This is a genomic window from Sorangium sp. So ce1504, assembly GCF_051521635.1.
Lineage (GTDB): Bacteria > Myxococcota_A > Polyangia > Polyangiales > Polyangiaceae > Sorangium > Sorangium cellulosum_B.
This window is the reverse complement of sequence record NZ_CP150365.1, coordinates 7,977,770-8,035,440: the sequence shown is the minus strand read 5'-3', so window position 1 is coordinate 8,035,440 and position 57,671 is coordinate 7,977,770. Positions and strand designations below refer to the sequence as shown.

The following is a 57,671-nucleotide window of genomic DNA, read 5'->3' as shown; positions in this document are numbered from 1 at the left end:
AGCGGCTTCGACGCGAAGAGCGAGATGACCGGGCTACGGCAGCTCCAGGCGTGGAAGAGCGGCGACAGCGCCAGCAGCGAGAAGGCGACGGCGCGCGTGCGGAGCAGCGCGTCCTCGGTCTGCTCCGACGTCGCGTAGAGCGCGACGGCGGCGAGCCCCATGATCGCGCCGACGTACAGGATCCCGAGGTAGTCGCGCTTGATGAGCAGGCCCTCGTCGCGCGGCCGCGGCGCCTCCGACATGAGCTGCGGATCCGGCGGATCGATGCCGAGCGCGAGCGCGGGCAGGCCGTTCGTGACGAGGTTGATCCAGAGGATCATGAGCGGCGTCAGCGGCGGCCACTTGCCGAAGAACGAGACGACGAACACGGCCACGAGGAGGCCCATGTTCGACGAGAGGAGGAAGAAGATGAACTTCTGGATGTTGCGGTAGATGGCGCGCCCCTCGCGCACCGCCTCGACGATGGTCGCGAAGTTGTCGTCCGCCAGCACGAGGTCCGCCGCCTGCCGCGCCACGTCGGTGCCCCCGCGCCCCATCGCCACGCCGATGTGCGCCTCCCGGAGCGCGGGCGCGTCGTTCACGCCGTCGCCCGTCATCGCCACGATGTGGCCGTGCGCCTTGAACGCCCGCACGAGCCGGAGCTTCTGCTCCGCCGTCGTCCGGGCGAAGACGCGCAGGTGCATGATCCGCCGCGCCAGCTCCTCGTCGCTCATCACCGCGAGCTCCGCGCCGCTGAGCGCCTCGTCGCCCTCGTCCCAGAGCCCGATCTCCTTGGCGATCGCCGTCGCGGTGAGCCGGTGGTCGCCGGTGATCATGACGGCGCGGATGCCGGCGCGGCGGCACTCGGCCACCGCCTCCTTCACCCCCTGCCGCGGCGGGTCCATCATCCCGACCAGGCCGAGGAACGTGAGCTCGCGCTCGATGTCGTCCTCGTCGCGGCTGACCCGCACCCGGCGGCAGATCGCGAGCACGCGCAGCGCGGCCGCGCTCATGCGATCGGCCTCGGCGACGATCGCGGCGCGGTCGTCCTCGGACAGCGCCCGCACGCCCTTGTCGTCGGCGAACTTCACGCAGAGCGGCAGGAGCACGTCGACGCTCCCCTTCACGTGCGCGATCTCGCGGCCGCGCTCGTCCCGCGTGATCACCGTCATCCGCTTGCGGTCGCTGTCGAACGGCAGCTCGTGCACGAACGCGTGCGACGGCGCCACCGACTCGCGCGAGTAGCTGCCCTTCGCGGCCAGCGTCAGCAGCGCCCCCTCGGTCGGATCGCCGACGATGTTCCAGCGGCCCGTCGCCTGGTCCTCGTTGAGCGACGCGTTGTTGCAGAGGGCGACCGTCGCGAACAGGTAGGTGAGCGGCGCCGAGTGCTCCACGACCTCCGCGCCGTGCTCGTCCCGCAGCGCGCCCGTCGGGTCGTACCCCTCGCCGGTCACCGTGTAGCGGCGGCCGCCCGCGTACACGTTGCGCACGGTCATCTCGTTCTGGGTGAGCGTGCCCGTCTTGTCCGACGCGATGATCGTCGCGGCGCCGAGCGTCTCGACCGCGGGCAGCTTGCGCACGATCGCCCCGCGCCGCGCCATGCGCTGCATCCCCAGCGCGAGCGTGATCGTCGTGATCGCGGGCAGCCCCTCGGGGATGGCGGCCACGGCGAGGCTCACGCCCTCGAGCAGGAGCTCGTGCCACGGCCGTCCGCCCCGGATGAACCCCCAGCCGAGCAGCACCGCGGAGAGCGCCAGGCACACCCGCAGGATCACCGAGCCGAAGCGATCGAGCCGCTCCTCGAGGGGCGTCTTCTGCTCGCCGACCGAGCGGATCATCTCGCCGATCCGGCCGAGCTCGGTGCTCACGCCGGTCGCGGTCACCACCGCGCGCCCCTTGCCGCGCACGACGCTCGTGCCCGTGAAGATCATCGTGACCCGGTCGCCGAGCGGCGCGTCGCGCGCGACCGGGGCGAGCGCGTCCTTGACCGCGGCCGCGCTCTCGCCCGTCAGCGCCGCCTCCTCGGTCGCGAAGCTGATCGTCTGCACGAGCCGCGCGTCGGCCGGGACCGAGTCGCCCGCCTCGAGCTCGAGGATGTCGCCGGGCGCGACGTCCTCGGCCGCGATGACCACGGTCTTGCCGCCGCGGCGCACGCGCGCGTTCGGCGCGCTGAGCTTCTGGAGGGCGTCCAGGGCCGCCTCCGCGCGCCGCTCCTGGTAGTAACCGAGGAAGGCGTTCAGGATCACGATGAGCAGGATCGCGATCGCGTCGCCGAACCGGTGGAGGAAGCTCTGGTCCTTGTCGGCGGTGAAGCCGACGACCACGGCGATCGCCGCCGCGGCGAGGAGCGTGAGCACCAGCGGGTTCGCGAACTGCTCGAGGATGCGGACGAGCGCGCTCTTCTTCTTCGTCTCGGGCAGGCGGTTCTTGCCGTGCTCCGCGAGGCGCTTCTGCGCCTCGTCGTCGGAGAGCCCGCCGGACGAGCTCACCCCGACGCGCTCGAGGAAGGCGCCGACCTCTTCGGCGTGGACAGGGATGGGGGCGGCGGGAGGCGCGTCCGGTCCGGCCGGGCGGAGCGCCGTGGCGGCTTGGCTCATGTGCGGGCGTGCTCTAGCGCTTCATCCTGGCTTGTTCACGTTGTTCTTCGGCCTCGAGCTCCGCGAGCGCCGCCGCGAGCTCGTCCTGCTCGGCCTGGGGCGCGGCGGCCGGCGCGCCGCCCGCGCCGGCCACGCGCACCTGCGGCGGCGGCGCCGCGGCGGGCGGCGGCTCGGGCGGGAGCACGCCCATCTTCCGCTTGAGCGCGAGCAGCTCGTCGTCCGCGCCCGCCGTCGCCTCGAGCTGCCCGAACTTGTGCGCCAGCGTGTCGCCCGTGTACTGCTCGGCGATCTCCCCGGCGGCCTCGGCCTCGGCCTCGATCTGGTCGATCTTGTTCGACATCCGGTCGAACGTCTCGAAGGCGGAGGCGTTGTTCAGGCCGCTCATCGTCTCCTGGATGGCCTTCTGCGCCTCGGCCCGCTTCTTCCGGGCGATGAGCACGTTCTTCTTGCGCTTCGCCTCCTCGATCTTGTTGTTCAGGAGGCGCAGCGCCGTCTTCAGCTGGTCGACGGCCTGCTTCTGCTTCTGCCACTGGTCCTTGTAGGAGGTGGCGAGCTGGTCGTGCTCCTTCTTGCGGTTCAGCGCCTCCTTGGCCAGCGCGTCGTCGCCCGCCTTGATCGCGAGCATCGCCCTGCGCTCCCACTCCGCGGCGTTGGCGGCCTCCTGCTCGGCCTGCTTGGCCAGCCGCTTCTCGTCGGCGATCGAGACGGCGACCTGCTTCTTCGCCTCGATCAGCTGGTTTGCCATGTCGATGACGACCTGGTTCAGCATCTTCTCGGGGTCCTCCGAGCGGCTGATGAGGTCGTTCAGGTTCGACTTGATGAGGGTCGCAAGGCGCGCGAAAATTCCCATAGATCAGCTCCAACTCTCGGGGTGCGCAGGGTCGAAAGGCGCGGCGGGTCTGCTCAGCTGAGCGCGAGATCGTGCAGCACGGGGACGTGGCGGGCGAGCGCGAGATCGATGTCGCTCAGGATCGCCTCGAGCTCGTTCATGTCGAGGTTCTCGAGCTCCAGCGCCGCCGAGAGGACGACGGTGCCCGCCTCGATCCCATACGAAGCATGCATCAGGTCCGTCGCGTTGTACTCGAGCAGGCGGCGGAAGAGCCTGGTCTGGTGAGCGGCGTCCCCGGGGACGGGGCCGATCGAGACCCGCACCGCCACGATCGGCGGGTCGATGCGGATCGCGATCGGCGGCGCGTCTGGGCCCCCCGAGACGAGGTAGGTACCGGCGTCGTTCTCGAACCGGCGATCGAGCTGCAGGAGGTAGGTTTCGACATCCTCGGCTGTACGCGGCATGGCGCGGCGAGCCTACAGAATCATGTCGCATCGGGCTAGTGCCGCGTCCCTCGGATTCTTTCCGGGATTCCGCGCGCCGCGGGCTGCGGCCTACGGCCACCACCATCGAGGACGCGCGGCTCGCCGTGGTCCTCCGAGTGGTCCTCCGAATGGTCCTCCGAGTGGTCCTCCGAGTGGTCCTCCGAACCGTTGCGTCCCCTTCGTTGGGTTCGTGCTCCGATCGCACCGGCGCGCTGTCACGCCGTGAGCCCGCAACACGCGCCGCGAGCCGCAACACGCGCCGCGAGCCGCGCTCCGTGATCGGTTCCGCTCGCTCCCGGAATCACCGCGTTTCCCCGGACGCTCGCTTTTTTCTCACCCGTTCGAGAGTCGCGGTGGTACGGTCCCGATCCAGGTTACGTGGCGATCCACCCGGGCGACGTCGTTGCTGGCTACCGTGTCTCCCGCCTGCTCGGGCGGGGCGGCATGGGCGAAGTCTGGGCAGCAACACGGGAATCGGACAATCAGCAGGTCGCCATCAAGGTCCTGCTCGCGCGCGCCGCGATGAAGCCGGATCTCGTGCGGCGCTTCGACCGTGAGGCGAAGATCGCCTCGGCCATCCAGAGCCCGTACGTCTGCCAGCTGCTCGAGGTCGGCCAGACGGACGAGGGCGAGCACCTGCTCGTGTTCGAGCAGCTCGACGGCGAGTCGCTGGCGGATCGGCTGAAGCGCGAGCAGTACCTGCCGTTCAGCGAGGTCGGCCCGATCATCGATGACGTGCTCCAGGGGCTCGTGGCGGCGCACGCCGCGGGCGTCATCCACCGCGATCTGAAGCCGGGCAACATCTACCTCGAGCACCTCGGCCTGCCGGACCGGCGCGAGCGCGCGAAGATCCTCGATTTCGGCATCTCGAAGCTCACGCGGCGCGAGAAGGAAGAGCCGACGCTCACCGCCTTCGACGCGACGCTGGGATCGTTCGCGTACATGGCGCCGGAGCAGGTGCGGGGCGCCGCGCGGGCCGACGAGCGGGCCGACATCTACGCGGTCGGCGCGGTGGCCTTCCGGGCCCTGTCCGGGCGGCTGCCGTTCGAGGGGGCGAACGCCGCGGTGCTCGTCGCGATGAAGCTCGACCGCCCGGCGCCGTCGCTCGCCGAGGCGACCGGCGAGAAATGGCCGGTGGGCATCGAGCGCTTCCTCGAGCGGGCGCTCGATCGCCGGCGCGAAGGGCGCTTCGGCTCCGCGGCAGATGCGCTGTCGAGCTGGCGGGCCATCCAGCCGGCGAACATCACGCGCGCGACGCGCCGCACGCAGCGGAGCAGGTATCCCTCCGAGCTGCCCGACGCGTTCCTGGAAGACAACCCCACGGTCGTCGACGGCCCCCCGACGATGACGGAGAACGGCGGCTTCAGCGACGCCGGCCACAGCTCGCCGCCCCCTGCTTCGCTCGCCCCTCCCAGGGCCAGCACCGTGCCCCCGCCGCCACCGAGCAGGGCCGCTGCGCCGCCGCCGCCACCGAGCAGGGCCGCTGCGCCGCCGGCGTCGCCGAGCAGGACCGGCGTGGGCGCACCGCCTGCGCCGCCGAGCAGGACCGGCGCGGGCGCGCCTCCAGCGTCGCCGAGCAGGACCGGCGTGGGGGCGCCGCCTGCACCGCCGAGCAGGGCGGGCGCGGGCGCGCCGCCGCCACCGCCGAGCAGGGCGGGCGCGGGCGCGCCGCCGCCACCGCCGAGCAGGGCGGGCGCGCCGCCGCCACCGCCGAGCAGGGCGGGCGCGGGCGCGCCGCCGCCACCGCCGAGCAGGGCGGGCGCGGGCGCGCCGCCGCCACCGCCGAGCAGGGCGGGCGCGCCGCCGCCACCGCCGAGCAGGGCGGGCGCGGGCGCGCCGCCGCCACCGCCGAGCAGGGGCGAGGGCGCAGAGATTCCCCGGCCGGAGGGTCCGCCTTCGCGCCGCAAGACAGAGAGGCACTGAGTTGCTCGACGCGACGGTAGGCACGAAGAACCGGGTCGAGGTGCGCGGCGGGCGCATCCGCCTCATGAAATCGTCGGCCGCGCGCGGCGGCGGATGGATCGAGATCGGCACCGATCCCGTCATCGTGGGCCGCAACGCGGCCTGCCAGCTGGTCCTCGACGACGCCAAGGTCAGCGCGGTGCACGCCGAGTTCGTCGCCACGGAGCAGGGCGTCCGCGTGCGCGATCTCGACAGCAGGAACGGGACCTTCGTCGGCGGCGTGCGGGTCGGCGACATCTACCTGCTCACGAGCACGAAGCTGCGGCTCGGCGAGACCGAGATCCAGTTCGAGCCCCTGCGGCCCGAGCGCATCACGGTCTCGGCGATCCCGTCGTTCGGCCCGCTCGTGGCGAGCAGCCCCGGGATGCGGGCCATCTTCGAGCGCCTCTCCAAGATGGCGCCGACCGACCTCACGGTGCTCATCACGGGCGAGACCGGCACGGGCAAGGAGCTCGTCGCCCAGGCGCTGCACCTGGCGAGCGCCCGCTCGAAGAAGCCGTTCGTGGTCGTGGACTGCGGCTCGATCCCGCCGACCCTGGCCGAGGCGACGCTGTTCGGCCACGAGCGCGGCGCGTTCACGGGCGCGGTCGACAAGCGCCTCTCGCCGTTCATCGAGGCGGACGGCGGCACGATCTTCCTCGACGAGCTCGGCGAGCTGCCGCTCGAGGTGCAGCCGAAGCTCCTCCGCGCGCTCGCCGAGCGCCGCATCAAGAGCGTCGGCGGATCGAGCTACCGCGAGGTCGACGTGCGCGTGCTCGCGGCGACGCGCCGCGACCTCGTGCGGGCCGTGAACGGCGGCAACTTCCGGAGCGACCTCTACTTCCGCGTCGCGCAGATCAAGATCGAGCTGCCGGCGCTCCGGCAGCGCGTGGAGGACATCCCCGTGCTCGTCCGCCGGATGCTGAAGGATCTCGGCGACGAGAGCGCCTACGAGCGCGTCTCGAACATGACGCTCGAGCGGCTGATGCGGCACGACTGGCCGGGCAACGTCCGCGAGCTGCGGAACGCGGTCGCCGTCGCGTTCGCGCTCGCCGCCGAGGGCGAGGAGATCGACGTCGCGGCGCACCTCGGCGCCCTCACCGAGACGCCGGTGCACCCGAGCTCCTCGCCGTCGATCCCCCCGGGCGCCGGCGGCAGCGCGGCCAGCAGCTCGTTCGCGTCGATGAAGGGCCGCCAGTTCCAGGAGGCGAAGCGCGACGTCCTCGCGCGGTTCGAGCGCGACTACTTCGCCGCCCTGTCCGAGGACGCGAAGGGCAACGTGAGCGAGATGGCGCGGCGCGCGGGCATGGAGCGGGCGCACGTGCGGGCTTACCTCCGCCGCCACGGCATCGGCGCGAAGCAGGAACAGGAGTGAGCGAGCCGACGGCGGCTCGCTCGCTTCGCGTCACACCGCCGCGGCCTTGTCGTCCCTGCCGGACGGCGCGATCTCGTCGGACTCGAACAGGCCTTCGAGCTCCTGCGCCGCCTGCTTCGCCGCCTCGATGAGCTTGACCTCGTCGTTGTGCACCGCGTGCCCGCGGACGAGCACCTTCTCGTCGTGGGCCCTGAACCGCTCGATCGTCGCGCGGGCGTCCCGCTCCCGCATCCCGAGGCCCTCGAGCACGCGCGCCGCCACCTCGAGCGACGACAGGAACGTCTCCCGCTCCAGCACCGTCACGCCGATATCCATCAGCTGATACGCGTGCTGGCGGTTCCTGGCGCGCGCGTAGATCAGGAGGTCAGGGAAGTGCCGCTTCACCACCTCCGCCGTCTTCACCGACGACGCGACGTCGTCGATGGCCAGCACGAAGATCTTCGCCTTGTCGGCGCGCGCCGCGCGGAGCAGGTCGAGCCGGGAGGCGTCCCCGTAGTAGATCTTGTTGCCGTACTTGCGGACGAAGTCGACCTGCGTGGGGCTCGCGTCGAGCGCGGTGAAGGGGATCTTCCTCGTGCGGAGGACGCGAGAGACGATCTGGCCGAAGCGGCCGTATCCGGCGATGATGACCCTCGGGTCGTCGTCGTCGATCGCGTCGAACTCGCGCTCTGGCCCGCCCCCCTGCCATCGCTTGACGAGCGCGTCGCCGAGCGCGATGACGAGCGGCGTGACCGCCATGGACAGGGTGACCACGACGACCAGGAGGTCGGCGAGGAGCCTGTCCATGAGGCCCTGTCCCGCGGCCATCCCGAAGAGGACGAAGGCGAACTCGCCCCCCTGCGGGAGCGCGAGCGCGAGGTCGCGCGCGGAGCCCTTCGCGTGCCCGGCCGCCCTGCCCAGGAGGAGGAGGACGGCGGCCTTGAGCGCCATCACGCCGAGGACGAGCCCGAGGACGAGCAGCGGCCGCTCGATGACGAGGCCGATGTTCGCCGACATCCCGACGGCGATGAAGAAGAGCCCCATGAGCAGGCCCTTGAACGGCTCGATGTCCGCCTCGAGCTCGTGGCGGTACTCCGAGTCGGCGAGCAGCACGCCCGCCATGAAGGCGCCGAGCGACATGGAGAGGCCCACCTGCACCATGAGGAGCGCCGTGCCGAGCACGACGAGCAGGGCCGCCGCGGTGAAGATCTCGTGGGCGTGGGTGGCGGCGATGGCCCGGAAGACGGGGCGCACGAGGTAGCGGCCGCCGGCGACGACCGCGAGCAGCACGGCCACGGCCTTGAGCGACGAGGCGACGGCGCTCCCCTCGGCGGGGGCCGCGCCCGCGGGGCCGAGCAGGGGGAGCACCGCGATCAGCGGGATCACGGCGAGGTCCTGGAAGAGCAGGATGGCGAACGCGGAGCGGCCGTGCTGCGACTGCATCTGGCCCTTCTCGGCCAGGATCTGCAGGACGAACGCCGTCGACGAGAGCGAGAGCCCGACGCCCGCGATGGCCGCCGTGTCGGCGCGCAGGCCGAGCGCGGCGCCGATGAGCGCGATGAGCGCGCCCGTGACGGCGACCTGCGCGCCGCCGAGGCCGAACACGGCGCGGCGGAGCACCCAGAGCCGCGACGGCTGGAGCTCGAGGCCGATGAGGAAGAGGAGCAGCACCACGCCGAGCTCCGAGAAGTGGAGGGTGTCTTCGACGTTGGCGATGATCCGCAGCCCCCACGGGCCGAGCAGCGCGCCCGCGACGAGGTAGCCGAGCACCGCGCCGAGGCCGATCCGCTTGAACAGCGGCACGGCGACGACGGCCGCGCCGAGAAAGACTGCGGCGTCAGAGAGCAAGCTCATTCGTCGTGGGTCTCCTTGGGGCTCCGTGATAAGCACGATCCGCCATGCAGATCGAGCTCATCGCCACGGCAAGCGAAGATTCCGCGTACCTGCCTCGTGTGGGGCTCGGCACCCTCGCGGCGCTCACGCCCCCCGAGGATGAGATCATCTACACCGATGACGTCGTGCAGCCCTTCGATCTCCAGCGCGACGTCAAGGACGTCGACCTCGTCGGGATCAGCGTCGACAGCAAGACCGCCCGCCGCAGCTACGATATCGCCGCCGCGTACCGCAGGCGCGGCGTGAAGGTCGTGCTCGGCGGCATCCACCCGACGGCCTGCCCCGACGAGGCCCTGCAGCACGCGGACGCCGTCGTGGTCGGCGAGGCCGAGGACGCCTGGCCCGCCCTGCTCGCGGACGCGAAGCGCGGCGAGCTCAAGCCGCTCTACCGCCCGGAGCTGCCGAACCTCGCGGGCAGGCCCCCGCCGCGGCGCGACCTGTTCACCTCCAAGAAGTACATCCCGTTCCAGGTCGTGCAGACGATGCGCGGCTGCCCGTATCCGTGCGAGTTCTGCAGCGTGTCGACGGCGAACGGCACCACGATGCGGTTCCGTCCGACCGACGAGGTGCTGAGCGAGCTCCGGTCGCTCGGCAAGCTCATCATGTTCGCGGACGACAACGTGATGATCCACCGGGCTTACTCGAAAGAGCTCTTCACCCGGATGATCCCGCTGAAGAAGCACTGGATAGGCCAGTGCTCGCTCGCCGCGGTCAAGCGCCTCGAGAACGTGAAGCTCATGGCCGAGAGCGGGTGCAAGGCGCTCTTCATCGGCTTCGAGAGCATCGACGAGGAGACGGTGAAGTTCACCGGAAAGCGGCAGAACCGTCCCTCCCAGTACAAGGACACGATGGCGATGCTCCACGATCACGGCATCTCGGTCTGGGGGAGCTTCGTCTTCGGGTTCGATACGGACGATCCCGAGGTGTTCGATCGCACCGTGGAGTTCGGCATCGACATGAAGCTGACGATGGCGCTGTATGCCATCCTCACCCCGTACCCCGCGACGCAGCTGTACCGCCGCCTCAAGGCGGAGGGGCGCCTCACGGACGAGCGCTGGTGGCTGCGCCGCGACCACGACGCCGGCTCGCCCTATTTCGTTCCCAAGCAGATGTCGCGGGAGCGGCTCCGGGAGGGGTGGGTGTCCGCGTGGACGAAATTCTACTCGCCGTCCTCGATATGGCGCAGGTTCACCCTCACACGGCAGTCGAGCTGGATCCAGCTGGCGGGCTTCTTTCCGCTGAATTTCATGCAGCACACGCTGGCGCACCGCAAGATCGCGGGCGGCGAGCAGCGCTTCCGCTCCGGCGTGCACATCGAGGAGACGGCCGCGTCGCCCGTGGCGCAGCCGCAGCCGGAGCCGCAGCCTGCGAGGGCCAAGGGCGCCCGGCAGCTCCCGATCATCGGATAGGCGATCCCCTGGCGCCAGCTTCGCGTCCTGTGCGTGCGTGGGCGCCGTCCTGCACGCTGCGGGGCAATGGTACGCTGCGGCGCAATGGTGCCTCGCTCCGCTCGTCGGCAATGAGGCGGCGCCCTGGCGCGGCGCGCGTCGTCTGGGCGCGCCGCAGGACGCCGCGCCTCGGCGGCTCGGGCGCCCGCGGCAGGCCAAGCGCGCCGCGGCTCGCGGAGCGCCCGCTGCGCATCGGTGGATGTGGGCAATCGACCGCTCGCGGATTGACAGCAGCGCACGGTGAGCGAGCGACATTCTTCTGTCGCGCTTGCAGTGCGATTGTCGCTTGCTGATTTTGCTACACTCGCGTGAGCTCCTGGAATGCCGGGGTGTCGAGCGGGGTGTGAGCCCGCTTTGTCGCGGCATCGAGGATCCCCAAGCGGAGGTGTCATGGGTCGACGTCGGTTCTCCTTCTCGCTCCTCATCGTGGTTGGCGCCGCCGTGTCCAGCGCTGGCTTCGCGGCCAGCTGCAGCGCGACGGGTTCGTCCAACGTGCTCGACTCGAGCGGAGCTGACGAACCAGGCGTGGGAGGGGGCGGCACGACCGGCGGAGGCGACGGGCTGGGTGGGTTCCTCGACATCGATGGAGGGCAGGAGCCGCACAGCGATGTGATGGTGAACCCTTGTGGGAGCGCGTGCGGCGACAAGGAGCTATGTACCGGCGCGACCCTCGGCCTGGACGACGACTGCGATGGTTCGATCGACGAGACGTGCGCCTGCATCCCCGGTCAGGCGCACTCCTGCTTCCGCGGCGATCCGTCGTTCCGGAACAGCGAGGGCTGCTTTCCTGGCACCCAGCTCTGCGACGAGACCGGCACGTGGGGCCCGTGCGTCGGCGGCGTGCACGCCGACGAGAACTGCCATATGGATAGCGGCGCTCCGTGCCGCCCGATGCAGGCGTCGCCCTTCGCGAACCTCGACCTCAAGGCAGGCATTGGCACGTTCGGCGCGGATGCGCTCGCGGGATCCGAGCTGTGGACGGTGGACTGCCCCGATGGCGTCGACCCGTGCCCCGGAGTGACCGGCTCGGACCCAGCGGACGATTTCAAGCCGCTGCAGTCGGGCGAGTACACTGTCACGTACACGAAGCGCGTCGCGAGCGGCGCTACCCAGAGCTGCGAGTACCCGCTCTTCGTCAGCGCGGGCGGCCTGCGCGTCGAGCTCGAGTGGGAGCACGACGTCGGCGACGTCGATCTCGATCTGCACCTCCACAGGCCGAACAACACGCAGCCCTGGAAAATGCTGGGGTCGTCGGTGGATTGCGGATGGAACAACTGCGCTATCTCGCACTTCGCGACAAAGTCACCGGAGCCCTCGGATATCCGCTGGTTCTTGAACAGCGCGAGGCTGCCGAACCCCGTGAACTGGTACCTCGACCCGGTGCCCGGCAACAATGGCTGCTTCAACGCCCCTCGGGGCGTGGGGGAGCAATGGAAGGCCAACGGTCTTGGCTGCCACAACCCGCGGATCGACCTCGACAACAGGGGGTGCGACCCCACCCGGACTGATCCCGATCACACAAGCTTCTGCGCGCCGGAGAACATCAACCTCGACTATCCGCCGAAGCGTCAGTGGATGCGCATCGGCGTGCATTACTATGATGAGGGCATGGTGAAGCACGATATTCACCCCCGTATCAAGATCTTCTGCGACAGCGCCCTCGGGGCGGATCTGGGGCCCGCGGGGTTCTACAGCCCGGAGCGGCCCGTCGCGTTCAAGCCCACGGACGGACGCACCATGTTCTGGCTCGTCGCCGACGTGCTCTTCCCAGAGCCGGACGAGTGCGGCCAGGCGGCCTGCGTCGTGCGGCCGCTCTATGAGAGCGCCAGCGCGAAGACGCCGCTGCTCACCACGCGGGACGACGTCGAGGCGAGCTTCGGTCCCGCCTACCCGACGCTGCCCTGAAAGGCGCGCGCGCCGCGCGCCCGACCCGCCTGGAAAGCGCGCGCCGCGCGCCCGACCCGCCTCCAGATCACCGCGATGGCCAGGGCCTCGCGACGTCAGCGCCCGCGAACGCGCCGGCGCGAGCGCACGAGCTCTGCCGGCGCCACCTCGCCCCGCGCGCGGAGGCCGTGAGGCGCAACGCCACACCGGCCAGCAAGGCAAGCTTCGTGGTGATCTGTCGGAGGATGATTTCTCTGACGCCTCGGGTGAGCTGGTGGTTCGCCTGACTCCGCATCTGGCGAGAGCGCGCCTCGCCGGCTGAAGGCGGCTCATTGTGGCCATCGCCGGCCGGAGTCCGTGCTAGGGAGTCCTCCTCCAGCGACTCACCCTGCTGAGTCTGCATGACAGTAGTCCTTATTACTCGATGAGGGTCGGGGCTCCGTGATCTGCCGTCCCGAGCCGCGCTTTCGCGCGCGCTGGGGACACCGGTATCCGCTTTGCTTCACGCTGTCGTGCCTGGTGCACGGCGCGCTTCGCCGTCGCGCGGAGCGGGCGCAGGCCGCCGCGACACCGCGTCTAGGTCTCCAAGTGGAGGTATCATGTCTCGTCTTCGTGTCTCCTCCGTGCTCCCCGTCGTGATCGCGATCGCGGCGTCGGGCGCCGGGTTCGCGGCCGGCTGCAGCGCGGAAGGCAAGCGGCTCACGTTCGATCTGACGACGGGCGGCAGCTCGCACGCCGACGAGGCGGGCAGCGCCGGCGGGGCGGGCGGCGCCGGCGGGGCGACGGCCCAGCCTGGCGACTCGGAAGGCTACGGCGGCTTCCTCGGCGATATCGATGCAGGGGCGCCCGAGGGCCAGCCGGTGACGATCAACCCGTGCGGGAGCGCCTGCGGTCCGACGGAGCTGTGCGGCGTCGATGAGCTCGGCGTGGATCACGCCGGGCTGGACGACGACTGCAACGGGCTGATCGACGAGAGCTGCGGGTGCATCGCCGGGCAGGCGCACTCCTGCTTCCGCGGCGATCCGTCGTTCCGGCACAGCCCGGGGTGCTTCCCCGGGACCCAGATCTGCGACGAGACGGGCACGTGGGGCCCCTGCGTCGGCGGCGTGCACGCGGACCAGGACTGCCACCGGAACGACGTGGCGGGCTGCCACGCGCTCCAGGCGGCGCCGTTCGCCACCGTCGATCTGAAGGAGGGCACCGGCTCGTTCAGCGAGGACGCGCGTCCGGACTCCGAGGTGTGGACGGTGACGTGCCCGCCGGGCGTGAACCCGTGCCCCTCGGTGGGAGGGCAGGGGCCGGCGGACGATTTCAAGCCGCTCCAGTCGGGCGAGTACACGGTCACGTACACGAAGAGCCTGGCGAGCGGCGAGACCGCGAGCTGCGTTTACCCGCTGTTCGTCGGCGCCCGCGGCCTCCGCGTCGAGCTCGAGTGGGAGCACGAGCCGGCCAGCGTGGATATGGACCTCTACCTCCACAAGCCGGACAACATGCAGCCCTGGACGGTCGGCGGCTCCAGCGCCGCGTGCGGCTACGGGAACTGCACGCTCGACAGCCTCTCGGGCGGCTCGGCCATCACGTGGTTCAGCGACACGGCGACGCCCCCCGAGCCGGTGAACTGGTACCTGGATCCGGAGGAGACCAACAACAGCTGCTTCTACGCGCCTCGCGGCGTGGGGGACGACTGGCGCGCCCACGGCAGGGGGTGCCATAGCCCGCGGCTCGATCTCGACAACATCTCCTGTGCCCACCGCACCACGGACCCGGACGACCCGACCTTCTGCGCGCCCGAGAACATCAACGTCGATTTCCCGCCCAAGGCCAGCTGGATGCGCATCGCGGTGCACTACTTCGGGGGCAGCGTGTCGTTCGACGTGCACCCGCGGGTCAAGATCTACTGCAACGGCGAGCTCGGGGCCGACCTCGGGCCCACGGGTTTCTACGACCCCGAGGTGCCCGTCGCCTTCGTTCCGGAGGACTCAGGCGACAGGTTCTGGCTCGTCGCCGACGTGATCTTCCCCGAAGCGGGGGAGTGCGGAGGCGATACGTGCGTCGTCAGGCCGATCTACCGGGACGAGACAGTGAAGACGCCGTACCTCTCGACGGTCCGCGACGTCCGCAACGACTTCGGTCCGGCCTACCCCAGCCTGCCGAGGCCCTGACGGCGCGGCGCTGGCCGGCGGCGGGCGCGCCGCTCACGCCTCGACGCCGGCCCGCCTGAGGAAGGCGAGCGCGGGGCCGAGCGCGTAGGCGGGCGCCCTGCCCAGGCGCAGCTGCTCCCCGGTCGACAGGTGGAGGAGCAGCCAGCGCGGCGCGAGGCCCGGCTGGTCGACGTCCGTGTCCGAGGCCGGCGGGGTCGAGACGCCGACGATCGCCTGGATCGGCAGGATCCGCCGGAAGCCACGGCCGTCCTGGATGAGCTCGTCCCGCTCGAAGTCGAGGCGGAACAGCCCGTGGAGCCGGCGGCGCCGGCGGACGGCGAGCAGCGCGGCGGCGGCTCCGGCCGTCCACGTCCCCGCGATGAAGAGGATGGGAAAGGGGGCCGCGCGCGCCGCCACGATGCCCGCCACGACGAGCGAGGCGACGAGCGCGAACGCGGCGACGCGACGGACGGCGAGGTCCAGGCCGTCGCCACGGCACTCGCAGACGAGCACGGCGGGGCCTTGCGCCAGGATGGTGCCGTCGGTGTTCGAGAGCAGGACGTCTCCGTCAGGCACTGCGGTCCTCCCGATCGGGTGAGGTGGTCGAATACCGCAGCCTCGCGAGCGAGGCGAGGGGTCGACGGGAGCGAAGCTCGCGCCGAGCCGCCGGGGCCATCCTGGACGTTAACCAAGCTTCGCGCTGCGTTCTCCTACCTCCGAACGTTTACGTTTACGTTTACGTGGTCGTGGTCGTGGTCGTGGTCGTGGTCGTGGTCGTGGTCGTGGTCGTGATCGTCAACGGCAGGCCGTGAACGACCACGTCCACGTAAACGTCCACGTCCACGTAAACGTCCACGACCACGTAAACGTAAACGTCCACGACCACGTGAACGTTCACGTTGGTGACCGATGGTGGGGTAGAGGGGGGCGGGCTGAATGCCCGTTAATTGGCCAGGAATGGCGAGGGTGTGGCGCGCGTGGTACGTGGTATGCCGCGATGCCGGCGAGGGCGAGCAGGCACGCCCCTCGCGCGACCGGGGCGGTCGTCGCGGCGACTCGGGCCGAGGTTCTCATGGGGGCATGCGCGCTCGGGACCGAGCTGCCAGAGGAGGACTCTGCGATGAGGTGGATTGTGAGACAGGCATTGCTCGCGGCAGCGGTGAGCTTGATCGCGGGCTGCGCCGAGGAGCGGCCGGCCATCAGCCAGGTTCAGGCGAACGCGCTGGCGAAATCGTTCTTCGTCGGCGCCGATCTGCAGAGCAGGGAGGACGATCCCGAGTTCTGGGCGCGGACCACGGTGGTCGACGTGGGCTACGGCGCCTCGCAGGACGGGCTCTTCTCCTCCTCGTACGCTCAGGCCGATGTCGCGCGCATCAAGTGGATCATCCAGGAAGACCTCCTGCTCGGGCGCCTCACCTACGAGCGCGTGAACGACAGCGACGGCAAGGGCGCCGGCGCCGCCACGGACGATGGCGTCGTGGTCGTCGCCTACAAGATCCTCTCGCACTTCGACGTCCAGCGCGATTACAACCGAGCGACGGGGGAAGAGAGCAACGTCGTCGTCGAAAACACGACCGACCGTCCATGGGTTGAGCGCGAGTACATGCGGGTCGACTGGTCGAAGAACCTGAACGTCGACTCCTACGACTTCGACACGCTGTCGCTCATCGGCGTCTACGGCGGCGTGCAGTACGAGCCGCTCTCCTACTACGTCAGCGACCCGAGCCACCCCGACGCGCCCCATTTCGACCCCGAGGAGGGGTATTTCGACGTCACCAACAAGGCCTTCGCGGTGCCCCAGCTCGTCGATCTCAGCCACCTCGGGTGGGGCATCGACAGCTTCCCGGCCTGCATGCTCGACACGGACTTCGCGGGCGGCACCGCGCCGGTCGGATCGTGCAACCCCGTCGAGATCACCCTCCGGCAGTCGTTCCGGCGCGTCGTCGATCGGGACTACGAGCCGGCCGAGTGGGACGGCTACCGGTTCCGGGCGTTCGGCGCCTTCGTGCGAGAGCGCTTCGGCTACGCCCGCAACTACGGCATGAGCGACGCCAAGTGGCACCGCATGATCTCCCGTTACAACATCTGGGAACGCAGCCACTACTACGACGATCCGGAGAGCATGACGGGCGAGATCCCGTGCTTCACCCCCGAGACCACCCCCGTCGGCGCAGATCCGCACCGCGACCAGGACCGGAACGGGACCGAGGACGAGTGCGAGGTCGTCACCGGGGCCTCGATGGCCCGGGACGGAGGGATGGAGGCGGTGGGGCCCGGCTCGCGGTGCGACACCTTCAAGCAACGGTGCACCCTGCCCTACCAGCGGCGCGAGGCCGTGCCGCAGGCGTGGTACGTCACCTCGGACAGCAACCCCGACTATTTCGTCGCCACCGATATGGCGGCCCACGAGTGGGACGTCGCCCTGCGCAGCGCCGTCGTCACCGCCAAGTACGCCGAGTGCGTCCGGACGCAAGGGGACGCGGCGCGCTGCGGCGAGGCGTTCCCGGTCTACGACGGGCAGATGGACGATGACGCCGACGCCATCGCGCTCTCGCGCGAGGTCGACGCGTGCCGGCGCGGCGCGGCGCGCGAGGGGCAGCGCTGCGAGGCCCTCGCCGACGAGATCGGCGCGCGGCGCGGGACCTCGAGGGGCGTCATCGCGCTCGCGAAGATGCCCGAGATGATCGTGCTCTGTCACAGCCCCGTCGAGGCGGCCGACCCCGAGGCGTGCGGCGGTCCGCGGCTCCCGGCGGGCGTGACCGCCAGGATGTGCAGCGACGAGCGCCGCAAGGAAGCAGGGCGGGACCCCGCGCTGATGGGGGCGTGCCGCGAGGCGCTGAACGCGCGGATCGGCGACCTGCGCTATCACCAGATCAACAACTTCGAGGCGCCGCAATCGCCCTCCGCCTGGGGCATCTACAGCGACTCGGAAGACCCGCTCACCGGCGAGAAGGTCGCGGCGAGCATCAATGTCTGGACGCACGTCAGCGACATCTGGAGCCAGGGCGTCGTGGACACGGCCCGCTACATCAAGGGAGAGCTCAAGACCGAAGACGTGACCGACGGCGATTACGTCCGGGACTGGGCGCAGGCGAGCGAGGGCGCGTCGAGGGGCGGCGCGCTGCCGCGGCTGACGCGGGAGGAGCTGGCGCGGCGGATCGCCCGGTCCGCCGGGGTGGACGAGGCGGCCGTCACCGAGGGCACCGGCCAGATGGCGCAGAACCCGGCGCTGCGCGAGAGCCTCCGGCGGCTCTCGAAGGAGGTGCGCGGCATCGCGGCCGACGCCACGGCGCCCGACAGCATGCGCGGGATCTACGCGGCGCGCCGCAGGGCCGCGGCGGGCACCGAGCTCGAGGCCGAGCTCACGACGAAGGCGATCCAGGAGCTCACCGGCGTCGCGGGGCTGCCGCTCACGGACGAGGTGATGCGCTTCGCCTCGCCGCTCCGAGGGGCGAACCCGAGCGTGCGGCGCGAGCTCGGGAACCTGAAGGAGATCGCGCTGGCCGAGCGCGGCGCGTGCGTGATGCACGAGGCGCCGGCGCCGCTCGCGACCGCCGATCTGGCGGACCTGCTCGAGGAGAAATTCGCGAGCAAGCACGGGCGCTTCGGCGAGGGGGACGCCGCGCAGAAGGCGCGGCGCGCCGAGGCCATGCGGCGCTACCTCGCGCAGCGGGCGCACACCTCGGTGATCCTCCACGAGATGGGCCACTCCGTCGGGCTGCGGCACAATTTCGTGAGCTCCTCCGACGCCTGGGGCTACCGGCCGCAGTACTGGCAGCTCCGCACGAGCAATGGACGGGTGAAGACGCCGTGCGAGACGCTCTCGGAGGACGGCGAGGCCTGCGTCGGGCCGAGGTATTACGACCCCGTCACCGAGAACGAGCGGAAGAACCTGATCTGGATGTTCATGCAGTCGTCGACGATGGATTATGCCGGCGAGCCCACGCAGGACCTCATCGGGCTCGGCGCCTATGATTTCGCCGCGGCCCGCTTGTTCTACGGCGATGCCGTCGCCGTGCACGCCGACCCGAGCTACAAGGCGACCACCCCGCGCGGCAAGGGCGTGCTCGCGAAGATCGACGATTTCGGCGGCGTCCTCGGCATCCAGCCCGAGTACGACGACGAGGACATCCATTACTCCGAGCTGCAGAGCAAGTACGACCTGATCACGCCGCGCAGCTGCGTCGAGGTCGACCCGAGCGCGTACGTGCCCTCGGACTGGGACGAGGAGCTGGACGGCGTCTGGCACCCGTTGCTCGACGGCCAGCTCGTGTCGATCGGCGGCAAGACCACGCGGTGCCGGCAGCAGAAGGTCGATTATGTCACCTGGCGCGCGCTGGAGACGCCGAAGGACGTGAAGGGGCCCTCGGTGGACCCGGCGGGGCGGACCCGCCTGCCTTACGGCTTCGCGACCGACCGGTGGGCGGACCTCGGCAACCTGAGCGTGTACCGGCACGACAACGGCGCGGACGCCTACGAGCTCTTCAATTTCTTCGTCACGCAGCAGGAGGTGAACCACATCTTCGACAACTACCGCCGCGGCCGGCAGGCCTTCAGCGTGCGCGCGGCGTCGGAGCGGACCCTGAACCGATACAACGCGAAGATGCGCGACGGCGCGAAGGGCCTCGGGCTCATCATGAACATCTACCGCGAGTTCGCGCTGGACCGCGGCTACGATTTCGACACGTTCTGGGTCCAGGCCGCGAACAGCCTCTTCAAGGAGAACACGCTCGCGGCCGGGATCGCGTTCGATCACTTCGCGCTCCAGATGGCGCGCCCGCAGCCGGGTGAGCATTTCCTGCCGGACGGGGACGCCGTCCTCCGGTCATCGAGCGATGTCTTCGGCGATCCAGGGGAACCGCTGGTGGTCGTCCCGAACGGCGCGACGGGCTATTTCGGTGACATCGCCGTCGGGGGCAAGCCGCTCGAGAACGCGCTCGCGGCGGACAAGGGCGAGTACGACTCGTCGTACACGATGAACGCCGGGGCCTATTACGACAAGGCGTGGGTGTCGATGCTGATGACCGAGTCGGTCGACAACTTCATCAGCGACTCGCGGCACGACTTCCTCGACGCGCGCTACCGGGCGGTCTCGCTCGCCGACGTCTTCCCGGAAGGGTACCGCCGCTGGCTCGCCAACAACCTCACGGGCGACGACGCCCTCAAGGGTGTGCGCGTCGAGGCGGACCAGCGCGGCCGGCCGGTCCGGGACGCGAGCGGGTATCCGGCCGGCGCGCTCGGCTGGACCTCGTGGTGGGCCGAGAGCGGGCCGGAGAGCTGCTTCCCCGCGGCCGGGAGCATCGTCTGCAGCTCCTATGGCGCGCCCGACAGCGCGCCGTGGAACCCGCGGGCCCCGGCCAAGGTCGCCATCCTCGACCCGCAGATCGGCTGGGAGCAGCAGAAGTTCCTCATCGCATGGACCCTGCTCTACCTGCCCGAGAACGAGAAGCAGAAGTGGCTGGACATGATGCACGTCTGGGAGGCCGGGGCGGACACCGATCCCGGCTTCCCGGACCGGATCGAGCTCCACCACCCGTCCGGAAAGGTGTTCGTGGCGAAGGCCTACGGGACCGAGACCGTCTTTGGCAAGGTCGTGCAGAAGGGCATCGGCGCGCGCGTCCTGGAGTACGGCAATGAGCTCCTGGCGAAGGCGTATGTCACCGAGCCGGGGCCCGACCTCGACGGCGACGGCAAGGCGGACTGGCACAAGGTGAAGCCGAACCCGGAGACCGGGCAGCCGATCGTGCGGTGGGATCCGACGATCGCCGCCATCGCGGACGACGGCGAGGTCCTGCGGGAAGGCGTGGACGGCTGCAAGGCGGACGCCGACGCGGACGACGACGATTTCAGCGATTTCTACGAGTGCACGTGCTCCTCGAACCGCGCTTGCGGCGCGCTCGAGAGCTACCTCTCGGTGCCCGCCTTCATCCGGCAAGCGCTGGCGGCGTTCAAGCTGGGTGACCCGACGATGAAGGGCCTCCACTGAGCCCGCGCCCTCGCGAGCGAGCCCGGCGCGGAGGACAGGAGCCACGCGAAGGGATGAGCCCGGCGAGGGCGTGAGCGTGGCGCTCTTCCCCACGCCCCGGGGTGAGAGTGACCTTCGTCCCACGAGAGATCACGAGAGCACCAGGCTCATCGAGCGCGGCCGACGCCGCGCGGGTGACAGGCCACGTCCGAGCACATCCGATTCTGTCCGATGGCGGCCCCACGATTCCGAGCACATCCGAGCACACCCGAGGGCAGCCTCGCGATGAGGGGGCCGAGGTCTGGCGACGCCACAATGGTCGGGGCATCTTGCCGCATGGGGCGATTCGCCCCACGCGGTCGCGCGTTCACCGCGGCGCTCCAGGTGCGCCGGCGTGGCTCAGGTTTTGCTGAACTTTTCCATGAAATGACGTGCTGCTGGATATCGCCCACCCCATGCGGCTCCTGTGTCGGTGACGCAGGGCGGCCGGGCGGGTCGCGGTGCCGACGAGCTGCAACCCGGGCCTGCCGTCGTGGAGCGCGGATTCGATCGTAGCGCCGCCGCCGGGACACGGGAAACGCAGAACAGAGTGGCTCTCCTGCGCCGCGAGCGCCGGGAGAGCCGTTGGCTCGAGGTGCGGAGAGGACCAGCGATGGAGTTCGAGAATGTCACGCACGTCCAGAGAGCGCAGGCGCGGGTGGGAACGTCGCTCAACGGCGCGTGGCGGCTGGACGCGCTGATCGGCCTCGGCGGGATGGCGGCCGTGTATGCCGCGACGCACCGGAGGGGCCAGCGGGTCGCGATCAAGCTGCTGCACCCCGAGCGGGCGAGGGATCGGGGCGATCGCGCGCGGTTTCTCCGCGAGAAGGCCATCGCGCAGACCGTCGATCACCCGGGGGTCGCCGCGGTGATCGCGGACGACGTGACCGAGGATGGATCGCCGTTCCTCGTGATGGAGCTCCTCGAGGGAGAGAGCCTCCTCCAGCGCTGGAAGGCGCAGAGGGGCCCGCTCCCGCCGGCCGAGGTCCTCTCCGTGAGCGAGCAGATCCTGGAGGTGCTCGCGGCCGCGCACGCGAGGGGCGTCGTTCACCGGGATCTGAAGCCTGACAACCTCTTCCTCACGCGAGAGCGCGGGGTGAAGATCCTCGATTTCGGCATCGCGCGCCTGCGGGCCCCCTCGGGGCAAACCTCCCTCGTGGGGCTCCGCGCGATGGGCACGCCGGCGTACATGCCGCCCGAGCAGGCCCGCGCGCGCTGGGATCTCGTCGATGCGCGGACGGACCTCTGGGCGCTGGGCGCGACGATGTTCTCGCTGCTGACGGACCGATACGTCCAGGAGGCGCCGACCGTCAACGAGCTGTTCTTCCTGAGGATGACCTGCCCGATTCCGTCGCTCGCGCGGATCGCGCCGTCGATGCTTCCGGCCGTGGTGCGGGTGGTGGACCGCGCGCTCGAGTTCGCGCAGGCGGATCGCTGGCCGGATGCGCGGTCGATGCTGGCCGCTGTGCGCGAGGCGCATGCCGCGCTCGCGCTCGCGCCACCCCGGAGCACGCTGGTGCCGCCGCCCCGGAGCACGCTGGTGCCGCCGCCCCGGAGCACGCTGGTGCCGCCGCCCCGGAGCACGCTCGCGCCGGCGACGAACCTGCGCGACCTCGGCGCGCTGGACGAACGGCCGCCTTCGGCTCGTCCCCAGGCGCGGCTCTCCCGGGCGGCGGCGCTCTCGTCGCCGCCGTCGCTCGCGACGAACGCGCGCGCGCGCTCGACGATCCCTCGCGTGCCGTGAAGCGAGCCGGAGGCAGCGACGGCCTGCCCCGGCGGCGGGCCACGCGCTTGCCGCGCCGTTTGCGTTTCGCCCTGGGTGTGTGGATCGTGGGGCGAGCCTGCGAGCAGCTCGCCGGGTGATGGGGGGCGAGCCTGCGAGCAGCTCGCTGGGTTATGCGTTCAGGCCTGCGAGCAGCTCGCTCGGCCGCAGCACGCCTCGCCGCTCCGACTCGCGCCGGGCGAGGAGGGTCTCGTAGATATCCATGTAGCTCGCCATCATGCGTTCGGCCGAGTAACGCCGCAGCGCGAGCTTCCTTCCGCGCTTGCCCATCGCCGCGGACTGCATGGGATCCCCCTTGAGCGCGGCGAGCTTGGCGGCGAGCGCGCCCTCGTCGTCCGACGGCACGAGGAAGCCCGTCTCCCCGTCGGCGATCAGGGCAGGGATGCCACCCACGGCGGTCGAGACCACCGGCAACCCCGTGGCCATGGCCTCCACCATGGAGAGCGGCAGACCCTCGGACTTCGACGACAGGACGAAGACGTCGCTCGCGGCGAGCAGCCCCGGCACGTCGTGCCGTTCGCCTGCGAAGACGACGCGGTCGCTGATGCCGAGCTCTCCGGCGAGCGCGCGCAGCGAGGCGGCTTCGGGCCCGTCTCCGACCAGGAGGAGGCGCGCGCTGTCCGAGTCGCCCGACAGGATCCCCGCGGCCGCGGCCGCGCGGAGCAGGAGCGCGTGGTTCTTGACCTGCGACAGGCGGCCGACCGCCCCGGCGACCCACGCGTCCTCGGGGATCCCGAGCTCGGCCCGGATGCGGTGCCGGGCCGCGGCGTCCGGCCTGAAACGGGAGAGGTCGATTCCATTCAAGATCACATGTAGCTTCGAGCTGGGTACCTCTTTGTGCTTCAGCATGAAGTCGGCCGTGGACTGCGACACGGCCACGTGCGCGTCGGCGAGCCTGGCGGCCATGTGCCGCAGCCACGCCCTGCGCCCCTGATCGAACATGGCGCCGTGCAGCGTGTGGCACACAGGCACACGGTGCAGCCGGCCCGCGGCCGTGGCGTAGATGAGCGGCAGCTGATTGTGCGAGTGCACGATCGAGACACCGTGCTTGGCGAAGAACGCCGCGAGCTTCCCGGGGAGCTTGAGGTCGAAGCCGGAGCGCTTCGGCAGCATGTGCACCGCGACGTCGCGCTCCCGGAGCTGCGCCGCGCGCGGCCCGTCGGGGTTCGTCTCGATGCCCACGACCATCACCTCATGTCCCGCGGCGCGCTGCAGCCCGGCCAGATCCACCACGACCTGCTCGGCGCCGCCCACCTGGAAGGAGTTCAGTACGTGTGCGATCACGAGACGGTTGTGGCGTGCTCCGGTCATCGTCGCCTGCTCGGTGGTCTTCATATCGTAATCTATGCTCATGGTTCCCCTCTGGGGTGCGCTTCGGGCGCATGTGGTCCGACCTGAGAGAAACCCCTCCTTCGTGTCCGCGTCCCGAGGGGGGCAAATTACCACAGCATCTACGAGGCGAGGAGATTTCTCTGTGTGTCTCCTCGATATGCCGGGTACCGCTGGATTGACGTGAGGGGATGTCTTCATCGGCCCGTCCGCTGACTACGTGGGATCGCGCCTGTGGCAGATGGCAACAGCTGTGACAAAGAGCGTCGCGGCGGCTTCACGTGCGTGCCAGGGCGGCTCTCCCTGATCCAGGACAGCAGCGATGCCACGCCGACGTTCCGGCAGAAATGCCGGAAACCGCGCATTTTTTTCGGAATGTGGAAGCGTCCGATGTTCACGCAGGCCACCGGGCAGGAATTCATGCGAAAAGCGTGCAAGCTACCTCACGCGTGCCGGCGGGACATCTGCACCCCCGATGCCGCGACGGTGAGAGGTGTGGTCTTTTGTAGGCGAATGTGCGGGCGATGGTGTCCCTGGTGAACGCGGGCCGCTGATCCGGCGGTGTAAGGGATTCAGGGGAGGGCTGCGACGGGGCCCGGCGGCGTCGCGGGTCGTGCTCCTGGGGAGCACGGGCGGACCGCGGTGTCTGTGCAAGCGGGGCGGCAGGTGGGGGGCTGTGCGGCGATGGCACGGTGTGCCGCGGTGCGGCGTGCGGCGTGTGGGGAGCACCGGTGAGGTGCGGAGCCAGCTGCCCCCCGCCCTCGCGGTCACGGTGGAGGGGCGGGGGACAGCTGCTCGAGAGATGGGCTCGTGCTCACGCGAGCATGGCCCGCCGGTCTTTCAGGATCAGCGCTCGGACAGCTCGGCGCACACGGCGAAGGTGGTCAGCGACACCGTCTGCGCCTTCTTGCCGAAGCCGCTCTCGAACACGGCGGTCGATGTCCAGCCCGCGCGGCCTTCGGTGGGGTCGAACGGCGAGTTCTCGACCACCCTGCTCGTCGCCTGGGCGCCGCCGGAGATCGAGAATCCGCCGCTGATCACGACTTCACCCGCGTCGCAGAGCGCCTTGACGTTGACGAACGCGCTCGTGGGCGACGCCTCGCGCGTCACGGAGACCACGTGGATCTTCACGAGTCCAGGCGATCCGGTCGGCCCCTGGGGGCCACGCTCGCCCTTGGGTCCAGCGAGGCCCTGAGGACCGCGCGCGCCGTCGATGCCCTTGAGGCCCTGGAGACCCTGGAGACCGACGATCCCCGCGGGGCCCGCGGGGCCGCGCTCGCCACGCTCGCCCTTGGGTCCGGCCGGTCCCTGGGGACCCGCCTCGCCCTTGGGTCCAGCGGGACCCTGCGGACCGCGCGCGCCGTCGGCGCCCTTGAGGCCCGGAGCGCCGTCAGCGCCCTTGAGGCCGTGAGAGCCGTCGGCGCCCTTGAGGCCCTGGAGGCCCTGAGGACCGACGATCCCCGCGGGGCCGCGCTCGCCACGCTCGCCCTTGGGTCCGGCCGGCCCCTGGGGACCTGCCTCGCCCTTGGGTCCAGCGAGGCCCTGAGGACCGCGCGCGCCATCAGCGCCCTTGAGGCCCGGAGCGCCGTCAGCGCCCTTGAGGCCGTGAGCGCCGTCGGCGCCCTTGAGGCCCTGGAGGCCCTGAGGACCGACGATCCCCGCGGGGCCCTGGAGGCCGCGCTCGCCGCGCTCGCCCTTGGGTCCGGCCGGCCCCCGGGGACCCGCCTCGCCCTTGGGTCCAGCGGGACCCTGCGGACCACGCGCGCCGTCAGCGCCCTTGAGGCCCGGAGCGCCGTCGACGCCCTTGAGGCCCTGGAGGCCCTGGAGGCCCTGAGGACCGACGTGCCCTGCGAGGCCCTGAGGGCCGGGCTCGCCACGCTCGCCCTTGGGTCCAGCGGGACCCTGCGGACCACGCGCGCCGTCAGCGCCCTTGAGGCCCGGAGCGCCGTCGACGCCCTTGAGGCCCTGGAGGCCCTGAGGACCGACGTGCCCTGCGAGGCCCTGGGGGCCGGGCTCGCCACGCTCGCCCTTGGGCCCTGCCGGCCCCTGCGGACCGCGCGCGCCGTCAGCGCCCTTGAGGCCCTGAGGACCCATCTCGCCCTTGGGCCCTACCGGCCCCTGCGGGCCGCGCGCGCCGTCAGCGCCCTTGAGGCCCTGAGGACCCATCTCGCCCTTGGGCCCTACCGGCCCCTGAGGACCCATCTCGCCCTTGGGCCCTACCTGCCCCTGCGGACCACGCGCGCCGTCAGCGCCCTTGAGGCCCTGAGGACCGATGAGCCCCGCCGGCCCCTGAGGACCCATCTCGCCCTTGGGACCCATGGAGCCCGCGGGTCCCTGCGGACCGCGCGCGCCATCGACGCCCTTGAGGCCCTGGGGGCCGATGAGCCCGGCCGGCCCCTGCGGACCACGCGCGCCGTCAGCGCCCTTGAGGCCCTGGAGGCCAGTGTGCCCGACCAGCCCCTGAGGACCCATCTCGCCCTTGGGTCCCATGGGCCCCGCGGGTCCCTGCGGACCACGCGCGCCATCGACGCCCTTGAAGCCCTGGAGGCCCTGGGGACCGATGAGCCCCGCGGCGCCTGCCGGCCCCTGCGGGCCGCGCTCACCCTTGGGCCCCTGCGGACCGCGCGCGCCATCGACGCCCTTGAAGCCCTGGAGGCCCTGGGGACCGATGAGCCCCGCGGTGCCTGCCGGCCCCTGCGGGCCGGGCTCGCCGCGCTCGCCCTTGGGCCCCTGCGGACCGCGCGCGCCATCGACGCCCTTGAAGCCCTGGAGGCCCTGGGGACCGATGAGCCCCGCGGCGCCTGCCGACCCCTGCGGGCCAGGCTCGCCGCGCTCGCCCTTGGGCCCCTGCGGACCCTGAGGACCGCGCTCGCCCTGCGGCCCAGCGGGCCCCCGCTGCCCCATGGGCCCCTGGGGACCGCGCTCCCCCTTCTGATACTGCTGATACTGCTGTCCCACGAACCCCTTGCCCTTGCCGGGCATGTGGTGCCCGACCTCGTCGGACGCCCCGGCCTCCGCCTTGACGTCTCGCGAATCGCCGGCCCAGCTCGCGCCTGCGCTGGCCATCACCCCGGCAAACCCGGCGAGGATCCCAGCAGAAACCGCACTCGCTCGATACTTTCGCATGTGACTCCGCCTTTCTATCGATTCCGAGCTTCAATGCGCTCGATCCCGCAGACAGCCGCGTTCAGATGAGGTGGAGCCCAGCAGGCGAGTGATTCGGGCGAAGGCCGACTCCGGGACGGATCTCCGCCCGTGCCCCGCTCCGACCTCTCGATGAGAGTCCCACCAATTGCCGGCACGAAAAGTCAGGGCGATTCGTCGATGCGGCACGACAGGCCACGCCACGACGTGGGCGTGACCAGGTGCAGCCAGCGCTCGAAGGCTCCAGTCGCCAACCCGCTGTGTCTGGAGCGATCCTAAGTTAATGGGGGCGGTTCACCAAGCCCCTGAGGAGGGGTTGACAGCCGCGACGCCCGTCGAGCAGTCGGCGTTCATTCGCGCTCGCGCCGGGGGAACCCCGCGTCTCCATGCGAAGCCGGGGTATTTGCAGGTATCGAGAGCAGAGCAGGGCGAACGCGTGGAAAGACGGCAGCTCGCGCATGGGAGCGCGCAATGGCGCGAAGGGAGCACCAACGCGAGAATCAGGAGACGGCCGCGCACGGGACAGGAAATGGCGAACACGGCGCTCTGCGCGGCGGCGCTCGGCGCGCCTCCGATGGGCCGGCGCGGCGAGCACGCGGTGCGCTCGTCAAGCCGCGGCAGCACGGCCTCGCTGGAACATCCGGTGCCGATTCAAAAGCGCCCGACATGGCATCAAAAGCGCCCGACATGGCCTCAGGAGCGTCCGACATGGCCTCAGGAGCGTCCGACATGGCCTCAGGAGCGTCCGACATGGCCTCAGGAGCGTCCGACATGGCATCAGGAGCGTCCGATACGCTCTCGAGCGCGATCCTCTCCAGCGACCGGGCAGGCTCTACCATCGATGGCCGGCGGCCACCGTGACGCGCCGATACGCGCCGCATCACCCGCGTGTGGCGTACGCACCTCGGCTCGCCTGCCGGTGCGCGCCAGATCCATGCGCGCCGGCGCCCCGTGATGGGTGAGCGCTGCGCCGTCGCGGCGGACCGGGTAAGATCGCCCGGTGCCCGGCCTCGACACCGATGATGACGCCCTCCTCTTGACGGAGCGCCTGCGCCTCCGCCCCCACCGGCGGTCGGACGTCCCGTTCATGATGGAGCTGAACTCGGATCCCGAAGTGGTCCGCTACACCGGCGATACCGCGTTCGCGTGCGAGGACGATGCGCGCGCGGTCGTCGCGCGGCTCGCGCGCCAGTTCGAGGACTTCCGCATGGGCCGGTTCATCGTCTCGGACCGGAAGACGGCGGAAAAGCTAGGCTGGTGCGGCCTCAGGTGGCACGACGACCTCGAGGTCGCGGACCTCGGGTACCGCTTCTTTCGCAAGCACTGGGGCAAAGGCTACGCCACGGAGGCGGCCGCCGCGTGCATCCGGTACGCAGCCGAGGAGCTCCGGCTCTCACGCCTCGTCGCGCACGCGATGCTCGAGAATGTCGCGTCGGTCAGGGTGCTGGAGAAGCTAGGGTTCCGCCGGACGGGGCCGACCGTGTTCAAGGGGCTCGTGGCCGAAGGGTTCGAGCTCCTCCTGAGGGCCTGAGCCGCCGGCGCTCTCCCGCGACCCGAAGGCCCCTGAAATAGGTGAGACCCGGGACTGTAGCCTAGTCCCGGGCCTCGGTTTGCCGCCATCTGCGCACACCCACACGTTTAAGGTCGAAGGTCAGTCCTTACACCGCCGTGTTCTGCCATTGAACTACCGGCCATCATGGACCGCGCGCCGGGGCGGGAGCGCCCCGGCGCCGCGCGAGGAGAGGCGACGCCTCACCGCGGCGCGGGCTGGCCAGGCTGGAATTGAACCAGCATCCGACGATTCAAGCCTTCTCCCGTTCGATTGGGTGATCGGCGGCGAATGCTCGAGCCTGGAGTGAGAGCTTGAGACCATTGAACGGGCCGGCGCTGCCTCTTCCGAGCTGGGCTACCCCGCCGCGAGAGAAAATGAGGTGGCGGGGGCAGGATTCGAACCTGCGCTTGGGCGCCGAGCCCATCAAGCTGAGCTTGAGCTTCAACTTGCACTCCGCGGCCACGATATCGCTCCGGCGGCCGCGGCGCAAGCGCGGCCGGGGCAGGGGGCGCGCGTCAGGTGCGCGTCAGGTACCGAAGAGGAACCCGAGGACGGCGGCGCCGACCTTCTGCTCCTCGACCGTCTGGTTGTTCGCCTCCTCGCGGGCGAACTTGACCGCCTTTTGCAGCTTCTCCACGCGATCGAGCAGCTCGTTGATGCGCCGCGCTGGCAGCGCGCCCGAGAACTTGACCGTCTTCCAGTAACCGACGACCACGTCCTCGTGATAGACCTCCACCTGCGCCGGGTGTTTGTCCGTCGCCTCGGCCTTGACGTGGTTGCGGGGGATCTTCTTGGTCCGCGCCGTCTGCACCGGCTCCGTCGCCCAGGAGTCCCCGGAGGGATCGAACGTCCAGCTCTCCGACGCGTCGAGCACCGGCAGCTTCTTGATGAAGGTGTTCATGTCGACGAGCTGCTTCTCCAGGAAGAGCAGGTAAGTCACGGGCGCCCCCGTGAGAAGCACCTTGCCGTCGACGACCACGTCCGCGCGGGCCTTGCAGTTCGCATAGTCCTTGGTGGCCGTGACGTCGAAGAGCTCGCCCAGGATGTCGGCGGTGCTCCGGATGATGTCCTCGGCCTTCGCCTGCACCCTCGTCGCCTCGGGCGGGAGCTGCTCGCCCTCCTCGTCCTTCGACCGGTAGGTGCGCGAGATCCCGGAGAGCAACGCCGGCTTCTGCAGCGCGTGGTGCGCCTCGGTGAGGCGCTGGTGGGAGCGGGCCTTGACGCCCTTCTCGATGGCGATGATCTGGTTCAAGCGAGGCATGGCGGTCTCCTAGGAGGACCACCTTATCAGAGGAGCAAAGCGCCTGTCAGCGCCGTCGCGTGAGCGTGCAATGGGCCCGGGAAGCGCTGGCGTGAGCGCGTGAGCGCCTAGGCCGATGGGAGCAGGGCCCCTTGGCCCTCGGCCGCCGTCTCCGCCTCGGCCGGGCGCAAGGGGAGCTCGACGATGAACGCAGCGCCCGCGCCCGGCTTGCTCTCGACGCGGATGGTGCCGCCGTGGGAGGTGACGATCCACCGGACGATGTAGAGGCCGAGGCCGAGGCCGCCGAAGTTGCGGACGGAGACGGCGCGCTCGAAGCGCTCGAAGATCCTGGCCTGGTCGGCCTGCGCGATGCCGATGCCGTGGTCGCGGACGACGAGCAGCGCGCGGCCTTCCAGGCCGCGCACGACGACGTGAATGGGGGCCCCCGCGCCGTACTTGATCGCGTTGGACAGGAGGTTGATGAGGACCTGCTCCATGCGAGAAGCATCCCAGTCCCCGATCACGGGCCCTTCCAGCTCGAGCTGGGTGCGGCAGCGGGCGTCGGTGAGCTGCTGGTGCATCCGCTCGACGACCTCGCGCGTCAGGGCCGCCAGGTCGAGGGGGGCGCGCGCGAGGGTGAGCCGGCCGGCGTTGAGGCGGGTGACGTCGAGCAGCTCGTTGACCAGGTGGGCGAGGCGCGCGATCTGGCGGTTGAGGACCTGGATCGCGGCGTCGATGCGCTCCGGAGCGACCTCGGCGCGCTGGAAGCGGGGCAGGAGCCGGGCGAGGAGGTGGGCCTGCATCTTGAGCGAGGTGAGCGGGGTCTTGAGCTCGTGCGAGGCGACGAGGAGGAACTCGTCGCGGCGCTCGATCGCCTCCCGGGCCTCGGTGAACAGGCGGCTGTTGTCGAGGGTGAGGGCGGCGCGGCTCGCCAGCTCCTGGGCCAGCCACAGGTCGGCGGGGCCGTAGCTGCGCCGTGGCGCGGTCGCCAGCAAGGTCATGACGCCGAAGCACCGGTCGCGCGCGAGGAGCGGAGCCCGGAGGAAGGAGTGAACGCCGAGCGGCTCGAGGAGGGGCGCGGCGCGCACGTCGCCCACCTCGGGGCGGCTCAGCGACGCCGCCGAGAGCGGCTGCAGCGCGTCGATCACCGCCCCTGCGAGCTCGGCAGGCACTCCTGCGGTGGCCATGCGCTCCGGAGCGTCCGGCTCGAGGCGCACGTCGATGACGCACTGATCGGCCAGCTCGGGCACGGCGAGCTGAGCGACGCTCTCGAGGGTGGCGCCGTAGCCGAGGGCCATGAGCTTGCGGCTCGCCTCGGCGAGGAAACGCTCGGCCAGCTCGGCCCGCTTGCGCTGGGTGATGTCGGTGGAGACGCCGCAGATCACGCCGGGCATCACGCCCTCGCCGAGCGGGAACTTGACCGACAGGTAGGTGTGCGGTCCGTCCTCCATGATCAACTCTTCCTCGAACTCGAGCGGCTCGCCCCTGTCGAGCACCTGCCGGTCGTGCGCGTCCAGCGCCACGGCGCGCTCGGTAGGCATGAGCTCGGCGCTTGTCTTTCCGATGATCTGATCGAGCGGCCTGCCGAGGGCGCGGCTCACCCCGCGGTTGGCGAGCAGGTGCCGGCCGTCGCGATCCTTGAGGAAGATGGCAGCGGCGGAGTTGTCGATGATGGCCTGCAGCGTGGCCTGGCTCTCGCGGAGCTCGCGCTCCGCCCGGCGCCGCTCGGCGTTCTCCTGCTCGATGTCGGCGTAGAGCATGGCGTTCTCGAGCGAGATGGCCGACTGCGACGCGAGCAGCTCGAGCACGGTGAGCCGCCCGGGCGTGAACGCCCCCGCCACGAGCCGGTTCTCCAGGTAGAGCACGCCGAGCAGCCGCGCCTGGCGCACGATGGGCAGGCACAGCACCGACCTCGGCTTCTTCCGCGTGAAATACTCCTCTTCGAGGAACGGGTGCTTCCCGGCGGCGTCGTCGAGCAGCACGCGCTCGTGGCTGCGGCGAACGTAGTTGAGGATGGATTGCGGCAGCGCGGCCGCCGCGGCCTCGCCCGCGTCGAGCAGCCGCGCGGCGCCCCCGGACGCGGCGATCGCCGCCGCGGTCGACAGGCGATCTTCGCGGGCCAGGAGCACGTAGCCTTCCTCGGCGCCCGCGTGCTCGATCACCGTGCGCAGGAGCATCTCGAGCAGGCGCGGGAGCTTGAGCTCACCGGAGATGCTCTGAGAGGCCTTGACGATGGAGAGGACGTCGAACTGCTCGGCGCGTACGGCGAAGGTGACGGTGGGGGCGATCGGCTTTCGCTCGACGAGGAAGGGATAACGCTGGTCGAGCTGCTCGACCTTGGCGTGGGCGCCCCAGCGGAAGTAGGCGGCGCGGGCCTTCTGGAGGTGGGCGTCTGCGGCGGTGGCGAGGCCGCGCGCGCGGTAAAACGCCGCGGCGAGCTCGCAGGCGATGGCCTCGTGCTGGACGAAGCCGCCCTCCCGCGCGGCCGACGCGGCCTGCTCGTAGAGCCGGGCCGCCTCCGGTTCCTGCCCGCGGAGCCGGGCGATCTCGGCGCGGACCAGCGCGTGCTTGTGGAGGTAGTTGTCGGGGCCGTTCCTGGCCCACTCGCCGAGCTGCCGCTCGCAGTCGAGCAGCCCGTCCGGCAGCTCCCGCTCCGGCGACGGCGGCGCCTCGTGCGGGCTGCGCGCATCGTGCGCATCGCCGTCGTCGACGAGCGCCGCGAGCGCGAGCGCGTGATAATAGAAGTCCTCCGCCACGAGCGCCTGCGGTTCGGTCCTCCAGGGCCTGTCGACGATCACCCGGCGCGTCGCCTCGCGCGCCTCCCCGGGGGAGCCGAGCAAGAACAGCCCCTGGGCCTTCAGGCTGCAGTAGAAGCTGAGCACGCCGCCCATGTCCCCGGGAGGCAGCCGCGCCTCGAACGCGCTCGGATCCAGCTCGGATCCATCCATCATCGGGAGCCGGGCCGGCCTGCCTCGCAGCGCCTGGACCAGCGCGTAGGCGCTCAGGAGGATGTTGTAGACGAACTCGTATCCGGTCTTGCGCACGAAGCGGAGGTGCTCCTCGACCTCGCGGAGGACGTCCTCCAGCGGCTCGCCGGCGAGCAGCGGGAACAGCGGGGCCCAGATGCAGAGGAAGCACGCGTCGTTCAGGTTGCCGGTCTCGATCGCGGCGTTGAGGCCGGCGCGCGTGTACGGATACGTCTCTCGGTAATGGCGCTTCCAGAAGATGATCAGATTGCCGAACAAGGAAAAGACCATGGCCTTCATGGCGAGGAGGTTGTCCCTCTCCACCAGGTCATGACCGAGCTTGCCGAACAGATATCCCTCCTGGTATCGCCCGTATTTCGGGCCGATCACCTTCGCGAACGCCGCATACGCGTGAGGGGAGCTCGCGGCGTTGCCGTGCTGCAGGCTGAGCTTCACCATGCGCACGACGACGAGGTAGTTCAGGTCCGGGTGCACGAAGTACGCGGGGACAGACACGCTCGCCAGGACGCTCATCGCGATCTTGCACGTCGGGTGCGTCATGGGAGGCAGGTGGATCAGGCCCTCGATCGCCCGGTCGTCCAGGGCCTGCCAGACGCCCTCGGTCTCCTCCGCGAGCCGCGCATCGGTGAGCGGGATCGACAGGTCGACGTCGCAGGAGCGGAGGAATGAGAGCCCGAGCTCCACCGCGCGGGCGGCCTGCCCGCGGGTCACGCTCAGGGCGATGGCGAGCTCGACGGCCACGGCTCGCTCGGCCTCGGTGCTCGCGTGGTCCGTCAGCGCTTGCAGCAGCCGCTCGGCCTCGTCGAAGCCGCCGGTGATGTACGCGGCGTGCGCGCGCTCGAAGGTCAGATCGTAGGTCAGCTCGTGCTGCGCCTCCCAGCAGCCCGGCGCGAGCAGGGAGAGGCCCGCGGCGAAGAGCGCGGCGGCGGACTGGAAGGCCGCGGCGGCCTTGGCCTTCCTGCCGGCGCGGAGGTTCAGCGCGGCGAGCTCGTCGCGCTCGGCCTGGGAACGGATGAGCGCGGCGCCGCGGTTGAGGTGCCCCACGACGTCGAAGAGCGCCTCTTCGCGCTGACCCTTCAGGAGCAGCCGGCCGATGCAGAGGTGCACCTCGGCGAGCTGTCCGGCGGGGATGAGCGCGTGGGCGGCCTGCTGCACCCGGTCATGGAGGAACCGGTAGGTGGCGCCCCGGCGGAGCAGCAGCCCCTCGCGCACGGCCTCGGCGAGGGCCTCGCCGAGCTCGGCTGCAGGGCGGCTCGCGACCAAGGCGAGGATGTCGAGGTCCAGGCTGGCGCCGAGGCACGCGGCGAGCTTGAGCGCGTCCTGCGTCGGGACGGGGAGCCGCTTCAGCTTGCCCACCATCAGCTCGACGACGTTGTCGGTGAACCCCTTGCCGCGGATCGCGGCGATGTCCCAGCGAAAGGCGCCCGCCTTCGCGTCGAAGGTGATGAGGCCTTCCTGGTGCAGCTCGAAGAGGAACTGGATCGCGAAGAAGGGGTTGCCGCCGGTCTTCTCGTGGACGAGCCGCGAGAGCGGCTCGGCGCGCTCGGCCGCGGCGTGGACCGCCCCCGCGACGAGCGCCCCGACGTCGGAGGCGGAGAGCGGCGCGAGCACGAGGTCGCTGAAGGTCGCGCCGCGCTTCCGCGCGTCGGCCAGCATGAGCGGCAGCGGGTGCGCCGGGCCGACCTCGTTGTCGCGATAAGCGCCGATGAGCAGGAGGTGCTCGGTCTCGGTGTAGGTGATGAGCTGCTCGAGCAGCTGGAGGCTGCCGGCGTCGGCCCACTGGAGGTCATCGAGGAAGAGCACCATGGGGTGCTCCTTCTGGACGCACGCCGCCACGAAGCGCTGGAGCGCCGCGTGGAACCGGTGCCGGGCCTCGACGCCCGGGAGCTCCGGCGCGGGCGGCTGCGGGCCGAGGAGCAGCGCGAGCTCGGGGAGCACGCCGGCGAGCAGCGCGCCGGTCGCGCCGACGGCCTCCCGGAGGCGCTCTCGCCAGCGCTCGAGCTCCTCGTCGCTCACGCCCAGGATCTCCCGCAAGAGCGCCCGGAACGCCTGGAGGAAGGCGTGGTAAGGGACGTCGCGCCTCAGCTGCTCGAACTTGCCGGAGAGGAAGAAGCCCCGCTCGCGCACCACCGGCCCGCGCAGCTCGGCCACGAGCGACGACTTGCCGACGCCCGAGTAGCCCGACACGAGCACGAGCTCGGGGCGGCCGCTCGCGACCACGCGCTCGAACGCGGCGAGCAGGGCCCCTAGCTCGCGCTCGCGGCCGTAGAGCCGCTGCGGGATCTGGAACCGATCGGAGAGATCGCGCTCACCGAGCGGGAAGGGCGGAATCTCCCCGCTCGCTTGCCACCTGGCGAAGCACTCGTCGATGTCGCGCTGCAGGCCGAGCGCGCTCTGGTAGCGATCCTCGGCGGACTTGGAGAGCAGCTTGAGGACGACCGCCGACAGCTGCGGGGGAATCGAGGGGACGAGCGCGTGGGGTGGGGATGGGTGGAGGGCGACGTGGCAATACACCCATTCCACGGGATCGCTCGCCTGGAAGGGCAAGGCGCCGGTCAGCAGCTCGTAGAAGGTGACGCCGAGGGAGTACAGGTCGGTCCGCTCATCGGTGGAGCGGTTCATCCGGCCCGTCTGCTCGGGCGCCATGTACGCCAGGGTCCCGGCGATGAGCCCGTCGTGGGAGACGTCGTGGCATTCGCGGGGCGAGAGGCAGGCGATCCCGAGATCGGTGATCTTCACCTCCCCGGTGTCGGGGTTGTAGAGCAGGTTCTGGGGCTTGATGTCCCTGTGGATGACGTGGTGTCGATGCAGCTCGGCGAGCGCGCCGGTCAGGCGGAGAGCGAGGGGGAAGAAGCGCTCGAGCGGCGTCGGCCCCTGGATGAACCGGTCGAGCGAGCGGCCGCCGAAGTCCTCGAGGACCAGCGCCATCTGGTCCCGGAACGCCTCGATCCCGTGGGCCTTGACGATGGCCGTCGAGTCGAGCGTCCTGGCGACGTCGTGCTCGTGGCGCAGCCGCCCGAGGGCGCGGGGGCTCGCGTGGTCGCGCCGCAGGACCTTGAGCACCACCGGCCGGCCGTCCTCCTCGCGCCGGGCTCGGTAGAGGATCGTCTCGGGCCCGTCGTGCAGGACCTCGATCACGAGGTAGCGTGGACTATCGGCCATAGGGGGATCTTCGAAGGCCAGTGCGACGGCCTCCGAAGCGTCGAGCGTCGGTGCATGTTGCCAAAAGCGCCGCGCTCCGCCATGGAAAATGGCGGGGCGCCCTCGCGCCGGCTCGCCTGCGATGACGGGGGAAGAGAGGGAATTCGCCGAGAGTCCTCCGGCGCCTGCCGCGCGGGCACGCTGCGCTGTTTCTGCCGGAGCCCGACGGCCAGCCGTCGTGCGACCGTGGAGCTATGAGCCGCAGCGCTGGACCGTGTGATCTCCGTCGATCGGAAAGCTCGGGTTCTCCGTGCCGCGCACCTTCACGAAGAGCGAGGTCTCGTCGCTCTCGACGATCTCGAGCGTGCCCCAGTACCTGCTGCCTGTCCCACCCCCGCCGCCGCAGTTGGCCATGAGCATGAACTGGTGGAAGCCGATCCCCGGACTGGAAAGATCGATCAGCCCCGGCGTGTTGAGCTCGGGCGGGATCATCAAGATGTGTTGCCAGACAGGCTCGGTGTCGCACGTGCCGTCGACGTCTATCTCCATCGGGATCACGGGCTGGGTACACTGCTGGACAGCGCTGCTGAAGAACAGGACGAGCGCGTCGGGAGAAGCGATCTTCGCGCCGAGGCTGCGCGGCCACGGCCGGCAGGCGCGTGGATCAGCCCCAGCGCGCGGCCGGAGCATGGCTGTCTCCCACCGTGTTGCAGGAGGACCGCCCCCGCATCGCGCGCCCACGGCACCACCTTTGCTTTCAGGGCCGTCGCGCCCCGGGCTCTCAGGGGCACGCTTCGAAAGGGGAGCACGATGCGCAACCTGCTTCTTCGCCTTCACGTCGTCCCGATCCTCGTCGCCCTCGCCGCCGGCTGTTCTGGCGAGGGGAGCCAGCCCCCGCCCGGCACCGACGGCACCCAGCTGCCCTCCACGGAGCTCGGGCCCGAGCAGCAGGCAGAGCTCACCGCGCTGCTCGCCGAGCGGGATGCCTCGGCGAGCATGAGCGACGAGGATTTCGCCGCGCGCTACCCCGTCCCCTTCGCGTCGGGCCTGTCCTATGCGCCGGCGGACGCCGCGGGCCTCTCGCTCCTCCAGGGCACCGCGCTCGCCCTCGACGAGGACGAGCTCGCGAAGCTCTCCGCGAACGGCTTCGTCATCTCGAGCAAGAAGTCCTTCCCGACGTTCGTCTACGGCTACGAGAGCATCTACTCGCTCGACCTGCCGCTCTACGTGTCCGCGGACTCTATCCTGTTCGCGGTCCACCGCTCGTACGATGCGATCCTGAAGGCGGTGGAGCTGGCCTCGCTCGCGCCCGAGCTCGGGACGATGCTGAAGCAGATGCGCGCGCGGCTCGCCTCGGGCGCCGGAGCGGAGCTCGGCGCCGAGGCGCGCGCGGACGCGGATCTCTTCACGGCCGTCGCGCTCGCGCTGCTCGACGGCGCGCCCGTCGCCCCCGTCGCGGGCGCCAGCGCCGCGGCCATCGACGAGCTCGTCGCGGGCGCCGAGGCCCACCAGGGCATGGGGGAGGTTCGCCTCTTCGGCACGGACCGGCTCATGGACTTCTCGCAGTTCGAGCCCCGCGGCCACTACCTCGACGAGCTGCACCCCGAGCTCGAGCGCTACTTCCGCAGCATGATGTGGCTCGGCCGCGTGGATTTCCGCTTCCTCGAGACCCAGCAGGACGGCACCCAGCGCTTCCAGCGGCGGCACCTCGAGGGCGCGTACGTGCTGCGCGCCCTGGCCGACGCGGAGACCGTCGCCCGCTACAAGCGCATCGACGACGCGATCCAGGCCTTCGTCGGCGAGAGCGACTTCATGACCCTGCCGGAGCTCGACGACCTGCTCGCCGATCTCGGCCTCAGCGACGCCGCCGGCCTCGCCGGCGTCCCGGACGCGCGGATCGCCGAGGTCATCGTGAAGGAGGGCCACGGGACGCAGCGGATCTCGAGCCACATCATGATCAACGGGCTCGGCAAGGGCACGATGCCCCTCTCGTCGAGCTTCGCGCTGCTCGGCCAGCGGTACGTCGTCGACTCCCACGTCTTCTCGAACGTGGTCTTCGACCGGGTGCAGGGCGGCGCCGTCAAGCGCATGATGCCAAACCCGCTCGACGTGGGCTTCGCCGCGCTCGGCAACGATCAGGCGGGCCAGCTGCTCGCGCCGGAGCTCGGGAAGTTCCCCTACGCGCCGGACCTGCACATGATGCGCGTGCTCGTCGACGCGCACCCCGGGGACTTCTGGGGCAAGAACCTCTACAACCGCTGGCTCGGGGCGCTGCGGGAGCTGTCGCCGGCGCGGGCGATCGGCGACGGCGAGGGGCTGCCCGGGGTGGCGAAGACCGAGGCGTGGGGCCGCCGCCTGCTGAGCACCCAGCTCGCCTCCTGGGCCGAGCTCCGCCACGACACGCTGCTCTACGCCAAGCAGTCGTACACGGGCGGGGACACGTGCGAGTTCCCGGACGCGTATGTCGATCCGTACCCGGCGTTCTACACGCGCATCGCCGAGCTGGCCGAGCACGGCGTCGAGATCGTCGGCGCGCTCGATCTGTCGAGCGCGCCGCAGCTCGGGGAGAGGGTGTCGGCGTACTTCTCGCAGCTCCACGACGTCGCGCGGACGCTCGGCGAGATGGCCGCGAACGAGCGCGCCGGCCTGCCCCTCACCCAGGAGCACCTCGATTTCATCAACCAGGCGGTGAAGGTTCAGTCGCAAGGGTGCGGTGCGCCCTACGTCGAGGGGTGGTACATGCAGCTCTTCTTCGATCAGATGAAGAGCCTGGAGCAGGATCCGACGATCGCCGACGTGCACACCCAGCCGACCGACGAGGGCGGCGCGCCGGTCGGCCGCGTGCTGCATGTGGGCACCGGCCTGCCGCGGCTCATGGTCGTGACGGCCGACCCCTGCGGCGGCGCGCCTCGCGCGTTCGTGGGGCTCGCCTCGTCGTACTTCGAGGCCGTCACCGAGGGCTTCGAGCGGATGGACGACCGGCAGTGGGCCGGCACGGTCCTGAGAACGACCCCCGACGTGCCCTGGATGACGGACCTCGTCTCCCGCTGATTCCGTTGATCCGGCGACGCAGCGCTCGGCGCTGGCCGTCCCGTGAATTCGTGCCGAACTGTGTCGACTTGCGCCGATCCGGTGCTGCTGCGCGCCAGCGGGATCATGGTGCTCGGTCGATCCCGTCCGCGGCCGGAACGCACCACCGTCCTGCGCTCGTCGCCATTTCGATCTCGAGCTTGAGGTAAAGCTCGCGGACGATCCTTTCAATTGTCTACTCCGGTGACTTCGATTACCTCGGTTCGGCAGGTTGCCCGGAATCGTCGGTTCCCCAGCGGATCTGGGCCATGAAAGTCCGTGGAGAGGTTCGGCTGTCATGCAAGCGCAGAGCGTGTTGGTGCAGGTCGGGACGGCGGTCTTCGCGATGCTGGCGGCGTCGGGCTGCATCGTCGCCGAGCGGATAGAGCAACCAGGAGACGAGGAGGTCGACTCGGTGAGCGAAGCGCAGCTCGACCCGGGCATGTCGACCCCATGGCGGCTGTACACGGCGACCTTCTCGAACGGCCAGCCGTTCTTTCGAGCCCTTGCGATCGGCGGGAGCAATGTGGGCAGCTACCAGGCGAACACCGAGTACTTTTACGTGACCACGGCGAGCCTGCAGTACCTCGGCAAGAAGGGCGTGAGCGTCAGCCACGCGGACGGCAGCGGCGCGCCGCCGGCGCAGAGCGGAACGCAGCAGTTTCAGCTGCCGGTGAGCTCCTCCTGGACGTGGTTCTCGAGCGACCAGGTGAGCGGTGGATACCGCTATGACAACGGCGGCGTGCACCTGCGGATCGGCACGGGCGGCGGAGAGATCACCCGGCTGACCTGGTACCAGACGATCGGGCAAGGACAGAACCCGGCCAACATCACGCCGAACGGGGCGTTCACCGTCGGCTCAGGCGCCGTGACGGTCCCGGTCGGAAGCGCCGGATACTACGTCGACGACACGATCCCGTGATCACGGCGATCCACGGGGCGTCGAGGCGCTCGGCGGCGGGGGAGGGCCGACCCGCGATCGGCTCCGGCGATCCTCGTGCTCGACGTGCGCGGCGACGGCATCGCCAGCATGACGTCGTACCTCGACGTCGACCACCTCTGTTCCCGCGCTTCGGCGTGCCGCGGTGCCTGCCCCGAGGGGCCCGCGAACTTTTTTGCGGCCCACCGATGAGTTCAGCGCGGCCCCGGAGTCTATCCCTCGAAACGAACGCAACGGAGGGAGCCCATGACGACCGCGAGTGCCGCAATTTCTCAGCATTTTCAGCCTGTTACGAGCCACGTCCGCAGCGAGGCGCCGTCCCGCGCCGCGCTGTGGGGAGGCCGGGTCGCGAGCGGCCTCGCGGCGCTGTTCTTGGCCTTCGACGGCGGCTTCAAGCTGCTGGCCGCCGAGACCGCCGCCAAGCACAGCGCCGACCTCGGCTGGTCGGGCGAGGCCATCCGCACGCTCGGCATCCTCCAGGCCGTGTGCCTGGTGGCCTACCTGGTGCCCCGCACGCGCGTGCTCGGCGCCCTCCTGTGGACCGGCTACCTCGGCGGCGCCGTGGCCACGCACCTGCGCGTCGGGCACCCGCTGCTCAGCCACACGCTGTTCCCCATCTACATCGCCGCGCTCTTGTGGCTCGGCCTCTGGTTGCGCGACGCGCGCCTGCGCGCGCTGCTCCCGCTGTCCCGCTGAACCTCACGCCCACTCCAGGAGAAGCTCATGTCCATCAAGAACCTGAACCCGTACCTCATCTTCGACGGCAACGCCGAGCAGGTCATCCAGCTCTACGAGCGCGCGCTCGGGGCCAAGATCGAAGGCGGCATCACGCGCTTCGGCGACGTGCCCGGCACCCCGGCCGACTCGCCCGTGAAGAACCGCGTCATGCACGCGATGCTGCGCATCGGCGAGAGCGTGCTGATGATCAGCGACGCCATGCCCGGCACTCCGTTCCCGGCCGGCAGCAACGTGCACGTGTGCCTGCACTTCACCGACAAGAGCGAGATGGCCTCGCGCTTCGACGCGCTTTCCGCCGGCGGCAAGGTCGACATGCCTCTCCAGGACACCTTCTGGAACGCGCATTACGGCCAGCTCACCGACAAGTTCGGCGTGCAATGGATGTTCAACTGCGACAACAAGGGGGTGACGCCATGACCACGGCCCACACGCGCGGCCTCTTCGTCAACCTGGCGGTGAGCGATCTCAAGCGCTCGATGGCGTTCTTCACGAAGCTGGGCTTCTAGTTCAACCTCAAGTTCACCGACGGCAACGGCGCCTGCATGGTCATCAACCAGCACGCCTCGGTGATGCTGCTCAGCTAGCCCTTTTTCCAGACCTGCAGCGCGGCCATGGCGCCGATCATCGCGTCGGGGCAGGGCAGCGCGATGCTTGGCTCGCTGGCGCGCAGGCGGCGTGCGGCCAGGGCGAGCGCGTGATTGCGGGCGCACCGGCATAAGCTCCACCCTCGCGCCCGTCGCCGCTGACTCGCCCTCTCGACCCGGCGCGCCTCGCTGACGGTGCCAGCCGAATCCCCCGCGAGGCACCCGGCGTTGATGAATTGGCTCGACGCCGCCCTCGATACGCGGCACGTTCACGGACAGTCGTTTCGGTCCGTCCTCCGGGCCCCATGACCCTGAAAACGAGTGGCCCATGAGGGTGAGAGCCGGCGTGCAACAGGCCGCGGACTGCTCGGGCTGTATATCCGATCACGAGCGACGCGACGTCCCCGAAAGCGAAGGAGATCTCATGAAGAGAGCGGCCAATCGTCCTGCAGCAGGCCTCGGACCGAGCTTGCCGGGGGTGGTCTTGCTGAGCGCCCTCCTCGCAGGGTGCGGTGACGGCGAGATGAAGTCCAGCTCCTCATCCATGTCTTCAGGCACCGGAGTCAGCGGCGGCTGCATCGCCTGCAGCGGCGGCGGAGGCACGAGCGGCGGAAGCGGTGGTGGAGCAGGAGGCGGCGACGCGCCAAGCACCAAGCGCTACCCCGATCGCTTCACCGTCGGCGCACCCGGCGTGGGCACCTACGCCCAATCCGATCCCCAGCTCCCGGTGCCGCCTGGGTACACGGAAGTGTGGCCCAGCGACGACCAAAGCAAAGAGTGGGATCTGTACGATTGCAACGGCACTGTCAATCTGGACCACATGTATTTCCACGCGTTCATTTACATCGGCACCGGCTGCCACGGCACGGTCAACATCACCAATTCGATCATCGCGCCGCCGCCCGGCTCCACGAACCGCAGCATTCTGGTCAACGCCGACGAGTCCGCGCCGCTCACGTTGAACATCAGCGATACCACCATTCGCCCCGAGCCGGTCGGTCCCGGAGGTACGAACGCCGCCCTTACCGAGCATGCCGTGAACGCCTGTGCGACGTGTACCATCCGCTTGACCCGGGTGGACGCGGCCAATACCGGTGGCATGTGCCTTTGCGGCCAAAACACCATCATCGAGCAGAGCTGGTTGCACGACAACTACATCGCGCACTTGGCGGACCCCTCTCTTGCGCATACGGGCGGTGTCTTCCCGTACGGGGGCAGCGGGCCGCTCGAAATCAGCCACAACCGACTCGAGCCGGGCGTCGACGCCGCTACGGGCAACGAAGTGCCGAACTATTGGCAAGCCATCACTGCCGTGCTCTTCACCCAGAGCGTCGATGGCTCGACGCTGCAGAACTACGATGTCCACGACAACTTCGTCTCGCTCGGCGCCTACGACTTCTACCCCGAGAACGGCAAGGACATGATCCTGCGCAACAACGTCTTCGGCCCGAGCCACTGGGGTTACACGACGTCGTGCGCGACGTGTACGTACGCTGATTGGTCCAACAACGTGGTCGGCGACATTGACGGCAACCCCACGAACGAGGTCGTCCCCCAGCCATAAGGTCGCGCTCTCGGCGGCGCCGAGGGGACGCGGGTCTCTTCTTGACCGCCGATGTCGCGGTGCGCACCCAAGCGGTCCCCGGCGGCGAACGCGATCCCTGGATGGATAGTAGAGTAGGACGTGGTCGATCGATGCCGTGAGGGGTAGGCGCGCGCCGCTGTGGGTGCGAGGCGGCGCGCTCAGAACATGGCGCGGGGGTTCGGCGCGTCGGCCGGGATGTCCTGCAGCACGTCCCAGTGCTCGCAGAAGCGTCCGTCGGCGACGCGGAAGATGTCGACCACCGCGACGCCGCGCGGCCGCCGCGGGTTCACGAGCTTGTAGTGCACCACGGCGTACTCGGCGTCGGCGATCATACGCTGGATCTCGACCTGCGCGCCGTGAAGCGGCGTCTCGCCGTCGCGGAAATAGGCGATGAAGGCCTCGCAGCCGTTCGCCCCGGGCGCGGCGCGCGCGTCGGGGTTGTGGTCGACGAAGTCGGCGGTCAACAGCGCGCGGACGGCGTCCCAGTGCCTGCCGACCACGGCGTCGTACAGCTCGAGCAGCATCTGCTTGTTGCGTTCGGGGTTCATACGGAGGGGGCGTGCCTTTCTGCACCGGGGGGGGCATGGTCGCTCGCCGGTGCGTGCTCACCCTCGCAGCGGGGCGCGCGGCGGGCTTGAATCTGCGCGCCAATCGTCGGCCGCAGCGCGCGCGCACCGCGCCGTGGGCGCGTGCTAGCGCGTGCGCGCGACCGCGCGGTACGCGCTCGGCGGCATGCCCGACGCGACGCGGAACTCGCGCGCCAGGTGGGCCGCGTCGCTGAACCCGTACGCGTGCGCGATCTCGGTGAGCGGCCGAAGCGAGCCGGCGATCGCGACGCTGGCGTCGCGCGTGCGCACGCGGCGCGCGAGCGCCGAGGCAGTGGTGCCGTGTGCCGCGAGCCGGCGTTGCAGCGTGCGGACCGACTGGCGCGTGGCGTGCGCGAGGCCCTGCGGCGTCCACGGCGCGTGCGGCTCGCGCGCGATCGCCGCGAGCGTGGCGGCGACCGGGTCGTCCGCGGCGCTCTGTGGGTGCAACGTCAGGCGCGCGGGCGGCGCCGGCGCGGTCCGGCGCGACCACACAAGGCGGAGCGCGACCGGCGGCTCGGCAAGCGACGCGGGCCCGAGCCAGCGGGCGTCGCAGGCGAGCTCGCGCCACGGTCCGCGCGCGGCGCGCGCCGCGACGACGAGTTCGCCGTGGCCCATCCGGCGCAGCAACGCGGCGAGCACCCCGGTGATCATCACGGTCTGGCTCGCGGGGGCGAGCGCGCCGGCGTACGGCTGCGCCGCGAGCTGCAGGGCGCCGTCGCCGTCGAGCGCGAACCGCGTCTGGTGGCGCACGCCCCACGCGCGCTCGAGCGCGCTCCAGCGATGCGCGAGCTGTGCCACGCTCGCGGCGCTCTCGAGCAGGTAGAGCGTTGGCGAGAAGGTCAACGTGTCAAGCCCGTCGCCCAGCGCGAAGACGGCGCCGAGCCCACCGACGCGTGCGCGCTCCGCGACGAGCGCCCGCAGCGGCGCCGCGGGGCTGAGGGCCTGCAGGGCGGGGTCGGGCGCGCGCGCGACGTGCGCGTCGCGCGCGCGGACGCGCTGCGCGAGGTGGAGCAGCTGCAGGCTGACGTTCTGCGACACGGCGCGTGGGCGCGGCGACAGGCGTGTGGACGGCCGCGCGCGCTCGCGCGCTAGTGTGGCACCTGCGCGCGCGGGCCGCCACGGTCGCGCGCGCGCCCCTCGCCCGCGAGGGGGAAGGGCGCGCACGCGCTCACCTCTCCCTCCTGGGCGATCTCTCGCCGCCCGAGCGCGATATCGCCTTCGGCGCGCCCGCAAGCTGCTTTGTTCAGGCGGCCCCTTAGATGGAATGAGGCAGCCCATGGGGCGCCTGGACCCATGATGCCGACCGCACCGACCCGAGCCTCTGCGCGACGCGTTCGCGCGGCGGGGCCTGCGAAGACAGCCCGCAGCACCGTGGAGGTCGGCCCATCGGCAGCCGAGGGTGCTGGAGTGCTCGGAGGCGTCAAGGGTTCGCGAGCGGAGCTCGCCGGCTCCGCCGCCCTTGACTCCCCCTGCGGTGCGCCAGGAAAGCCCTGGTGAGGAGGAAGCCATGTAAACCTTGACCCGGCTGGTCCCCTTCCGTCGGCCCGCGCTTCAGCCGCGGTCGGGCGGGAGCAGGGTCCCGAAGCCGGGGACCTTCGATCTGCTGGGCTTCACCCATTGCTGGGCGAGGTCGCGGCAGGGGAACTGGGTGGTGAGGCAGAGAACGGCCTGCGACCGCTTCACGCGGGCGCTCGCGAGAGTCGCCCAGTGGTGTAGGGAGAACCGGCACCAGCCGGTCCGCTGGCAGTGGCAGATCCTCACGCAGAAGCTGCGAGGCCACTTCGGGTATTACGGGATCACCGGGAACTTCGAGGCCCTCGATCGCTTTCTGCACGAGGCCCGGCGCGTCTGGTGCAAGTGGCTGAACCGCCGCTCGCAACGGGCGCGCATGCCGTGGGAGCGCATGGCGAAGCTGCTGGAGCGGTATCCGCTCCCGCAACCGCGCATCATGGTGCACTTCCAAGCCGCGTAGCGAAGCCGTGTCACGAAGAGCCGGATGCGGTAGTCCCGCACGTCCGGATCTGTGGGAGCCCCGGGAGGGTAACCTCCCGGGGCCACCCGAGCGCTCCAGCCGGACAAAGCTGCGGGCGATGGGCGGACGGAGGCCTCCGGCGGGGGCTCCAGGCTCCGGAGAGGAGCGCGCAAGAAAGAGCCGCTCGGAGCAGCGGTCGTCGCCGCCGCATTCGTCTCGGTGGTGGACGAAGCCAAGCGCTTTCACCACGCCCACCAGCTCGCCTCCTATCTCGGCCTGGTCCCCCTGGAGGACACCTCCGGGGGGCGCGACAAGCAGCGGCTGGGCTCGATCACCAAGCAAGGCAACGCCTATCTGCGCGCGGGTGATCGGCCTGTGGGTCGAACATGCCGTCCCTTAGAATGCGCCTCCACGGTCCCGCTTCGGACGCCAGTGTACATCCAGGCACCAGGGCGACCGCCGGCCTGTGAATGCGGATCGTCGATCGAGCCACAGCTCGCTCCTGCGGGCGCGACAAGGCGCTCAAGCACAAGCGGAACGACCACGACCGGGGCGAAGGAAGACATCCATGCCAAAACGACCTGCACTGACGACGCAGAGCGCCGCCGCTGCCGAGCCGAAGCCGGCCAGCCGCGCAAAGAGAGCGCTCAAGCCCTTGACCTCAGGGCTGCCTCATCGTCGATGCATAGATAAACTATTGATATAGCCTCGTTTTTTCAGGAGGGCCGGATCGCGTAAGGTTCTCTATGTCAACCGGCGCGTGCAGCGTGGCCGTACGGTGGACCGGTGATGCCGCGGGCCCTTCACCGCGGCCGATGCGGCGGCAGAGGGCGCCCCGTTGGGCCGCACCGGAGCCGCCCTCGGCGGCGAAACAGGCGGAAGCTACGAAAATCGCTACTGTTTCCGGCGACCGCGCGCCATCGACCGGATTGTCTGGCGGGATTTCTGGCACGCGGAGCTAGGCCTGTGGGAGCACGTCCCCTCGGCCGTCCGCCGCCATCTCCGACTCCGCCTCCGCCGCATGCAAAGGCAGCTCGATGATGAACGTGGCGCCCGCGCCCGGCTTGCTCTCGACGCGGATGGTGCCGCCGTGGGAGGTGACGATCCACCGCACGATGTAGAGGCCGAGTCCTAGGCCACCGAAGTTGCGGACGGAGACGGCGCGCTCGAAGCGCTCGAAGATCCTGGCTTGATCGGCCTCGGCGATCCCCATGCCGTGATCGCGGACGATGAGCAGCGCGCGGCCTTCCAGGCCGCGCACGACGACGTGAATGGGGGCCCCCGCGCCGTACTTGAGCGCGTTGGACAGCAGGTTGATGAGGACCTGCTCCATGCGAGAAGCGTCCCAGTTGCCCACCACGGGCCCTTCGAGATCGAGCTGGGTGCGGCAGCGGGCGTCGTCGAGCTGCTGGTGCATCCGCTCGACGACCTCGCGCGTCAGGGCGGCCAGATCGACGGGCGCGCGCGCGAGGGTCAGCCGGCCGGCGTTCAGGCGGGTGACGTCGAGCAGCTCGTTGATCAGGTGCGCAAGGCGCGCGATCTGTCGGTTGAGGACCTGGATCGCGGCGTCGATGCGCTCCGGAGCGACCTCGGCGCGCTGGAGGCGGGGCAGGAGCCGGGCGAGGAGGTGAGCCTGCATCTTGAGCGAGGTGAGCGGTGTCTTGAGCTCGTGCGAGGCGACGAGGAGGAACTCGTCGCGGCGCTCGATCGCCTGCTGGGCCTCGGCGAACAGACGGCTGTTGTCGAGGGCGAGCGCGGCGCGGCTCGCGAGCTCCTGGGCCAGCCACAGGTCGGCGGGGCGGTAATGGCGTCGCGGCGCGGCCGCCAGCAGGGTCATGACCCCGAAGCGCCGGTCACGCGCGAGGAGCGGGACGCGGAGAAAGGAGCGAACGCCGAGCGGCTCGAGGAGGGGCGCGGCGCGGACGTCACCCACCTCGGGGCGCTCCGGCGAGGTCGCTGCCAGGGGCCGCAGCGCGTCCATCACCGCGTCTGCCAGCTCGGCCGGCACGCCCGCGGTGACCGCGTGTCCCGGGGAGTCCGGGGAGCTGCGAGCGAGGTCCACGTCGATGACGCACCAGTCGGCCAGCTCGGGCACGGCGAGCTGCGCCACGCTCTCGAGGGTGGCGCCGTAGCCGAGGGCCATGAGCTTGCGGCTCGCCTCGGCCAGGAAGCGCTCGGCGAGCTCGGCGCGTTTGCGCTCGGTGATGTCGGTGGTGATGCCGCAGAGCACGCCGGGCATGACGTTCTCGCCGAGCGGGAACTTGACGGATAGGCCGGTGCGCAGCTCGCCCTCTATCAGCACCTCCTCCTCGAACTCCATCGGCTCGCCCGAGTCGAGCACCTTCCGGTCGTGGTCGTCGATGGACTCGGCGACCGCGGCAGGCAGGAGCTCGGCGGTCGTCTTTCCGACGATCTGCTCGGCCGGTCTGCCGAGGGCGCGGCTCACCTCCCGGTTGACGAGCAGGTGCCGGCCGTCGCGATCCTTGAGGTAGATGGCTGCAGCGGAGTTGTCGACGATGGCCTGGAGCGTCTTCTGGTTGGCCTGGAGCTCGCGCTCCGCCCGGCGCCGCTCGGCGTTCTCCTGCTCGATATCGGTATAGAGCATGGCGTTCTCGAGCGAGATGGCCGACTGCGAGGCGAGCAGCTCGAGCACGGTGAGCCGCCCTGGGGTGAACGCGCCGGCCACCAGCTTGTTCTCCAGGTAGAGCAGGCCGAGCAGCCGCGCCTGGCGCACGATCGGGAGGCACAGCACCGATCTCGGCCGCTTCCGCGTGAAGTACTCGTCCTCCGAGAACGGGTGCCGCCCGGCGGCGTCGTCGAGCAGCACGCGCTCGTGGCTGCGGCGAACATAGTTGAGAATGGATTGCGGCAGCGCGTCCGCCACCGCCTCGCCCGCGTCGAGCAGCCGCGCGGCGCCCCCGGACGCGGCCATCGCCGCCGCCGTCGACAGGCGATCTTCCCGGAGCAGGAGCACGTACCCCTCTCCGGCGCCCGCGTGCTCGACCACGATGCGCAGGAGCATCTCGAGCAGGCGCGGGAGCTTGAGCTCACCGGAGATGCTCTGAGAAGCCTTGACGATGGAGAGGACGTCGAACTGCTCGGCGCGTACGGCGAAGGTGACGGTGGGGGCGATCGGCTTTCGCTCGACGAGGGAGGGATGGCGCTGGTCGAGCTGATCGACCTTGGCGTGGGCGCCCCAGCGGAAGTAGGCGGCGCGGGCCTTCTGGAGGTAAGCGTCGGCGGGCGTGGACAGGCCGCGGTCGCGGTAGAGCCGGGCGGCGAGCTCGCAGGCGATGGCCTCGTGCTGGACGAAGCCGCCCTCCCGCGCCGAGGAGATGGCCTGCTCGTAGAGCCCGATGGCCTCCAGATCCTGCCCGCGGAGCCGGGCTATCTCGGCGCGGACCAAAGCGTGTTTGTGGAGGAAGTTGTCGGGGCCGCTCGCGGCCCACTCGCCGAGCTGCCGCTCGCAGTCGAGCAGCCCGTCCGGGAGCTCCGGCCGGGGCGACGGCGCCGCCGCGCGGTCCTCGTCGTCGTCGACGAGCGCGGCCAGCGCGAGCGCGCGATAATAGAAGCACTCGACGTACAGCGCGTTCGTGTCCATCTTCCAGTCGTAATCGACGACCACATGGGCCGTCGCCGCGAGCGCCTCCCGGTGAGCGCCGAGGACGAACGTCGCCTGAGCCTTCATGCTGAAGTGGAAGCAGCGGGGGACGACCGCCCCCTCCCGGTCGAGACGCGCCTCGAAGGCCGCCTGATCCAGCTCGGCGCCGTCGAGCATCGAATAATGGACCGGCCGCCCGCGCAGCGTCTGGATGAGGTGCCGTGCGCCGAGGAGGACGTCATACACGAACGCGTAACCGGCCTTGCGCACGAAGCCGAGGCGGTCTTCGGTCAGGTGGAGGGCGTCCTCCAGCGGCTCGCCAGACAGCAGCGGGAACATCGCTGCCCAGATGCAGTTGTAACATGCGTTGTTCCAGTCGCCGCCCTCCAGCGCGGCGTTGAAGCCCCGGCGAGCGTAGAAGCCGGTCTCCCGGTAGTGGCGCGTCCAGAAGACGACCTGCTGCCCGAACAGGGTGAACACAGCGCCCTTCGTGGCGAGGGCGGGGCCCCTGTCCGCGAGGTCGTAGCCGAGCTTTCCGAACAGGTAAGCCTCACGGTACCGCCCGAACAGCGGGCCGAACACCCGCGCGAAGGCGGTGTACGCGTGGGCGGAGCGCTCCGCGTTGCCGTGGCGCAGGCTGAGCTTGACCATGCGCGCGAGCAGCAGATAGTGCAGCTTCAGATCCACGAAGAAGGCAGGGATCACCACGCCGATCAGGAGCCGTATCGCGACCTTGATCTCCGGGTGATCCATGGGCGGCAGGTCGACCAGAGCTTCGATCTCCCGGTCGCCCAGCGCCTGCCAGACGCCCTCGGTCTCTTCTTCGACCTGCGCGTCGGTGACGGGGAGCGACAGCTCGATGTCCCAGGCGCGGAGGCACGAGAGCCCGAGCTCCACGGCGCGGGCGCACTGCCCGCGGGTGACGTTCTGCGTGACGGCGAGCTCGACGACGGCGGCGCGCTCGATCTTGGTCCTCGCGCGCTCCATGAGCTCCCCGAGCAGCTGCTCGGCCTCCTCGAAGCTGCCGATGGCGTAGGCGGCGTGCGCGCGCTCGAGGCTCAGATCGTAGGTCAGCTCGTACCGAGTCTCCCAGCGCTCGCGGGGATCTTGCGCGAGGAGGGCCAGGCCGGCGGCGAAGAGGACAGCGGCGGACTGGAAGGCGGCGGCGGCCTTGGCCTTCCTGCCGGCGCGGAGGTTGAGGGCGGCGAGCTCGTCGCGCTCGGCCTGGGAACGGAGGAGCGCGGCGCCGTGGTTGAGGTGGCCGACGATATCGAAGAGCGCGTCCTCGCGCTGGTCGGCGCGCCGTGCCCCCAAGAGCAGCTGACCGATGCGGAGGTGCACCTCGGCCTGCTGTCCGGCCGGGATGAGCGAATAAGCGGCTTGCTGCACCCGGTCATGGAGGAAGCGATAGGCGCTGTCCCGGCGGAGCAGCAGCCCCTCCCGCACGGCCTCCTCGAGCGCCTCGCGGAGCTCCTCCGCCGGCCTTCGCGCGACGATCGCGAGGGTGTCGAGGTCCACGCTGCTGCCGAGGCACGCGGCGAGCTTGAGGGCGTCGCGCGTGGCGACGGGGAGCCGCTCCAGCTTGCCCACCATCAGCTCGACGACGTTGTCGGTGAAGCCCTTGTCGCGGATGGCGACGATGTCCCACCGCCATGCGCCCTCGTCGGCGTCGAACGTGATGAGCCCCTCTTCGTGCAGGGTGATGAGGAACTGGAGCACGAAGAAGGGGTTGCCGCCGGTCTTCTCGTGGACGAGCCGCGAGAGCGGCTCGACCCGCGCTTCGGGCGCATGGACCGCCTCGGCGACGAGCGCCCCGACATGGGCGGCGGAGAGCGGCTCGAGGACGATGTCGCCGATGGTGACGCCGCGCTTCTGCACCTCGGCCAAGGTGAGCCGGAGCGGGTGCGCGGGGCCGACCTCGTTGTCGCGATAAGCGCCTATCAACAGGAGGTGTGCGTCGCCGGCGAGGGTGGCGAGCTGCTCGAGCAAGAGGAGGCTGCCGGCGTCGGCCCATTGCAGGTCGTCGAGAAACAGGGCGACGGGGTGCTCCTTCTGAGCGCAGGCGGCGACGAAGCGCTGGAGCGTGGCGAGCAATCGGCTCTGGGCCTCGGCGGGCGGGAGCTCTGGCACGGGGGGCTGCGGGCCGAGGAGCAAGGCGAGCTCGGGGAGCATGTCGGTGAGCAGCCTGCCGTTCTGGCCGAGGGCCTCGCGGAGGCGCTCTCTCCAGCGCTCGACCTGCTCCTCGGTCGCGCTCAGGATCTCCTGCATGAGCCCCCGGAAGGCGTGAAGGAGGGGGCGGTACGGCACGTCGCGCTTGAGCTGATCGAACTTGCCGGAGAGGAAGAAGCCGCGCTCGCGCACGATCGGCCCGTGCAGCTCGGCGACGAGCGAGGACTTGCCGATGCCCGAATAGCCCGAGACGAGAAGGAGCTCTGGCCGGCCGCTCGCGACCACGCGCTCGAACGCGGCGCGCAGCGCCTCGATCTCGCGCTCGCGGCCATAGAGCCGCTGCGGGACCTGGAACCGGTCGGAGACGTCGCGCTGTCCGAGCGGGAAGGCCTCGATGGCGCCGCTCTGGCGCAGCTGGGAAAAGCACGTGTCGAGGTCGTGGCGCAGGCCGAGTGCGCTCTGGTAACGCTCCTCGGCGGCCTTGGAGAGCAGCTTGAGGACGACGGCGGAGAGCTGCGGTGGAATCGAGGGGGCGAGCGTGTGGGGCGGCCGCGGCGCCTGGGCGATGTGGCAATAGACCCACGCGACGGGATCGCTGGCCTGGAAGGGAAGGGTGCCAGTCAGAAGCTCGTAGAAGGTGACGCCGAGGGAGTACAGGTCGGTCCGCTCGTCGACCCAGCGGTTCATGCGGCCGGTCTGCTCCGGCGCCATGTAGGCGAGCGTGCCCTCGATGAGCCCGTCGTGCGCGAGCTCCTGGGCCTCGCGCGCGGAGAGGGAGGCGATGCCGAGATCGGTGATCTTCACCTCGCCGGTGTCGGGGTTGTAGAGCAGGTTCTGAGGCTTGATGTCCTTGTGAATGACGTGCCGCCGGTGCACCTCGGCGAGCGCGGCAGCGAGGCGGAGGGCGAGGGGGAAGAAGCGCTCGATCGACATCGGGCGCATCGGGCGCATGGGCCCGCCGCCATCGAGCAGTCGGTCGAGCGAGCGGCCGCCGAAGTCCTCGAGGACCAGGGTCATCTGGTCGCGGAACGGCTCGATGCCGTAGGCCTGGACGACGACGGGCGACTTCAGTGCCCTGGCGACCTCGAGCTCGTGCTGGAGCCTGCGGAGGGCGCGGGGGCTCGCGTGATCGCGCCGCAGGACCTTGAGCACCACCGGCCGGCCGTCCTCCTCGCGCCGCGCGCGGTAGAGGATCGTGTCCGCACCCTGGTGCAGCACCTCCAGCACGCGGTAACGTGGACTATCGAGCATAGGAGGATCTTTGAAAACCGGGGCGCCGGCGGCGTGTCGCCAGTCAACCCGGTACACTGCCAAAAGCGCCGCGCCTCGTCACGAGCAAACGGCGCGGAGCAGCGCCGGCTTCGGCTCCCGGTGAACGCTCACGCAGGCGGGAGAAAGGTGCCCTGGCCTTCCGTCTCCGCCTCCGCCGCATGCAAAGGCAGCTCGATGATGAAGGCAGCGCCCGCGCCTGGCGCGCTCTCGACGCGGATGGTGCCGCCGTGGGAGGCGACGATCCATCGAACGATGTAGAGGCCGAGGCCGAGGCCGCCGAAGTTGCGGACGGAGACGGCGCGCTCGAAGCGCTCGAAGATCCTGGCCTGGTCTGTCTCCGCGATGCCGATGCCGTGATCGCGGACGACCAGCCGCGCGCGGTCTTCCAGGCCGCGCACGACGACGTGAATGGGGGCCCCCGCGCCGTACTTCATCGCGTTGGACAGGAGGTTGATGACGACTTGCTCCACGCGAGAAGCATCCCAGTGCCCGACCACGGGCTCTTCCAGATCGAGCTGGATGCGGCAGCGGGCGTCCGCGAACTGCTGCCTCATTCGCTCGACAGCCTCACGCGTCAGGGCCGCCAGATCGACGGGCGCGCGCGCGAGGGTGAGCCGGCCGGCGTTGAGGCGGGTGACGTCGAGCAGCTCGTTGACCAGGTGGGCGAGGCGCGCGATCTGGCGGTTGAGGAGCTGGATCGCGGCGTCGATGCGCTCCTGAGCGACCTCGGCGCGCTGGAAGCGGGGCAGGAGCCGGGCGAGCAGGTGCGCCTGCATCTTGAGCGAGGTGAGCGGTGTCTTGAGCTCGTGCGATGCGACGAGGAGGAACTCGTTGCGCCGCTCGATCGCCTCCTGGGCCTCGGCGAACAGGCGGCTGTTGTCGAGGGCGAGCGCCGCCCGGAGCCCGAGCTCCTCGGCGATCCACAGGTCGGTGGGGCCGAACCGGCGCCGTGGCGCGGCCGCCAGCAGGGTCATGACGCCGAAGCGCCGGTCTCGCGCGAGGAGCGGGACGCGGAGAAAGGAGTGAACGCCGAGCGGCTCGAGGAGGGGCGCGGCGCGGACGTCGCCCACCTCGGGGCGGCGCGGCGGGGTCGCTGTCAGGGCCCGCAGCGCGTCCACCACGGCGCCCGCGAGCTCGGCCGGCATGCCCGCGGTGACCGTTCGCCCCGGGGCGTCCTGGGTGAGGTCCACGTCGATGACGCACCGGTCGGCGAGCTCGGGCACGGCGAGCTGCGCGACGCTCTCGAGGGTGGCGCCGTAGCCGAGGGCCATGAGCTTGCGGCTCGCGTCGGCGAGGAAGCGCTCGGCGAGCTCGGCGCGCTTGCGCTCGGTGATGTCGGTGGAGATGCCGCAGAGCACGCCGGGCATGACCTCCTCGCCGAGAGGGAACTTGAGCGAGAGGAAGGTGTGCAGCCCGTCCTCCATCGCCACCTCTTCCTCGAACTCGAGCGGCTCGCCTGCCTCGAGCACTCGCCGATCGTGATCGTCGATGATCTCGGCGAGCGCAGCAGGCAAGAGCTCGGCGTCGGTCTTTCCGAGGAGCCGATGGCTCGGCAGGCCGGCGATGCTGCTCGCCTGGCGGTTGACGAGCAGATACCGACCCTCGCGATCCTTCAGGAAGATGGCCGCGGCGGAGTTGTCGACGATGGCCTGCAGCGTGGCCTGGCTCTCGCGGAGCTCGCGCTCCGCCCGGCGTCGCTCGGCGTTCTCCTGCTCGATATCGGTATAGAGCATGGCGTTCTCGAGCGAGATGGCCGATTGCGACGCAAGCAGCTCGAGCACGGTGAGCCGCCCGGGGGTGAACGCGCCGGTGACGAGGTTGTTCTCCAGGTAGAGCAGGCCGAGCAGCCGCGTTTGGCGCACGATCGGGAGGCACAGCACCGATCTCGGCCGCTTCCGCGTGAAATACTCGTCCTCCGAGAACGGGTGTCTGGCGGCGGCGTCGTCGAGCAGCACGCGCTCGTGGCTCCGGCGGACGTAGTTGAGGATGGATTGCGGCAGGGCGGCCGAAGGCGCCTCGCCCGCGTCGCGCATCCGCACCGCACCCCTCGGCGCTTCGATCGCCGCGCTCCAGAGGCGTTCATCCCGGATCAGGAGGACGCACCCCTGCTCGGCGCCCGCGTGCTCGACCATGGTACGCAGGAGCATATCGAGCAGGCGCGGGAGCTTGAGCTCACCGGAGATGCTCTGAGAGGCCTTGACGACGGACAGGACGTCGAACTGCTCGGCGCGTACGGCGAAGGTGACGGTGGGGGCGATCGGCTTTCGCGGGGCGAGGAAGGGATAACGCTGGTCGAGCTGATCGACCTTGGCGTGGGCGCCCCAGCGGAAATAGGCGGCGCGGGCCCTCTGGAGGTAAGCGTCTGCGGGCGTGGACAGGCCGCGGTCGCGGTAGAGCCGGGCGGCGAGCTCGCAGGCGATGGCCTCGTGCTGGACGAAGCCCCCCTCGTGCGCCGAGGAGATGGCCTGCTCGTAGAGCCCGATGGCCTCCAGATCCTGCCCGCGGAGCCGGGCGATCTCGGCGCGGACCAAAGCGTGTTTGTGGAGGAAATTGTCGGGGCCGCTCCTGGCCCACGCGTCGAGCTGCCGCTCGCACTCGAGCAGCTGCTCGGGGAGCTCCCGCGCCGGGGAATCCCGCTCCGCGTGCGGCGCGTGCGGCGCGTGCGGTGCGTCGACGAGGGCCGCGAGCGAGAGCGCGAGAACATAGAAGCTCTCGGCCATGAGCGCGTGCGGCTGGTTCCAGAAGGGTTGCTCGGTGACGACGCGGGTCGCCGCCTCGAGCGCCTCCCTGGGCGCGCCGAGCACGAAGAGCGCTTGCGCCTTCAAGCTGTAGTAGAATTCGCGCGTGGTCTCCAGCGCTCCCTCCTGCAGCCGCGCCTCGAAGGCCGGAGGATCCAGCTCGGAGCCGTCGAGCATGGCGAAGCGGACCGGCCTCCCGCGCAGCGCCTGGATCATGGCGTGGGCGCTGAGGAGGGCGCCGTGCGCGAACGCGAAACCCGCGCTGCGCACGAAGCCGATCCGCTCGTCGATCTCGCGGAGCACGTCCTCGAGCGCCTCGCCAGAGAGCAGGTGGAACAGCGCGTCCCATACGCAGTTGAAGCACGCCATGCTCAGCGCGCCGGACTCGACCGCGGCGCTGAAGCCGGCGCGCCCGTAGGGATACGTCTCTCGGTAGTGGCGTGTCCAGAAGACGACATGGTGTCCGAAGGTGGCGAACACCATCGATTTCGTGGTGAGGAGGCCGCTCCTCTGCGCCAGGTCGTGGCCGAGCTTGCCAAACCGATAGGCCTCCTTGTATCGCCCGAACCTCGGGCCGAACATCCTCGCGAACGACGTGTACGCGACAGCGGAGCTCTCGGCGTTGCCGTGGCGCAGGCTGAGCTGGACCATGCGCAGGAAGATGAGAAAGTACAGGTTCGGGGTCATGAAGGACGCCGCGATGCCCGCGCCCTCCAGCACACCCATCGTCAGCTTGACCTCCCGGTCGGTCATGGGGGGCAGATGGATCAGGTCCTCGATCGCCCGGTCGCCCAGGGCCTGCCAGACGCTCTTCGTCTCCTCTTCGAGCTGTGCGTCGGTGGGGAGGCGCGGAAGATCGATGTCGCAGGCGCGGAGCCACGAGAGGCCGATCTCCACCGCGCGGGCGGATTGCCCGCGGGTCACACGGAGCGTGACGATGAGCTCGACGGCGGCGGCCGTCTCGGTCCTGGTCCTCGCGCGCTCCATGAGCTCTTGCAGGAGCCGCTCGGCCTCGTTGAAGCCGCCGGTGATGTACGCGGCGTGCGCGCGCTCGAGCGTCAGGTCGTAGGTCAGCTCGTGCTGCGCGTCCCAAGGAGCCTGCGCGAGCAGGGAGAGGCCCGCGGCGAAGAGCGCGGCGGCGGACTCGTAGGCCGCGGCGGCCTTGGCCTTCCTTCCGGCGCGGAGGTTCAGCGCGGCGAGCTCGTCGCGCTCGGCCTGAGAACGGAGGAGCGCGGCGCCGCGGTTGAGGTGGCTCACGATATCGAAGAGCGCATCCTCGCGCTCTTCGGCGCGCTGCTCCTTCAAGAGCAGCTGGCCGATCCGGAGGTGCACCTCGGCGAGCTGCTCGGCCGGGATGAGCGAATACGCGGCTTGCTGCACGCGGTCATGGAGGAAGCGATAACCAGAGCCCCGGCGGAGCAGCAGCCCCTCCCGCACGGCCTCCTCGAGCGCGTCGCGGAGCTCCTCCGCCGGACGGCCCGCGACCACCGCGAGGGGTTCGAGGTCGAGGCTGCTGCCGAGGCACGCGGCGAGCTTGAGCGCGTCGTGCGCAGGGGCCGAGAGCCGCTTGAGCTTGCCGGCCATCAGCTCGACGACGTTGTCGGTGAAGCCCTTGTCGCGGATCGCGGCGATGTCCCAGCGCCATACGCGCTGCGCGGCGTCGAAGGTGATGAGCCGCTCTTCGTGGAGGGCGATGAGGAACTGGAGCACGAAGAACGGGTTGCCGCCGGTCTTCTCGTAGACGAGCCGCGAGAGCGGCTCGACCTCGTCGGTTCGGGCGTGGACCGCCTCGGCGACGAGCGCCCCGACGTGGGCGGCGGAGAGCGGCGCGAGGACGAGCTCGGAGACGGCGGCGCCGCGCTGCTGCACCTCGGCCAGGGTGAGCCGGAGCGGGTGCGCGGGGCCGACCTCGTTGTCGCGGTAGGCGCCGATCAGCAGGAGGTGCTCGGAGCCGGAATAGGTGGCGAGCTGCTCGAGCAAGAGGAGGCTGCCGGCGTCGGCCCATTGCAGGTCGTCGAGGAAGAGGGCGACGGGGTGCTCCTTCCGGGCGCACGCGGCGACGAAGCGCTGGAGCGCGGCGAGCAGCCGGCTCTGGGCCTCCGCGGGCGGGAGCTCTGGCACGGGCGGCTGCGGGCCGAGGAGCAGGGCGAGCTCGGGGAGCACGTCGGCGAGCAGACCGCCGTCCTGGCCGAGAGCCTCACGGAGGCGCTGCCTCCAGCGCTCGACCTGCTCCTCGCTCGCGCACAGGAGCTCCCGCAACAGCGCCCGGAACGCCTGGAGAAAGGCGTGGTAAGGGACGTCGCGCTTCAGCTGCTCGAACTTGCCGGAGAGGAAGAAGCCGCGCTCGCGCACGACGGGCCCGTGCAGCTCGGCGACGAGCGAGGACTTGCCGATGCCCGAATAGCCCGAGACGAGCACCAGCTCTGGCCGGCCGTTCGCGACCACGCGCTCGAACGCGGCGAGAAGCGCCTCCACCTCGCGCTCGCGGCCGTAGAGCCGCTGCGGGACCTGGAACCGGTCGGAGAGATCGCGCTGTCCGAGCGGGAATGGCTCGATGGCGCCGGTCGCCCGCAGCTGGGAAAAGCATCGGTCGAGGTCGTGGCGCAGGCCGTGTGCGCTCTGGTAACGCTCCTCGGCGGCCTTGGAGAGCAGCTTGAGGACGACGGCGGAGAGCTGGGGTGGAAT

29 protein-coding genes and 1 pseudogene (2 of these 30 running past the window's edge) are annotated in these 57,671 nt (G+C 70.5%); 15 read left to right on the top strand and 15 right to left on the bottom strand.

Going from position 1 to position 57,671, the window contains the following annotated elements:
* The 3 genes in view from WMF39_RS30055 to WMF39_RS30045 are tightly spaced (at most 53 nt apart) and all read right to left on the bottom strand, a layout consistent with a single transcriptional unit that may run on beyond the window.
* Nucleotides 1-2,576, bottom strand: the 5' portion of a protein-coding gene (locus WMF39_RS30055; protein WP_437739926.1) for a cation-translocating P-type ATPase. 247 nt of this gene lie to the left of the window's left edge; only the first 2,576 of its 2,823 coding nucleotides appear in the window; it begins with the start codon at nucleotides 2,574-2,576; its stop codon lies beyond the left edge, outside the window.
* Nucleotides 2,577-2,589: 13 nt separating this feature from the next.
* Nucleotides 2,590-3,426 (bottom strand): PspA/IM30 family protein, encoded by an 837-nt coding sequence (locus tag WMF39_RS30050; protein ID WP_012238103.1) that lies wholly within the window; start codon nucleotides 3,424-3,426, stop codon nucleotides 2,590-2,592.
* 53 nt (nucleotides 3,427-3,479) lie between these two features.
* Nucleotides 3,480-3,869, bottom strand: coding sequence for a hypothetical protein (locus tag WMF39_RS30045; RefSeq protein ID WP_437739925.1), 390 nt, complete (start codon nucleotides 3,867-3,869; stop codon nucleotides 3,480-3,482).
* Between the two features lie 399 nt (nucleotides 3,870-4,268).
* Between WMF39_RS30045 and WMF39_RS30040 the strand changes: the two genes are divergently transcribed.
* Nucleotides 4,269-5,813, top strand: a complete 1,545-nt coding sequence (locus tag WMF39_RS30040) for a serine/threonine-protein kinase (RefSeq protein ID WP_437739924.1) — start codon at nucleotides 4,269-4,271, stop codon at nucleotides 5,811-5,813.
* A gap of 1 nt (nucleotide 5,814) precedes the next feature.
* A complete protein-coding gene (locus tag WMF39_RS30035) occupies nucleotides 5,815-7,206 on the top strand; it encodes a sigma 54-interacting transcriptional regulator (protein WP_437739923.1) in 1,392 nt (463 codons plus the stop codon).
* A 30-nt stretch (nucleotides 7,207-7,236) separates the two neighbouring features.
* On the opposite strand, the gene WMF39_RS30030 is transcribed toward WMF39_RS30035, so the two are convergent.
* Nucleotides 7,237-9,039 carry a monovalent cation:proton antiporter-2 (CPA2) family protein gene (locus WMF39_RS30030; RefSeq protein WP_437739922.1) on the bottom strand — a complete coding sequence of 601 codons (1,803 nt, stop codon included), beginning with the start codon at nucleotides 9,037-9,039 and terminating at the stop codon, nucleotides 7,237-7,239.
* Between the two features lie 44 nt (nucleotides 9,040-9,083).
* Here WMF39_RS30030 and WMF39_RS30025 point away from each other — a divergent pair, with 44 nt between their 5' ends.
* From WMF39_RS30025 to WMF39_RS30015, 3 genes are all read left to right on the top strand, one after another.
* The gene (locus WMF39_RS30025; protein ID WP_437739921.1) at nucleotides 9,084-10,487 is read left to right on the top strand and encodes a B12-binding domain-containing radical SAM protein; all 1,404 of its coding nucleotides are present in this window, start codon (nucleotides 9,084-9,086) and stop codon (nucleotides 10,485-10,487) included.
* Nucleotides 10,488-10,916: 429 nt separating this feature from the next.
* Entirely contained in the window at nucleotides 10,917-12,431 is a 1,515-nt protein-coding gene (locus WMF39_RS30020) for a hypothetical protein (protein WP_437739920.1), read from the top strand.
* Nucleotides 12,432-13,009: 578 nt separating this feature from the next.
* Nucleotides 13,010-14,572 carry a hypothetical protein gene (locus tag WMF39_RS30015; protein WP_437739919.1) on the top strand — a complete coding sequence of 521 codons (1,563 nt, stop codon included), beginning with the start codon at nucleotides 13,010-13,012 and terminating at the stop codon, nucleotides 14,570-14,572.
* A gap of 33 nt (nucleotides 14,573-14,605) precedes the next feature.
* Here WMF39_RS30015 and WMF39_RS30010 read toward each other — a convergent pair whose 3' ends face one another.
* On the bottom strand, nucleotides 14,606-15,127 hold the full coding sequence (locus WMF39_RS30010; protein ID WP_437739918.1) for a hypothetical protein: 522 nt from the start codon (nucleotides 15,125-15,127) through the stop codon (nucleotides 14,606-14,608).
* 160 nt (nucleotides 15,128-15,287) lie between these two features.
* The gene (locus tag WMF39_RS30005; protein WP_437739917.1) at nucleotides 15,288-15,449 is read right to left on the bottom strand and encodes a hypothetical protein; all 162 of its coding nucleotides are present in this window, start codon (nucleotides 15,447-15,449) and stop codon (nucleotides 15,288-15,290) included.
* 222 nt (nucleotides 15,450-15,671) lie between these two features.
* Between WMF39_RS30005 and WMF39_RS30000 the strand changes: the two genes are divergently transcribed.
* Together WMF39_RS30000 and WMF39_RS29995 are read left to right on the top strand one after the other, a co-directional pair.
* Nucleotides 15,672-20,537, top strand: a complete 4,866-nt coding sequence (locus tag WMF39_RS30000) for a hypothetical protein (protein ID WP_437739916.1) — start codon at nucleotides 15,672-15,674, stop codon at nucleotides 20,535-20,537.
* Between the two features lie 631 nt (nucleotides 20,538-21,168).
* Nucleotides 21,169-22,299: a protein kinase domain-containing protein gene (locus tag WMF39_RS29995; protein WP_437739915.1), complete on the top strand. Its 1,131-nt coding sequence runs from the start codon at nucleotides 21,169-21,171 to the stop codon at nucleotides 22,297-22,299.
* 150 nt (nucleotides 22,300-22,449) lie between these two features.
* Here WMF39_RS29995 and WMF39_RS29990 read toward each other — a convergent pair whose 3' ends face one another.
* Nucleotides 22,450-23,691 carry a glycosyltransferase gene (locus tag WMF39_RS29990; RefSeq protein WP_437739914.1) on the bottom strand — a complete coding sequence of 414 codons (1,242 nt, stop codon included), beginning with the start codon at nucleotides 23,689-23,691 and terminating at the stop codon, nucleotides 22,450-22,452.
* Nucleotides 23,692-24,513: 822 nt separating this feature from the next.
* Nucleotides 24,514-26,793 carry a collagen-like protein gene (locus WMF39_RS29985; protein WP_437739913.1) on the bottom strand — a complete coding sequence of 760 codons (2,280 nt, stop codon included), beginning with the start codon at nucleotides 26,791-26,793 and terminating at the stop codon, nucleotides 24,514-24,516.
* Nucleotides 26,794-27,811: 1,018 nt separating this feature from the next.
* Between WMF39_RS29985 and WMF39_RS29980 the strand changes: the two genes are divergently transcribed.
* The gene (locus tag WMF39_RS29980; RefSeq protein ID WP_437739912.1) at nucleotides 27,812-28,342 is read left to right on the top strand and encodes a GNAT family N-acetyltransferase; all 531 of its coding nucleotides are present in this window, start codon (nucleotides 27,812-27,814) and stop codon (nucleotides 28,340-28,342) included.
* A 547-nt stretch (nucleotides 28,343-28,889) separates the two neighbouring features.
* Here the strand turns inward: WMF39_RS29980 and WMF39_RS29975 are convergent.
* The 3 genes from WMF39_RS29975 to WMF39_RS29965 all read right to left on the bottom strand — a co-directional run bounded on the left by WMF39_RS29975 (nucleotide 28,890) and on the right by WMF39_RS29965 (nucleotide 36,421).
* Nucleotides 28,890-29,624: a DUF7873 family protein gene (locus WMF39_RS29975; protein WP_437739911.1), complete on the bottom strand. Its 735-nt coding sequence runs from the start codon at nucleotides 29,622-29,624 to the stop codon at nucleotides 28,890-28,892.
* Nucleotides 29,625-29,731: 107 nt separating this feature from the next.
* Entirely contained in the window at nucleotides 29,732-35,752 is a 6,021-nt protein-coding gene (locus WMF39_RS29970; protein ID WP_437739910.1) for an AAA family ATPase, read from the bottom strand.
* Between the two features lie 231 nt (nucleotides 35,753-35,983).
* Nucleotides 35,984-36,421, bottom strand: a complete 438-nt coding sequence (locus WMF39_RS29965) for a hypothetical protein (RefSeq protein ID WP_437739909.1) — start codon at nucleotides 36,419-36,421, stop codon at nucleotides 35,984-35,986.
* 120 nt (nucleotides 36,422-36,541) lie between these two features.
* Between WMF39_RS29965 and WMF39_RS29960 the strand changes: the two genes are divergently transcribed.
* The 5 genes from WMF39_RS29960 (at nucleotide 36,542) to WMF39_RS29940 (ending at nucleotide 42,626) form a co-directional block, all read left to right on the top strand.
* Entirely contained in the window at nucleotides 36,542-38,782 is a 2,241-nt protein-coding gene (locus WMF39_RS29960) for a DUF3160 domain-containing protein (RefSeq protein ID WP_437739908.1), read from the top strand.
* Nucleotides 38,783-39,098: 316 nt separating this feature from the next.
* Nucleotides 39,099-39,722: a hypothetical protein gene (locus tag WMF39_RS29955; RefSeq protein ID WP_437739907.1), complete on the top strand. Its 624-nt coding sequence runs from the start codon at nucleotides 39,099-39,101 to the stop codon at nucleotides 39,720-39,722.
* A 264-nt stretch (nucleotides 39,723-39,986) separates the two neighbouring features.
* Entirely contained in the window at nucleotides 39,987-40,436 is a 450-nt protein-coding gene (locus WMF39_RS29950; protein WP_437739906.1) for a DoxX family protein, read from the top strand.
* A gap of 27 nt (nucleotides 40,437-40,463) precedes the next feature.
* Entirely contained in the window at nucleotides 40,464-40,895 is a 432-nt protein-coding gene (locus WMF39_RS29945; RefSeq protein WP_437739905.1) for a VOC family protein, read from the top strand.
* A 591-nt stretch (nucleotides 40,896-41,486) separates the two neighbouring features.
* Nucleotides 41,487-42,626: a hypothetical protein gene (locus WMF39_RS29940; protein ID WP_437739904.1), complete on the top strand. Its 1,140-nt coding sequence runs from the start codon at nucleotides 41,487-41,489 to the stop codon at nucleotides 42,624-42,626.
* A gap of 179 nt (nucleotides 42,627-42,805) precedes the next feature.
* Here the strand turns inward: WMF39_RS29940 and WMF39_RS29935 are convergent, their stop codons facing one another.
* On the bottom strand, nucleotides 42,806-43,195 hold the full coding sequence (locus tag WMF39_RS29935) for a nuclear transport factor 2 family protein (protein WP_437739903.1): 390 nt from the start codon (nucleotides 43,193-43,195) through the stop codon (nucleotides 42,806-42,808).
* A 144-nt stretch (nucleotides 43,196-43,339) separates the two neighbouring features.
* Complete coding sequence (locus WMF39_RS29930) at nucleotides 43,340-44,398, bottom strand: helix-turn-helix transcriptional regulator (RefSeq protein ID WP_437739902.1); 1,059 nt, start codon at nucleotides 44,396-44,398, stop codon at nucleotides 43,340-43,342.
* Between the two features lie 352 nt (nucleotides 44,399-44,750).
* Between WMF39_RS29930 and WMF39_RS29925 the strand changes: the two genes are divergently transcribed.
* Nucleotides 44,751-45,206, top strand: coding sequence for a hypothetical protein (locus WMF39_RS29925; RefSeq protein WP_437739901.1), 456 nt, complete (start codon nucleotides 44,751-44,753; stop codon nucleotides 45,204-45,206).
* A gap of 204 nt (nucleotides 45,207-45,410) precedes the next feature.
* Nucleotides 45,411-45,899 (top strand): annotated as a pseudogene (locus WMF39_RS29920) (transposase); the annotation flags it as partial.
* A 265-nt stretch (nucleotides 45,900-46,164) separates the two neighbouring features.
* On the opposite strand, the gene WMF39_RS29915 reads toward WMF39_RS29920, so the two are convergent.
* Nucleotides 46,165-52,227 (bottom strand): AAA family ATPase, encoded by a 6,063-nt coding sequence (locus WMF39_RS29915; RefSeq protein WP_437739900.1) that lies wholly within the window; start codon nucleotides 52,225-52,227, stop codon nucleotides 46,165-46,167.
* A 128-nt stretch (nucleotides 52,228-52,355) separates the two neighbouring features.
* A protein-coding gene (locus WMF39_RS29910) for an AAA family ATPase (protein WP_437739899.1) crosses the window boundary here: on the bottom strand, nucleotides 52,356-57,671 show its 3' portion. 726 nt of this gene lie beyond the right edge of the window; only the last 5,316 of its 6,042 coding nucleotides appear in the window; its start codon lies beyond the right edge, outside the window — the gene reads right to left on this strand; it ends in the stop codon at nucleotides 52,356-52,358.

Coding starts and splice junctions, on each gene's coding strand:
- WMF39_RS29915 (WP_437739900.1), bottom strand. CDS start 52,227: ATGCTCGATAGTCCACGTTACCGCGTGCTGGAGGTGCTGCACCAGGGT.
- WMF39_RS29940 (WP_437739904.1), top strand. CDS start 41,487: ATGAAGAGAGCGGCCAATCGTCCTGCAGCAGGCCTCGGACCGAGCTTG.
- WMF39_RS30000 (WP_437739916.1), top strand. CDS start 15,672: ATGAGGTGGATTGTGAGACAGGCATTGCTCGCGGCAGCGGTGAGCTTG.
- WMF39_RS29965 (WP_437739909.1), bottom strand. CDS start 36,421: ATGCTCCGGCCGCGCGCTGGGGCTGATCCACGCGCCTGCCGGCCGTGG.
- WMF39_RS30015 (WP_437739919.1), top strand. CDS start 13,010: ATGTCTCGTCTTCGTGTCTCCTCCGTGCTCCCCGTCGTGATCGCGATC.
- WMF39_RS29990 (WP_437739914.1), bottom strand. CDS start 23,691: ATGAGCATAGATTACGATATGAAGACCACCGAGCAGGCGACGATGACC.
- WMF39_RS29975 (WP_437739911.1), bottom strand. CDS start 29,624: ATGCCTCGCTTGAACCAGATCATCGCCATCGAGAAGGGCGTCAAGGCC.
- WMF39_RS29995 (WP_437739915.1), top strand. CDS start 21,169: ATGGAGTTCGAGAATGTCACGCACGTCCAGAGAGCGCAGGCGCGGGTG.
- WMF39_RS30030 (WP_437739922.1), bottom strand. CDS start 9,039: ATGAGCTTGCTCTCTGACGCCGCAGTCTTTCTCGGCGCGGCCGTCGTC.
- WMF39_RS29955 (WP_437739907.1), top strand. CDS start 39,099: ATGCAAGCGCAGAGCGTGTTGGTGCAGGTCGGGACGGCGGTCTTCGCG.
- WMF39_RS30050 (WP_012238103.1), bottom strand. CDS start 3,426: ATGGGAATTTTCGCGCGCCTTGCGACCCTCATCAAGTCGAACCTGAAC.
- WMF39_RS30025 (WP_437739921.1), top strand. CDS start 9,084: ATGCAGATCGAGCTCATCGCCACGGCAAGCGAAGATTCCGCGTACCTG.
- WMF39_RS30045 (WP_437739925.1), bottom strand. CDS start 3,869: ATGCCGCGTACAGCCGAGGATGTCGAAACCTACCTCCTGCAGCTCGAT.
- WMF39_RS29970 (WP_437739910.1), bottom strand. CDS start 35,752: ATGGCCGATAGTCCACGCTACCTCGTGATCGAGGTCCTGCACGACGGG.
- WMF39_RS29935 (WP_437739903.1), bottom strand. CDS start 43,195: ATGAACCCCGAACGCAACAAGCAGATGCTGCTCGAGCTGTACGACGCC.
- WMF39_RS29985 (WP_437739913.1), bottom strand. CDS start 26,793: ATGCGAAAGTATCGAGCGAGTGCGGTTTCTGCTGGGATCCTCGCCGGG.
- WMF39_RS30020 (WP_437739920.1), top strand. CDS start 10,917: ATGGGTCGACGTCGGTTCTCCTTCTCGCTCCTCATCGTGGTTGGCGCC.
- WMF39_RS29945 (WP_437739905.1), top strand. CDS start 40,464: ATGTCCATCAAGAACCTGAACCCGTACCTCATCTTCGACGGCAACGCC.
- WMF39_RS29960 (WP_437739908.1), top strand. CDS start 36,542: ATGCGCAACCTGCTTCTTCGCCTTCACGTCGTCCCGATCCTCGTCGCC.
- WMF39_RS29950 (WP_437739906.1), top strand. CDS start 39,987: ATGACGACCGCGAGTGCCGCAATTTCTCAGCATTTTCAGCCTGTTACG.